A 56,892-nucleotide genomic window follows, 5' to 3' on the forward strand; every position below is an offset into this window, starting at 1 on the left:
CCGTCCGTCGAGTGGTTCGAGGAGCAGTCCCAGGAGTACAAGGACAGCGTTCTGCCGCCGTCGGTCAAGGCGCGTGTCGCGGTCGAGGCCGGCATCGGTCTGACCTGGCACCGCTACGTCGGCGACGCTGGCCGGATCGTCTCGCTGGAGCACTTCGGTGCCTCGGCCGACGGCGCCGTCCTGTACCGCGAGTTCGGCCTCACCGCCGAAGCCGTGACCGCCGCCGCACGCGAGTCGCTCGCCATCGCCGCGCGCTGACTCCCGCACCCAGACCAGTAGGAGATGCAATTCCCATGACAGACGCACTGAAGCGCCTTTCCGACGAGGGCGTGGCGATCTGGCTGGACGACCTGTCCCGCAAGCGGATCACGTCCGGCAACCTGGCCGAGCTCATCGACCAGCAGCACGTGGTGGGTGTCACCACCAACCCGGCGATCTTCCAGAAGGCGATCAGCGGCGGCGAGGGGTACGGGCAGCAGCTCGCCGACCTGGCCGCACGCAAGGTCACCGTCGAAGAGGCCATCCGCATGATCACCACGGCGGACGTCCGCGACGCCGCCGACATCCTGCGCCCGGTCTACGACTCGACGGAGGGCCAGGACGGCCGCGTGTCGATCGAGGTCGACCCGCGCCTGGCCCACAACACCACGGCGACCATCGCCGAGGCCAAGCAGCTCGCGTGGCTGGTGGACCGTCCGAACACGCTCATCAAGATCCCGGCGACCAAGGCCGGCCTGCCGGCGATCACCGAGGTCATCGGCAAGGGCATCAGCGTCAACGTCACGCTGATCTTCTCGCTGGAGCGCTACCGCGAGGTCATGGACGCGTACCTGGCGGGCCTGGAGAAGGCGAAGGCCTCGGGCCTGGACCTCTCCAAGATCCACTCGGTCGCCTCCTTCTTCGTGTCCCGCGTGGACTCCGAGATCGACAAGCGCCTGGACTCCGTCGGCACCGACGAGGCCAAGGCCCTCAAGGGCAAGGCGGCGCTCGCGAACGCCCGTCTGGCCTACGAGGCCTTCGAGGAAGTGTTCTCCACCGAGCGCTGGGCCGCCCTGGACAAGGCGCACGCCAACAAGCAGCGTCCGCTCTGGGCCTCGACCGGCGTCAAGGACCCGGCGTACAAGGACACCCTGTACGTGGTGGACCTGGTCGCCCCCGGCACCGTGAACACCATGCCCGAGGGCACCCTCGAGGCCACCGCCGATCACGGCGAGGTCGCGGGCGACACCATCCGCGGTACGTACGACCAGTCCCGCGCCGAGCTCGCCGCGGTCGCGAAGCTGGGCATTTCGTACGACGATGTGGTGCAGCTGCTCGAAGAAGAGGGCGTCGAGAAGTTCGCGGTGTCCTGGAACGACCTGCTGAAGTCGACCGAGGCGGAACTTGAGCGCCTCGCCCCCACGGAGGCCTGAACACTTTGTCTGTAAACGGAGCGAACCCGCTTCGTGACGCACAGGACCGGCGGCTCCCGCGCATCGCGGGGCCGTCCGGCCTGGTCATTTTCGGCGTTACGGGTGACCTGTCGCGCAAGAAGCTGATGCCTGCCGTCTACGACCTCGCCAACCGCGGCCTGCTCCCGCCGGGCTTCTCCCTGATCGGCTTCGCCCGCCGCGAGTGGCAGGACGAGGACTTCGCGCAGGAGGTGCACGACGCGGTCAAGCAGCACTCCCGCACCCCTTTCCGCGAAGAGGTCTGGCAGCAGCTGGTCCAGGGCTGCCGCTTCGTCCAGGGCGACTTCGACGACGACCAGGCGTTCGAGACGCTGAAGTCGACGATCGAGGAGCTGGACAAGGCGCAGGGCACCGGCGGCAACTTCGCCTTCTACCTGTCCGTCCCGCCGAAGTTCTTCCCCAAGGTCGTCGCCCAGCTCAAGAAACACGGACTGGCGGACCAGAAGGAGGGCTCCTGGCGGCGCGCGGTCATCGAGAAGCCGTTCGGGCACGACCTGGCCAGTGCGCAGGAGCTCAACCAGCTCGTGCACGACGTCTTCCCGCCCAACGAGGTCTTCCGGATCGACCACTACCTGGGCAAGGAGACCGTCCAGAACATCCTGGCGCTCCGCTTCGCCAACACGATGTTCGAGCCGATCTGGAACCGGTCGTACGTGGACCACGTGCAGATCACCATGGCCGAGGACATCGGCATCGGCGGCCGGGCCGGCTACTACGACGGCATCGGCGCGGCCCGCGACGTCATCCAGAACCACCTGCTCCAGCTGCTGGCGCTGACCGCGATGGAGGAGCCCGGCTCCTTCCACCCCAAGGCGCTGGTGGCCGAGAAGCTCAAGGTGCTCACCGCCGTGGAGCTGCCCGAGGACCTGGGCAAGCACACCGTGCGCGGCCAGTACTCGGCGGCGTGGCAGGGCGGCGAGAAGGTCGTCGGGTACCTCGAAGAGGACGGCATCGACCCCAAGTCGAAGACCGACACCTACGCGGCCATCCGCCTGGAGATCAACAACCGCCGCTGGGCGGGCGTCCCGTTCTACCTGCGGACGGGCAAGCGCCTGGGCCGCCGGGTGACCGAGATCGCGGTCGTCTTCAAGCGGGCCCCGTACCTGCCGTTCGAGTCGGGCGCGACCGAGGAGCTGGGGCAGAACGCCCTGGTCATCCGGGTCCAGCCGGACGAGGGCGTGACGGTGCGCTTCGGCTCCAAGGTTCCGGGCACCTCCATGGAGGTCCGGGACGTGACGATGGACTTCGCCTACGGCGAGTCCTTCACGGAGTCGAGCCCCGAGGCCTACGAGCGGCTGATCCTCGACGTGCTCCTCGGCGACGCGAACCTGTTCCCGCGCCACCAGGAGGTCGAGCTGTCCTGGAACATCCTCGACCCGATCGAGAAGTACTGGGACACGCACGGCAGGCCCGCCCAGTACCCGTCGGGCACCTGGGGACCGGTCGAGGCGGACGAGATGCTCGCACGAGACGGACGGAGCTGGCGCCGGCCATGAAGATCGACCTCACGGAGACCAACTCCAGCAAGATCAACGCCTCGTTGGTGAAGGCGCGCCGGGACATCGGCACGCCTGCCATCGGGATGGTGCTCACGCTGGTGATCGTGACCGACGAGGAGAACGCGTACGACGCGCTCAAGTCGGCGAACGACGCGTCCCGCGAACACCCCTCGCGGATCGTCGTCGTCATCAAGCGGGTCAGCCGCTCGCCGCGCAGCCGACGCGACGCCCGTCTCGACGCGGAAGTCCGCGTCGGGACGGACTCCGGCACCGGCGAAACGGTTGTCCTGCGCCTCCACGGCGAACTGGTCGACCACGCCCAGTCGGTGGTTCTCCCGCTCCTCCTCCCGGACGCGCCCGTCGTCGTCTGGTGGCCGGAGGGTGCTCCCCAGGACCTGGCGGGCGACCCCCTGGGGTCGCTCGGCCAGCGCCGGATCACGGACACCTACTCCTGCGAGGATCCGATCGAGGCGCTCGGCAGCCGGGCGACGGCGTACGCGCCCGGGGACACGGACCTGTCCTGGACCCGGATCACCCCGTGGCGCTCCATGCTGGCGGCGGCGCTCGACCAGCAGGTCCACTCCGTGTCCTCGGCGACCGTCGAGGGCGAGGACGACAACCCGAGCTGCGAGCTGCTGGCGATGTGGCTCGCGGACCGGCTCCAGGTCCCCGTGAAGCGCACCTCCTCGGCGGGCCCCGGGCTCACCGCGGTGCGTCTGGCGACCCAGGGCGGCGAGATCGTCCTGGACCGGGCGGACGGGGCACTGGCCACGCTGTGCATGCCGGGGCAGCCCGACCGTGCGGTGGCGCTGAAGCGCCGCGACACGTCCGAGCTCCTGGCGGAGGAACTCCGCCGCCTGGACCCGGACAACACCTACGAGGCCTCGCTGAAGTTCGGCGTGGCCCGCCTGGCCTCCGCGGTGGAGCCTGCCGCGAAGCCGGCTCCCGCCAAGGCGGAGGCCCCAGCCCCGTCGGACACCCCGGCGAAGCCCGCTCCGGCGAAGCCGGCCAAGAAGGCCGCGGCCAAGTAGTACGAACGGCGCCGCTGCGCGGAGCCGTCCCCTACCCGCCCTTCCACCGTTCCCCGGGGCTCCGCCCCCGGACCCCGGTCCTCAAACGCCGGACGGGCTGAGAATGCCGCTGCGCGGCATCATCCAGCCTCGCCGGCGTTTGAGGCGCGGGGGTCCGGGGCGGAGCCCCCGGTTTCGGGAAGAGGCGGGGTGGGGAAGGCCCCGCGCAGCGGCTCCGCACCCGCACCCAGAACCGAACGACAAGGCGGCAGCAATGGGTATGACGACTCCCCAGGTCGTCGTCCACCGGGACAAGGAGCTGATGGCCCAGGCCGCGGCCGCCCGGCTGATCACGAAGATCGTGGACGCACAGGCGGCCCGAGGCACCGCGTCGGTGGTCCTCACCGGCGGCCGCAACGGCAACGGCCTGCTCGCCGCACTGGCCGCGGCCCCGGCCCGGGACGCCATCGACTGGTCGCGGATCGATCTGTGGTGGGGCGACGAGCGCTACGTGCCCGCCGACGACCCCGAGCGCAACCACGTACAGGCCCGTGAGGCCCTGCTGGACTCCGTTCCGGTGGATCCCGCGCGGGTCCATGCCATGCCCGCCTCCGACGGCCCGTACGGGGCCGACGTGGACGCGGCGGCCGCCTCCTACGCGGCGGAGCTCCGAGCGGCCTCCGGCCCCGAGGACCACGGCCCGGTCCCGCGCTTCGACGTCCTGATGCTGGGCGTGGGCCCGGACACGCACGTGGCCTCCCTGTTCCCCGAGCACCCCGCCTCCCGCGAGAGCGAGCGGACCGTCGTCGGCGTCCACGGCGCGCCCAAGCCGCCGCCGACCCGGGTCTCGCTCACCCTCCCGGCGATCCGGGCCGCCCGCGAGGTCTGGCTCCTGGCGGCCGGCGAGGACAAGGCCGGAGCGGTGGCGATCGCCCTCGGCGGCGCGGGCGAGGTCCAGGCTCCGGCGGCCGCCGCGTACGGCCGCTCCCGGACCCTGTGGCTCCTCGACCGCGCGGCGGCCGCGAAGCTCCCGCCGGCCATGTACCCGCCGGCATCGGCCTGACCCCGTAGAACCCGACAGGGCCCGCCCTCCCCGAGGAGAGCGGGCCCTGTCGGCCGTCGGTCGGCGAATGCCGTCAGCGGCCCCGCAGCGAGCGGTACGTGGCCACCAGCGCCCGCGTGGACGCGTCCAGGCCCGGCACCTCCGCGCCCTCGGTCAGCGCCGGCTCGACCCGCTTGGCCAGGACCTTCCCGAGCTCCACGCCCCACTGGTCGAAGGAGTCGATGTTCCACACCGCGCCCTGGACGAAGACCTTGTGCTCGTAGAGCGCGATCAGCTGGCCCAGTACGGCCGGGGTCAGCTCGGTCGCCAGGATCGTCGTCGTCGGGTGGTTGCCCGCGAAGGTCTTGTGCGGGACCAGCGGTTCGGCGACGCCCTCCGCCCGGACCTCGTCGGCCGTCTTGCCGAAGGCCAGGGCCTGCGTCTGCGCGAAGAAGTTCGCCATCAGCAGGTCGTGCTGGGCCGCGAGCGCGGGCGGCAGTTCACCGACCGGCCGTGCGAAGCCGATGAAGTCCGCCGGGATCACCTTGGTGCCCTGGTGGATCAACTGGTAGTAGGCGTGCTGTCCGTTGGTGCCGGGCGTGCCCCACACCACCGGTCCGGTCTGCCAGTCCACCGGGTTGCCCTCGCGGTCCACGGACTTGCCGTTGGACTCCATGTCCAGCTGCTGCAGGTAGGCGGTGAACCGGGAGAGGTAGTGGCTGTACGGGAGCACCGCGTGCGACTGGGCGTCGAAGAACGCGCCGTACCAGATCCCCAACAGGCCCAGCAGCAGCGGGGCGTTCTCCTCGGCGGGCGCCGTACGGAAGTGCTCGTCCATGGCGTGGAATCCGCCGAGCAGCTCCCGGAAGGCGTCCGGGCCGATCGCGATCATCAGGGAGAGCCCGATGGCCGAGTCGAAGGAGTAGCGTCCGCCGACCCAGTCCCAGAACTCGAACATGTTGGCCGTGTCGATGCCGAACGCGGAGACCTTCTCCTCGTTGGTGGAGAGCGCCACGAAGTGCCGCGCCACGGCGGCCTCGTCGCCGCCCACGCCCGCGAGCAGCCACTCCCGTGCCGAGGTGGCGTTGGTGATGGTCTCGATCGTCGTGAAGGTCTTCGAGGCGATGATGAACAGCGTCTCGGCCGGATCGAGGTCGCGCACGGCCTCGTGCAGGTCGGCGCCGTCCACGTTGGACACGAAACGGACCGTCAGGCCCCGGTCGGAGAAGGACCGCAGCGCCTCGTACGCCATCGCCGGACCGAGGTCGGAGCCGCCGATGCCGACGTTGACGACGTTCTTGATGGGCTTGCCGGTGAAGCCGGTCCACTGCCCCGACCGGACCCGGTCGGCGAAGGCCGCCATCTTGTCGAGGACCGCGTGGACCGCGGGGACCACGTTCTCCCCGTCCACCTCGACGACCGCGCCGGCCGGTGCGCGCAGCGCGGTGTGCAGGACCGCCCGGTCCTCGGTCGTGTTGATCTTCTCGCCGCGGAACATGGCCTCGCGCAGCTCGGCCACGCCGGTCGCCGCGGCCAGTTGGCGCAGCAGTGCCAGCGTCTCGTCGTTCACGAGGTGCTTCGAGTAGTCGATGTGCAGGTCTCCGACCCGCAGGGTGTAGCCGGCACCCCGGCCCGGATCCGCCTCGAACAGCTCCCGGAGATGCGTCTGCCCCAGCTCTTCCCGGTGCTTGCCGAGTGCGTGCCACTCAGGCGTCCGGTTAAGCCTCGTACGGCTACCTGCGTTCATCTCGGACATCAAACCCACTTCCTGTCCTGTCGTGCCCCGCCGGTTCCAACCTAAGGGATGGGAAGCGGCACAACCGACACAAAGCGGCCCGGCCCGCAGGAGTCAACACTCCTGCGGGCCGGGCCGGATGCCACCTCGGTCGTGCGGTGGGAACGCGGGTCAGATCTCGCCGCGCAGTTTGGCGAGCGCCTCGGCGAGGATCGCCTCGCCGTCGGCGTCGGTCCGCCGCTCCCGCACGTACGCCAGGTGGGTCTTGTACGGCTCGGTGCGCGGCGGCGCGGGCGGGTTGTCCCGGTCCTGGCCGGCCGGGAACCCGCAGCGCGGGCAGTCCCAGGTGTCCGGCACCTGCGCGTCGCTGGCGAAGCTCGGCTGCGTCTCGTGCCCGTTCGAGCACCAGAAGGAGATGCGCAGGCGGGGCGCGGACTCGCCGCGCTCGGCCTCACCCATCGGCCCCGCTCCGACCCGACTACCACGGATCGCGTTGCCACTTGCCACGGTCGTAACTCCCTGCGTGATGGTGCCGCGAAGCGTGAGTGGATTCCGTCGCGGGCGCCCAAGTCTACGTAAGGCGGGACGCCCGTCCAGGAGTGGAGTTACCCATTCCAGACAAGGACGCCGGACCTCATGATAGGCCGGGGGGAGCCGACCGGACTGCCGGAATGGCCAGAACGGTTCAGCTGCTCGCCTTCATGAGCAGACCGAGCGCGACGATGCAGGCGAACCAGAGCAGACCGATCACCACGGTGATGCGGTCGAGGTTGCGCTCCGCGACCGAGGAGCCGCCGACCGACGACTGCATACCGCCGCCGAACATGTCGGAAAGACCGCCGCCCTTGCCCTTGTGCATCAGCACGAGCAGCATCAGCAGGGCGCTGAAGACGACCAAGGCGATCTCGAACCCCATAATCACGGCTGATTCCTACTTTCCTGGCTTACTGGCTTTCCGGCGTTCCCGCAGTGCCGATCACGAGCACGGGGGCCGGCAGCTGGTGTTCAGCCTGCCGGCCCCCGCAAGGGTACGACGGATCCGCCCTACCGCATACTCACGATGACCGTCACTGGTCGCGGAAACGGACGATCTTGACGAACTCGTCCGCGTCCAGCGCCGCGCCGCCGATCAGGGCGCCGTCGACGTCGGGCTGGGCCATGATCGCGGCGATGTTGCCGGACTTGACCGAGCCGCCGTACTGGATGCGGACCTTGTCGGCCAGCTCCTGCGAGTACAGCTCCGCGAGGCGTCCGCGGATGGCACCGCAGACCTCCTGCGCGTCCTCGGGGGTGGCGACCTCGCCGGTCCCGATCGCCCAGACGGGCTCGTACGCGATCACGATGGACTCGACCTGCTCGGCCGGGATGTCCTTGAGGCCGCCGTCGAGCTGGTTCAGCGTGTACTGGACCTGCTGGCCGGCCTTGCGGATGTCCAGGCCCTCGCCGACGCACAGGATCGGGGTGATCCCGTGCTTGTAGGCGGCCTTGACCTTGGCGTTGCAGATCTCGTCGCTCTCGCCGTGGTACTGGCGGCGCTCGCTGTGGCCGACGGCCACGAAGGTGCACTTCAGCTTCGAGAGCATCGGGCCGGAGATCTCGCCAGTGTAGGCGCCCGAGTCGTGGGCCGAGATGTCCTGGGCGCCGTACTTGATCTTCAGCTTGTCGCCGTCGACCAGGGTCTGGACCGAACGGAGGTCGACGAAGGGCGGCAGGACCGCGACCTCGACGAAGTCGTAGTCCTTGTCGGCCAGGGCGAAGGCGAGCTTCTGGACGTGGGCGATGGCCTCGAGGTGGTTGAGGTTCATCTTCCAGTTGCCCGCCATCAGCGGGGTACGGCCGGCGGTGTTCTCAGTCATCAGGGTTCAGACCTCCAGTGCGGCGAGGCCGGGGAGCGTCTTGCCCTCGAGGTACTCGAGGGAGGCGCCGCCACCGGTCGAAATGTGGCCGAAAGCGTTCTCGTCGAAGCCGAGCGTGCGCACGGCGGCGGCCGAGTCGCCACCGCCGACGACGGTGAAGGCGCTGCTGTCGACGAGGGCCTGCGCGATGGCGCTGGTGCCGCCGGCGTAGTCGGGGTGCTCGAAGACGCCCACGGGGCCGTTCCAGAAGACGGTCTCGGCGTCGGCGATCTTCGAGGCGTACAGCTCGCGGGTCTTGGGACCGATGTCCAGACCCTCCTGGTCGGCGGGGATCTTGTCCGCGTCGACGGTGATGAAGTCGGCCGGGGCCTTGGTCTTCAGGTCCGGGAAGTCCTTGGAGGCGAGGATGTCGACCGGGAGGACCAGCTCGACACCGTTCTTCTCGGCGCGCTCCATGTACTCCTTGACGACGTCCACCTGGTCCTTCTGGAGCAGGGAGATGCCGACCTCGTAGCCCTTGGCGTAGAGGAAGGTGTACGCCATGCCACCGCCGATGAGGAGGCGGTCGGCCTTGCCGAGCAGCTCGTCGATGACGGCGAGCTTGTCGGAGACCTTGGCGCCGCCGAGGATGACCACGTAGGGGCGCTTGACCTCGGCGGTCAGCTTCTTCAGGACGCCGACCTCGGTGGCGATGAGGTAGCCGGCCGCGTGCGGGAGGCGCGCGGGGAGGTCGAAGACCGAGGCGTGCTTGCGGTGGACAGCGCCGAAGCCGTCGCCGACGTAGATGTCGGCCAGCTCGGCGAGCTGGTCCGCGAAGGCGCCGCGCTCGGCGTCGTCCTTGGCGGTCTCACCGGCGTTGAAGCGCAGGTTCTCGATGACGGCGACCTGGCCGTCGGCGAGGGCCGCGACGGTCTCCTTGGCGGAGGCGCCGACGGTGTCGGTGGCGAACGCGACGTCCGTGCCGAGCAGCTCGCCGAGGCGGGCGGCGGCGGGCGCCAGCGAGCAGGCCGGGTCCGGGGCGCCCTTGGGGCGGCCCAGGTGCGAGGCCACGATCACGCGGGCGCCGGCCTCGGCGAGCTTCGCGATGGTGGGCTGCACGGCGCGGATGCGGCCGTCATCGGTGATCTCGCCGTTCGAGAGCGGCACGTTGAGGTCGGCGCGTACGAAGACACGCTTGCCGGACACGCCTTCGGCGAGAAGTTCGTCGATCGTCTTCATGCTGTTTTCTACTCCTTTTCCCAGCCCAGGACTTTACCCGTGCGGGACGAGAGGGGTACGAGACAAGCAACAGGGCCCGTACAGCGCTTCATCGCGCTGCCCGAGCCCCGGTGCTCACATCGTGGTGCCTGCCTTGGTGCTTAGAGCTGACCGCCGACGAACACGGTCAGGTCGACGAGGCGGTTGGAGTAGCCCCACTCGTTGTCGTACCAGCCGATGACCTTGACGCTCTTGCCCTGGACCATGGTCAGGGAGGAGTCGAAGGTGCAGGAGTACGGCCAGTTCACGATGTCGGAAGAGACGATCGCGTCCTCGGTGTAGTCGAGGATGCCCTTCAGCTGGCCCTGAGAGGCCTTCTGGAAGGCCGAGTTGACCTCGTCCTTGGTGACTTCGCGCTCGAGCTCGATGACGAGGTCGGTCACGGAACCGGTGGGGACCGGGACGCGCATCGCGATGCCGTCGAGCTTGCCCGCCAGCTCCGGGATGACCAGCGCGGTGGCCTTGGCGGCACCGGTGGTGGTCGGGATGATGTTCTCGGCGGCCGCGCGCGCCCGGCGCAGGTCCGAGTGCGGGAAGTCCAGGATGCGCTGGTCGTTCGTGTACGCGTGGACCGTCGTCATCATGCCCTTGACGATGCCGAAGTTCTCCAGGAGGACCTTGGCCATCGGCGCCACGCAGTTGGTGGTGCAGGAGGCGTTGGAGATGACGTGGTGGTTGGCCGCGTCGTACTTCTCCTGGTTGACGCCCATCACGATCGTGATGTCCTCGTCCTTGGCCGGAGCCGAGATGAGGACCTTCTTCGCGCCGGCCGCGATGTGCTTGGCGGCGTCGGCCTTCTTGGTGAAGATGCCGGTCGACTCAATGACGATATCGGCGCCCAGCTCGCCCCAGGGGAGGTTCGCGGGGTCGCGCTCGGCGAAGGTCTTGAAGGTGTTGCCACCGACCGTGATGGTGTCGGCCGTGTGGCTGACCTCGGCCTCGAGACGGCCAAGGATCGTGTCGTACTTGAGGAGGTGAACCAGGGTTGCGTTGTCAGTCAGGTCGTTGACACCGACGATCTCGATGTCCGCTCCCTGCTTCAGAAGCGCCCGGAAGTAGTTGCGGCCAATTCGACCAAAACCATTGATGCCTACGCGGATCGTCACGAACCGATCTCCTCGTTGGTGCGCCGGCCTGTCCGCCAGCGAGCTGTATGGGATGTCCCCGACCGCTTACGACACTACCTCTCCGTGAGCTTCGGAGTGACATCGACCATCCTGTGACACGCCCCGAAGCCCCGCACTCCAGGACGAGTACGGGACCTCGGGGACTTTGTGCCCGGTCACTCACGGTGAGCGCGATCAGGGCCTCTGATCAGTGGTTCAGCGACCACAGGGCCTTACCGACCAGTACGGCGCGATCGGCCGCGGCCGGCACGTGTTCCAGGCCGAAGCCCAGGAGCACGGTGTCACGCGTAGTGACTGCGGCGTAGGACTTGAACAGCTCGCCCGAGCGGGACCAATCGCCCGGAACATCAGGGCTTCCGGCAGGTGCGCCCTGGGCGGTCCAGACGCCGAGCGAGGACTCGAAGCCCTCGGCCGCCTGGTCTCCGCCGACGGTCGAGACGCGGGCCTCGTCCGCGAAGACCCCGCGGCCGCCCGAGCCCGGGTCGGTGATGTAGGCGAGGGAGACCTCGACGGTCTTGCCCGCGTAGGCGCTCAGGTCGAAGGAGACCTGCTTCCAGCCGTTGGAGGAACCGGTGAAGGAGTTCCACTGGCCGCTGGTGCCCGCGGGGGTGCAGCCGCCGGCGTCGAGGGTGAGGTAGCGGCGCAGGAACGGGTGGCCGTTGATGAAGAACCCGGCTCCGCACTCCTCCGGAACGGTGGTGCTGGTCAGACCGCCCAACTCGGGCAGCGTGGTCCAGTCGTCGCCCGCGGTACGGGATTCCAGGACCGCGTGGTCGTAGCCCTCCTCGGTGTTCCAGTTGAGCGCCATCTTGAGCTTCGGCTGGTCGGCCGCGGTGACCTGGGTGAGGTCGATGGTGCGGGTGAGGCGCTTCCAGTCGTCGTCGTCGTGCGTGGCCGAGGCCATCGAGGCGCCGGCGTACGGGGCGTACGGGTTCACCACTCCGGCGTACTGGCCCGCCTGCGCGCTCTTGAACTGCGGGAACTGCGCCGCGGGCAGGGTGTCGGAGGTGACCGTGTAGGAGCCCGGGCGGTCGAGCGGGTTGCCCGTGGCGTCACCGAGGGCGCCCTTGGCCCCGGTCAGGGAGCCCGCGCCGGTGAAGCCGGTGGGGCCGGTGACCCCCGCGCGGCCGTAGGCGCCGAGGAAGTACTGGCTGAAGTCGTTGGTCACGGCGCGGCCGACCTGGGCGTTGCCGCCCGCCAGCTCGCCGGCCTCGATCAGCTTGCCGCCCTCGTTCAGGAAGTCGCGTACCGCCAGCTGGGTGTCGCCGCCCGGAGACTTCGCCCCGGTGTAGTGGACGGCGGTGCGGAAGTGGGAGAGGGCTCCGAGGTGGTGCGGGGCGCCCTGGACGGCCACGTCCCAGACCGCCGCGCTCCTGCCGTTGGCCTTCAGCGCGTCCACGTACTCCTGCGCGTGCTGCGCGGGGGCGCCCTCCTCGGCGATCACCAGCACGTCGGCGCGGGGCCGCGAGGCCACCGTGTACGTGAAGTGCTCGCTGGAGACCTGCTTGCCGCGGTCGCGGCCGGTGAACCAGACCTCGACCTTGTCTCCGGGCTTCGCGCCCTCGACTTCGGCGCGGTACTCGTCGAACCAGTTGTTGTCGTCGCCGCCGTAGACCTCTCCGCCCTTCCAGGCCCTGAGGTCCTCGTCGTGGGTGCGGCCCCCGTTGATCCGGTAGTTGAGCTCCTTGTCCTTCAGCGCCTTGCGGGCCGTGACGGAGACCTTCTGGTCCTCGCCGCGGGCCGCGTAGGAGGTGGTGAACGGGTCCAGGGTGAAGTCCGCGGCGGTCAGGCCCAGGGAGGACTTCGGCCGGTCCGGGTGCTCGGCGCTCTCGGCCACGGAGAGCGCGAAGGGGATGTTCTTGGCGAACTCGGCCTGGATGAGCTTCTCGTCGTCCGGGAAGTTGAAGCCGGAGGCGCAGTCCTCGGGCTTCCACGCGTCGGCCGGGTCGATCGCGGAGGCCGTCTGGCAGGTGGTCATCTCCGGCGTGAACATCATGATGCCGTTGGCGTTGGCCGCCTGGCTGTCCGCTTCGCCGTTGGTGGTGTAGAGCTCCGAGGAGACCTGCGGGTAGTAGCCCGGGACGGCCGGGTTCTCGGGGGTGCCGGCGAGCGCCTTGTAGGCGATGTCGTCGGGGGTGGGGGTGGCCACCTGCCAGCCCACGCCGTAGAGGATCAGCTCGGCGGCGGAGTGGTAGTTGACGGCGTAGTCGAAGCCGATGCGCTTCTGGAACGTGTCGAGAGCCACCGTCTCGGGCTCGGAGGCGGCCTTGGCGCCGCGGTAGGTCTCGCTCGACTCGTTGGGCGAGGAGCCCTCGTTGTCGTAGCCCCACTTGTAGGCGAAGTTGCGGTTGAGGTCGACGCCGTCGCCCGCGGTGATCTTGCCGTCGGCGTTGTTGTCGCGCAGGTTCTTGCGCCACAGCCGCTGGCCGTCGGGGGCGAAGGTGTAGTCGTAGCCGTCGGGGTTGGCGGAGAGCAGGAACCACAGCTCGGTGGAGTCCACCAGCTTGGTGATCCGCGGGTCCTTGCCGTAGTTGTCGAGGGTGTGGTGCATCAGCCGCCGGGTCATCTCGGGGGTGATCCACTCACGGGCGTGCTGGTTCGACATGAAGAGCGTGGAGGGCTTGGCGCCGTCCCTGGTCTTCTTGGCGTTCTTGGTGACCTTCAGGGCGAGGATGTCCTTGCCCTGGACGGTCTTGCCGATGGAGACGACCTTGGCGAGGCCCGGGTTCTCCTGGGCGGTGCGCAGGATCTCCTCCTGGAGACCGCCCTTGCCGCTGTACGGGCGGAAGACCCCGTCGCCGGCCGCCAGCGTGCGCGCCGCGGCCTTGACCGCGACCTTGCGTTCGGCGAGCTTGATCCCCTGGGCCGACAGCGCCTTGGCCTGATCGCCGGTGAGGAAGAGCTCGACCTTGGCGGTCCCGGTCTCCGGGGCGCGTTCGGTGAGCTCGTGCGCGTCCTGTCCGGCCGCCAGGACCAGCGGGACCTGCTCCTTGGTGATGTCGGCGTCGTAGACCCGTACCTCGTCGGCGGCGGCCCGGTCCGCCGGACCGGGCTGGGCCTGGGCCGCTGCGGGTAGTGCGGCCAGTGTGGTGCCGAAGACGAATGCGCTTGCGGCGAGGATCGATCTCGCGCGGTGCCTCATGTGCCCCCCTGGGCGTCGTCTGCCACGAAAGCTTCGGACGACAGGCTCACGAACGGCCCATGCTCATGTCAATGGGGCATACCGGAAGAGGCCCGCACGAGTGATCGTGCGGGCCCCTTTCGGAGGCACGCTTCCCGCTCGGCCGTCCTGCTCGGCCGTCCCGCTCAGCCGGCCATGTTGTCGGCCAGCTCCTCGCTGTCGCTGAGGTCGAGGTTCGACTCGGTGCCCGGGATCCCGAGGTCCTGGGCCCGCTTGTCGGCCATCGCCAGCAGGCGGCGGATCCGGCCCGCGACCGCGTCCTTGGTCAGCGGCGGGTCGGCGAGCGCGCCCAACTCCTCCAGGGAGGCCTGCTTGTGCTCCATGCGCAGCCGGCCGGCGGCGGCGAGGTGCTCGGGGACCTCCTCGGCGAGGATCTCCAGGGCCCGCTGGACGCGTGCTCCGGCGGCCACCGCGGCCCGCGCCGAGCGGCGCAGGTTGGCGTCGTCGAAGTTGGCCAGGCGGTTGGCGGTGGCGCGCACCTCGCGCCGCATCCGCCGCTCCTCCCAGGCCAGCACGGAGTCGTGGGCGCCGAGCCGGGTCAGCAGGGCGCCGATGGCGTCCCCGTCCCGTACGACGACCCGGTCCACGCCGCGGACCTCGCGGGCCTTCGCGGCGATGGAGAGCCGGCGGGCGGCGCCTACCAGGGCCAGGGCGGCCTCGGGACCGGGGCAGGTGACCTCCAGGGAGGAGGAGCGTCCCGGCTCGGTCAGCGAGCCGTGGGCCAGGAAGGCCCCGCGCCAGGCCGCCTCGGCGTCACAGGTGGCCCCGGAGACCACCTGCGGCGGGAGACCCCGGATCGGACGGCCGCGGCCGTCCACGAGGCCGGTCTGGCGGGCGAGCTGGTCGCCGCCGGCGACCACGCGGACCACGTACCGGTTGCCCCGGCGCAAGCCGCCCGGAGCCATGATCACGAGATCCGAGGAGTGCCCGAAGATCTCCAGAATGTCCTTGCGCAGGCGGCGGGCCGCGATCCCCGCGTCCAGTTCCGCCTCGATGACGATCCGGCCGCTCACCAGGTGCAACCCGCCCGCGAACCGAAGGATCGCCGAGACCTCCGCCTTCCTGCAGCAGGTGCGGGTGACAGGCAGGCGGGCGATCTCATCCTTCACCGCGGGCGTCATCGCCATGGGCCGATCCTTCCATGCATCCGAAAAATACGGTCGTACGCGGCGGCCAGCAGCTCCGGATCGTGCTTCGGAGAGCCGTCCAGCCGGGCAACCGGCGCCAGCTCGACCGCGGCGCCGAACCGTTTTGCGGCATCGGCGAGGGACTCGCGATCGGGCACGGCGGCCTGATCGGCCAGCACCACGTCCAGGGCGAGTTTAGGGGCGTGTCGGGCCAAAACCTCCAAATGACGCTGCGGAGAGAAGCCCTCTGTTTCGCCGGGTTGTGGCGCGAGGTTCAGCGAGAGCACCCTGCGGGCCTTGGTCTCGACCAGCGCGTCGAGCAGTTCGGGCACCAGCAGGTGCGGGATCACCGAGGAGAACCAGGACCCCGGACCGAGCACGACCCAGTCCGCGTCGAGCACCGCGGCGACCGCTTCGGGCACCGCCGGCGGGTCGCTCGGCACCACCTGTACGGAGAGCACCTCGCCGGGGGTCAGCGCCACGGTGGCCTGCCCCCGTACGGTGTCCACGTCCTCGGGGCGGGCCGGATCGTGACCCTTGACCAGGGCCTGCAGCTCCAGCGGGACCGCCGACATCGGCAGCACCCGGCCCTGGGCGCCGAGCAGCTTGCCGACGAGGTCCAGGGCCTGGACGGGGTCGCCGAGCTGTTCCCACAGGGCGACGATCAGCAGATTGCCGACCGCGTGCTCGTGCAGGTCGCCCTGGGACTGGAAACGGTGCTGGATGACCCGGGCCCAGGTCTGGCCCCAGTCGTCGTCGCCGCACAGCGCGGCCAGCGCCTTGCGCAGGTCCCCGGGCGGCAGGACGCCGAGCTCCTCGCGCAGCCTGCCGCTGGAGCCGCCGTCGTCGGCGACGGTGACCACGGCGGTCAGCTCGCCCGTGATCCGGCGCAGGGCGGTCAGCGAGGCCGAGAGGCCCATGCCGCCGCCCAGCGCCACGACCTTGGGCGCGGCCACCTCGGAGACCTCGCCCCGGCGCAGACCCGTACGGCCCGCGCCGTCCTCGCCCTTGCCGGTGGTGAGGCGGCGCAGGCGGCGGAGCCGCATGGTACGTCCGGTCACTCGCGCCCCATGTCCCTGTGGACGACGACGGTCTCGACTCCTTCGGAGGCGAGGCGGGCGGCGAGCTTCTCCGACATGGCGACGCTGCGGTGCTTGCCGCCGGTGCAGCCGACCGCGATGGTCACGTACCGCTTGCCCTCGCGGCGGTAGCCGGTGGCGATGAGCTGGAGCAGCTCGGTGTAGCGGTCGAGGAACTCCTTGGCGCCGGGCTGGCTGAAGACGTAGCCCGACACCTCCTCGTTCAGGCCGGTGAAGGGCCGCAGCTCCGGGACCCAGTGCGGGTTGGGGATGAAGCGGCAGTCGACGACGAGGTCGGCGTCGACGGGCAGGCCGTACTTGTAGCCGAAGGACATGACGGTGGCCCGCAGCTCGGGCTCCTCGTCGCCCGCGAACTGGGCGTCCATCTTGGCGCGCAGCTCGTGCACGTTCAGGCTGGAGGTGTCGATGACGAGGTCGGCGTCGCCGCGCAGCTCGCGCAGCAGGTCGCGCTCGGCGGCGATGCCGTCGACGATGCGGCCGTCGCCCTGGAGCGGGTGCGGGCGGCGCACCGACTCGAAGCGGCGGACGAGGGCGTCGTCCGAGGACTCCAGGAAGACGATCCGCCGGGTGACCCCGCGCGTCTCCAGGTCGGCGAGGGATTCGCGCAGCGCGTCGAAGAACTGGCGGCCGCGGACGTCGACGACGACGGCGATGCGCGCCACGTTGCCCTGCGAGCGGGCGCCGAGTTCCACCATGGTGGTGATCAGCGCGGGCGGGAGGTTGTCGACGACGAACCAGCCGAGGTCCTCCAGGCACTTGGCCGCCGTACTGCGGCCGGCCCCGGACATACCGGAGATGATCACCAGCTCGGGGATGGCCGCCTCGGCGGTATCTCCGGGCTCCACTGTCGTGCCCGTACTCACCTGTGCTCCGTCTCGGTCGTACTCGGATGCGATGTCTGCGGTGCCACTTCCGGAATCCTGCTCGGATCCTCGGCCCTGGCGGGTCTCGTGCTCGGTCATTGCTCGGTCCCCCGATCGGATGCTGCTCCCGCGGACGCGGGGGTCTCATCCTCAATGATCTCCCCGGTCGCCGTATTGACGGCGGGACCGGCGGGAACCGCCTGGGCGAGGGCCACGACCACGGTCTCGGCCGTCTTGCGGCCTATGCCCGGGACCTCGCAGATCTGGTCGATTGTCGCCTGTCTCAGCTTTTTCACCGAACCGAAGTGCTTGATCAGGGCCAGCCTGCGGCTCTCTCCGAGCCCGGGGACCTCGTCGAGGGGCCCGGCCTTCAGGCGCTTGCCGCGCTTGTTGCGCTGGTACTGGATGGCGAACCGGTGGGCTTCGTCACGGACCCGCTGGAGCAGGTACAGGCCCTCGCTGCTGCGGGGCAGCACCACCGGGTCGTCCTCCCCGGGCAGCCAGACCTCCTCCAGGCGCTTGGCCAGGCCGCACACGGCGACGTCGTCGATCCCCAGCTCCTCCAGGGCCCGCTTGGCGGCGGCCACCTGGGGCTGCCCGCCGTCGACGACGACGAGCTGCGGCGGGTACGCGAAGCGCCTGGGGCGCCCGTCGTCCTCGGGCGTGTCCCGATCGACTTCGCCGCCCACGACGCCCGCGGCGGCCACGGCGTCGTCAGGGGACCACTCCCCCGTCTTCAGCTTCTCCTGGAGATAGCGGCGGAAGCGCCGGGAGACCACCTCGTGCATGGAGCGGACGTCGTCCTGCCCCTCGAAGGACTTGATCTGGAAGCGCCGGTACTCGCCCTTGCGCGCGAGTCCGTCCTCGAAGACGACCATCGAGGCCACGACGTCGTCGCCCTGCAGGTGGGAGATGTCGAAGCACTCGATGCGCAGCGGCGCGCCGTCCAGGTCCAGGGCCTCGGCGATCTCCTCCAGGGCCCGCGAGCGGGTGGTGAGGTCGGCGGCGCGCTTGGTCTTGTGCAGGGCGAGGGACTGCTGGGCGTTGCGGTGGACGGTCTCCATCAGCGCCTTCTTGTCCCCGCGCTGCGGGATGCGCAGGCTGACCTGCGAACCGCGCCGCTCGGCGAGCCACTGGCTCAGCGCCGGGGTGTCCTCGGGGAGCGCCGGGACCAGCACCTCCTTGGGGACGGCCTCGCCCTTCTCCTCCCCGTACAGCTGCTGGAGGGCGTGCTCGACGAGCCCGGCGGTGTCCACGGCCTCGACCTTGTCGGTGACCCAGCCGCGCTGGCCCCTGACCCGGCCGCCGCGGACGTGGAAGATCTGCACGGCCGCTTCGAGCTCGTCCTCGGCGACCGCGAACAGGTCGGCGTCGGTGGCGTCGGCGAGCACGACCGCGTTCTTCTCCATGGCCCGGCGCAGGGCCCCTATGTCGTCGCGCAGCCGGGCGGCCTTCTCGTACTCCATCTCCTCCGCGGCCTCGTGCATCTGCTGTTCGAGGCGGGTCAGGTAGGTGCCGGTGCGGCCGGCCATGAAGTCGCAGAAGTCCTCGGCGAGTTCGCGGTGCTCCTCGGGCGTGACCCGGCCGACGCAGGGCGCGGAGCACTTGCCGATGTAGCCGAGCAGGCAGGGGCGGCCGATCTGGGCGGACCGCTTGAACACCCCGGCGGAGCAGGTGCGGACGGGGAAGACCCGGAGCATCAGGTCGACGGTCTCGCGGATGGCCCAGGCGTGCCCGTACGGGCCGAAGTAGCGCACGCCCTTCTTCTTGGGCCCGCGCATGACCTGGACCCGCGGGTAGTCCTCGTTCATGGTGACGGCGAGGGAGGGGTAGCTCTTGTCGTCCCGGTACTTGACGTTGAACCGGGGGTCGAACTCCTTGATCCAGGAGTATTCGAGCTGGAGCGCCTCGACCTCGGTGGAGACCACGGTCCACTCCACGGAGGCGGCCGTGGTCACCATGGTGGCGGTACGCGGGTGCAGCCCGGCGAGGTCCTGGAAGTAGCTGGCCAGCCGCTGGCGCAGGCTCTTGGCCTTCCCGACGTAGATCACCCGGCGGTGCTCGTCGCGGAATTTGTAGACCCCCGGGGAGTCGGGAACCTGTCCCGGCTCGGGGCGGTAGCTGGAAGGGTCGGCCATGCCAACCACCCTACTGGCGCCCGCCGACAAGCGGGCCTCAGCCCCGCGGGGCCCGGCAGCACGGGGTCCTGGTCGCAGGGGACGGCCTCCCGGGATCCTGCCCGCGCGGGGCCATGGCCTCAAGGGGTCCTGCCCGCGCGGGGCGGGGTCCGGCCGCCCGGCTGGCGGCCGGGCGGCCGGACCCCCCGGGTGGCTACGCCCGCACCACCCGCTGCCGCCGGGCGCGCCGCGCGGCCACCGCGCCGGCCGCGCCCAGCGCCAGAGCCACGGCTCCGGCGGTCATCGGGAGCCCGGCGGAGGAGGGCCCGGGCGCTTGCGCCGCGGTGGCCGTGGCTTCCGTGGGGGCGAAGCCACCTGCCTTGCCGGACCTGCCGTAGGCGGATCCCGGCAGCTTGTCCCCGTAGGCCTTCACGACCCGCGTCCGGTAGGCGGCCAGGCTCGTGCCCTGCGCGCCGACGGCGGTGGCCGCGTCCTCGTCCAGGGGCAGCACCCGCTCGCCGCCTGCCACGTACCAGGCGTCGATCTGCGGTTCCCGGAACACGGTCCCGCCGGGGAGTTTCGCCGCGCCGAGCTGTGCGTAGCGGAACTCGTCGTCGCCGGTGGCGATGTTCACCACCTGCCAGCCCGCTTCGGTCCTCGCGGTCCACAGGGCGGCCTGCTGTCCGTCGGAGGAGACGGCCTTGCTGGCGAGGAACTCCAGCCGGGCCACGCTCGCGCCCGCCTTCCCGGCGACGAACTCCGGGGAGAGGTAGTGCACGGGAACGGTCCCGCCCTCGATGCGGGGCTGCGCGGCGGCGAGCGAGACCTTGCCCTCGCGGGCGAAGAAGCGGGACAGGGTGGCGAGGGTGTCGGGGGCCGCGGCCGTCCGCCCGGCGGCGGCGAGGTTCTCGGCGGTGGCGGCCTGGGGCTGCGGAACGGGCGCCGCGGACGCCTGGGTGGGGGCCAGGGCCAGTACGGCGGTCGCGGCGACGGCCGCGGCGGCGAGGCGGCCGTTCACGAGGCGGCCATTCATGAGGCGGAGGGACATGAGGCGGGTAGCCATGAGGTCACGCCCCGATCCGGTAGAGCGAGTGGGTCCAGGAGAAGGTGCTGTTGTCCACGTACCAGGCGTGCGAGGCCCAGTTGTAGCGGTCGCTGGAGGGCCACGGGTCTCCCCAGTACACCCAGCTGTTCGCGGTGTCGTAGCCGTAGATCACGTGCATGTGACCGCCGCCGTTGGACCACTGGATGCGGGTCTCGACCGGGCGGTTGGCATTGATCTCGGTCTGGACGGTGGAGTACTGGAGCCAGCCGTTCACGTAGGAGCCGGAGTTGATGCCGGCCCAGCGCAGGGCGGTCTGGACGTTGGCCAGGTTGGCCTGGTTGTTGGGGCAGTCGTAGCCCTGCTGGCGGTTGAAGGCGGCATTGCAGAACTGGTTCTGGCTGTAGTTGCGGCCGAACCAGGTGGCGATGGTGTTGCCGCCCGCGGCCCAGCACCAGTTGGTCTTCGCTTGCGCCTGCATGGTGATGTTCAGCCGCTTCGACGCCAGTGCCGAGGTCTCGGCGGGGGCGGCGGCAGCGGAGGAGGTGGCGGTCGTGGTGCCCGTACCGGCGGCGGCATCGGCGGCGGTGGCGGCAGCGGTGGGCAAGGCGAGCAGGACGGTGAGCAGAGCGGTGAGGAAGGCGGCCAGGGTGAGCCGCCGGGTTCTGTTGCGCATCGCGTTCCTCCCGATGTGGGGAGTGGGGGTGGAGGAGCGCGTCCGGACGCTGTGGAGGAGCATCGGGGTGTTGTCGGGAACAGGTCAACACGCTTCAATACGGCGTGACATCGCGGTGTGAACGGTGGGGCCAGAGTGTGAACGTCCGCCGTCACCCCACCTGGACCCACCGGGACCACGGGCGTCACCCGCCGGACCGCCCGCACCCCGCCGCGTGAACGTTCACAAGAGGAGCCGCCATGCGGTCGAGCGCGAACGGCACCTTCCCGGACACCGCCCCCGCCTACGGCACCCCTGCGGACGGCCCTCCTTCGGACATCCCCTCGTCGGACGGCCGGTCCTCGGACAGCTCCTCCTCGGACGGCCCTTCCTCGGACGGCCCCTCCTCGGACGGCCCGCCTTCGAGCGGTGCCCGCGCGGACGGCGCCCGGGAGCTTCCGCGCCTGCTGCGCGACGGCCCCTTCCACCTCGCGCTCCGCGCCGCCCTCGCCGCCCGCGGCCTGCCCCTGCACCGGGTGCAGCACCGGCTCACCGCCCGCGGCATCAAGCTCGGGGTGACGAGCCTCAGTTACTGGCAGCAGGGCGCCCGGCGGCCGGGCCGCCCCGAGTCGCTGAAGGCCGTACGGGCCCTGGAGCAGATCCTGGAACTGCCCGGCGGAGCCCTGCTGCGACTGCTCGCCGCACCGGAGCCCGCCGCCCCCGGGGCGGCCCGGCCGCCCGCGCGCTCGTACCGGGCGCTGCTGCGCACGGGCGCGGCGGTGGAGGAGATGCTGGCCGGCATGGAACTGCCCGCGGACGGCGGCCTGCACACCGTCGGCCACCACGAGCGGGTGTGGATCGGGCCGGCCGGGGAAATGCTCGGCCGCGCATCGCAGCACGTCGTACGGGCCCACCGGGACGGGGTCGACCGGTACATCGCGGTCCACCACGGCGACCCGGGCTGCGATCCGCAGCGGATCCGGGTACGGGCCGACGAGAACTGCCGGACCGGGCGGATCCGCCGCCACCCCGGAGCCGAGCTGGTCGTCGCCGAGCTGCTCTTCGACGCCCGGCTGCGCGCCGGGGACACCTACGTCTTCGGCTACGGCTTCGAGGACGGCACCGCGGGCCGCAGCACCGAGTACGTGCGCGGCTTCAGCTACACGGGCGGGCAGTACGTGCTCCAGGTCCGGTTCGACGAGGCGGCGCTGCCGGTGCGCTGCCGCCGCTTCACGCGCAGCGGTCCCGACGCGCCGCGCGGACGGCTCGTGGACCTGACCCCGAGCGGACCGCACCGGGCCGTGCACCTGGTGGAGCAGGCGGTGACGCGCGGGATCATGGGGATCGGGTGGGACTGGGAGTGAGCGCCGGTGCGGCGGTCCCGCCCGTCAGCCCGCGACGAGCCGGCCGCTCAGCCCGCGACGAGCTTGCCGCCCTCGACCTTCACCGGGACCTCCGGCAGCGGGTCGGTGGCCGGGCCGCGCAGCACCTTGCCCGTGGTCACGTCGAAGCGGCTGCCGTGGCAGGGGCAGTTGCCCTCACCTTCGACGATCTTGTCCAGTACGCAGCCGGCGTGGGTGCACTGCGCGCTGAAGGCCTTGTACTGGCCCGCCTCGGCGCAGCTGACCACGAGCTTCTTCTCCCGGAACAGCTTCGCGCCGCCGACCGGGACCTCGGCCGCCGCGCCCAGCTCCACGGGCTGGGCGGGGACCGCCGGGGAGCCGGAGCCGCTGTTGGTCTCGGTGGAGCAGGCGGTGAGCGCCGCGCCGCCGCCGACGGCTCCGACGATCGCGGCGGCGCCCTTGAGGACGGTACGGCGGGCGGCGGACTGCGAGGCGGACATGCGGTGCTCCTGGAGTGAGGGCGGCGTGCGGACGGGCGTGCGGATGCGGCGGGGCCGGGATCGGCACGGCCGGGCCCGGCGGGCCCACCCGACGATACCCGCGCCCGATGGGGTAGCTTCCCCCGCGTGATCGTCGTCGGTGGAGAAGCCCTGATCGACCTGGTGCCCGTCGCACAGCCGCCGGGCGCCCTGCTGCCCCGGCCGGGCGGCGGACCGTACAACACCGCGCTCGCGCTGGGCCGGCTCGGCGCACCGGTCGCCTTCTGCTCCCGGATCTCGACGGACGGCTTCGGCGCCTCGCTGCTCGACGGACTGCGCGCGGCCGGGGTGGACCTCTCGCTGGTCCAGCGCGGACCGGAGCCGACCACGCTGGCGGTGCCCTCGCTGGCCCCGGACGGCTCGGCGGCGTACGGGTTCTACGTCGAGGGCACGGCCGACCGGCTGTTCCGGCTGCCGCCCGCGCTCCCGGAGGGGGTACGGGCCCTCGCGCTCGGCACCTGCTCGCTGGTGCTGGAGCCCGGGGCGAGCGCCTACGAGACCCTGCTGCGCAGGGAGTCCGGGCGCGGGCTGCTGACCCTGCTCGACCCCAACATCCGCCCGGCGCTGATCGGCGATCCGGCGGCCTACCGGGCCCGGTTCCTGTCCTGGCTGCCGCACGTCGGCGTGCTGAAGCTGTCGGAGGAGGACGCGGCGTGGCTCGGCGGCCGGGTCGGCGACTGGCTGGCGGCGGGGCCGTCGGCGGTGGTGCTCACCCGGGGCGCGGGCGGCCTGACGGTGTGGACGCGGGACGGGGCGGAGCACTCGGCGGCGGCCCGCCGGGTCTCGGTGGTGGACACCATCGGCGCGGGCGACACCGTGAACGCGGCCCTGCTGCACCGGCTCGCGGGCGGCGCGGAGCGCCCGGGTCCCGTGGACTGGCCCGGGGTGCTGTCCTACGCCGCCGAGGCGGCCGCGCTGACCTGCACCCGGGCGGGCGCGGAGCCTCCGTACGCCGCCGAGCTCAGCGCAGGGCGGCCCACACCGTAGCGGCCACCGCGGGGGCGAACTCCTCGACGGGCCCGACCGTGTCGGGCCCGGAGAAGTGCAGGAAGAAGGCCCGCTGGAAGCAGGCGCCGAGCAGCAGCGCGGCGGCGGCCGCCGGGTCGGCGTCGGGGCGCAGCCTGCCGCGTTCGAGTTCGCGCAGCAGGTGGCCGGTGAGGGCCTCCAGCACCACGTGCGGACCCGCGCCGATGCTCCGTACGCCCTCGCGGTGGCGGGTGAGCAGGACGGGGTCGGCGAAGAGCGAGCCCGCCATGGGCATGGCCTCGGCGTAGAAGAGCGAGGCGTACCGGGCGATCTCGGTCAGCCGGTCCTCGACCGGCTGCTCCCCCGGGTCGCCGGTCATCGCCGCCATCATCGCGCCGGCATTGGGGCGTCGCTCCATCAGCACGCGGACGAACAGTTCTTCCTTGTTCGCGAAGTACTTGTAGAGCGCGGCCTCCGAGCAGCCCGCCTCCCGGGCGATGGCCTTCGTGGTGGCGTTGGCCAGCCCCGTGGAGCGCATCAGGGTTTCGGCGGCATCGAGCAGGCGCTCCGGGGTGGACCGGCTTGACTTTGGGGTGAGCATTCACTCACCCTAGCGGAAGTGGGGGTGAGTGAATACTCACCCACCCCCCTCTCCGCCAAGCACCACACGTCATGCACCACAGGTCATGCACCACACGTCATGCGTCACGCGAATGTGGGAGTCGGAATGAAACTCACGGTGTTCGGAGCCACGGGCGGGATCGGCCACGAAGTGGTCCGACAGGCACTCGGAGCGGGCCACGAGGTGACGGCGGTCGTCCGCGACCCGGCGCGACTGGACGTACCCGCGCACGAGCGGCTGCGGGTGACGGTCGTACGGGACCTGTCCGACGAGGACGCGCTCGTCCGCGTGCTGGAGGGGCAGGAGGCGGTGGTCTCCGCGCTCGGCCCGACGGGCAACAAGCAGGCCAGACTCACCCCGATCGCGGGTCCGGCCCTGCGGTCGATCGTCTCCGCGATGGACCGGGCCGGGGTGGGCCGCCTGTCGGCGGTCAGCGCGGCGCCGCTGGGTCCGGACTCGCCGGAGGACGGGGCGCTCACGCGGGTGCTGGTCTACCCGCTGCTGCGCAGGGCGCTGCGGGACGTGTACGCGGACCTCACGGTCATGGAGGCGGCGATCGCCGCCAGCCGTACGCAGTGGACGGTGATCCGGCCGCCGCGACTGCTGGACCGGCCGTTCACGGGGACGTACCGGCGGGCGGTCGACGCCAACGTCCCGGGCGGCAAGGTCATCGCCCGGGCGGACGTCGCCGACGCGCTCCTGACCGCCCTGTCCGACCCGTCCACCTCGGGCCACGCCATCGGCGTCGCCGCGTAGCCCCGGACCGGGCACGCCGGTGCGCGGGGCCGTCCCTTGCTCAAAACGCCGGAGGGGCTGGATTTCCAGCCCCTCCGGCGTTCGAGGTGTCGCACCCCCGGGCTAGGCCTTGCGGGCCCGGGTGGTCTTCTTCGCGGCCGCCGGGGCGGCCGTCTTCTTCGCGGCCGGGGCCGCCGCCTTCTTGCGTGCGGCCGCCTTCTTCGCCGGCTTCGCCGGAGCCGCCGCCGGGGAGCCCGCCTCCAGGATCCGGTCCGCGCCCAGGATGTCCCGCAGGAACTTGCCCGTGTGGCTCGCGCCCACCGAGGCGACCTGCTCCGGCGTGCCTTCGGCGACGACGAGGCCGCCTCCGTAACCACCCTCGGGGCCCATGTCCACGACCCAGTCCGCGGTCTTGACCACGTCGAGGTTGTGCTCGATGACGATCACCGTGTTGCCCTTGTCGACCAGCCCCGACAGCACCTTGATCAGCTTCGAGATGTCCTCGAAGTGCAGACCCGTCGTCGGCTCGTCCAGGACGTACACCGTCCGCCCGGTCGACCGCTTCTGGAGCTCCGAGGCCAGCTTCACGCGCTGGGCCTCGCCGCCCGAGAGGGTCGGCGCCGACTGGCCGAGGCGGACGTACCCGAGCCCGACCTCGTTCAGCGTCTTCAGGTGCCGCGAGATCGTCGGAACAGCCTCGAAGAAGCCGGCGGCCTCCTCGATCGGCATGTTCAGGACCTCGGCGATGGACTTGCCCTTGTAGTGGACCTCCAGGGTCTCCCGGTTGTACCGGTCGCCGTGGCAGACCTCGCACGGGACGTACACGTCCGGCAGGAAGTTCATCTCGATCTTGATCGTGCCGTCGCCGGAGCAGTTCTCGCACCGGCCGCCCTTCACGTTGAAGGAGAAGCGGCCCGGCAGATAGCCGCGCACCTTCGCCTCCATCGTCTCCGCGAAGAGCTTGCGGACGTGGTCGAAGACACCGGTGTACGTGGCCGGGTTGGACCGTGGGGTCCGGCCGATCGGCGACTGGTCGACGTGCACGACCTTGTCGACGAGGTCGTCGCCGTCCACCCGCGTGTGCCGCCCCGGCACCGAACGCGCGCCGTTGAGCTCGCGGGCGAGGTGCGTGTACAGGATGTCGTTGACCAGCGTCGACTTGCCGGAGCCCGATACGCCCGTCACCGCCGTGAGCACGCCCAGCGGGAAGGACACGTCGATGTCCCGCAGGTTGTTCTCCTTGGCGCCGTGCACCGTGAGCTTGCGGGTCGGGTCCACGGGGCGGCGTACGTCCGGGAGCGGGATGGACCGCTTCCCGGACAGGTACTGACCGGTGATCGACTCGGGGTTCTTCAGCAGCTCCTTCAGGGAGCCGCTGTGCACGACCTTGCCGCCGTGCTCGCCGGCGCCCGGGCCGATGTCGACGACCCAGTCGGCCACCTTGATGGTGTCCTCGTCGTGCTCGACGACGATGAGCGTGTTGCCCATGTCGCGCAGCCGGACGAGGGTCTCGATCAGGCGGTGGTTGTCCCGCTGGTGCAAGCCGATGGAGGGCTCGTCCAGCACGTACAGCACGCCCACCAGGCCGGAGCCGATCTGCGTGGCGAGGCGGATGCGCTGGGCCTCACCGCCCGAGAGGGTGCCGGCGGCGCGGTTGAGCGAGAGGTAGTCCAGGCCGACGTCGACGAGGAAGCGGAGCCGCTCGTTGACCTCCTTGAGGACCCGCTCGGCGATCTTCTTGTCTCGGGCGTCGAGCTTGAGGCGCCCGAGGAAGTCCGCGCACTCGCTGATCGACATCGCGGCGACATCGGCGATCGAGCGGTCCATGACCGTCACCGCGAGCACGATCGGCTTGAGCCGGGTGCCCTGGCAGGTCGGACAGGGCACCTCGCGCATGTAGCCCTCGAAGCGCTCGCGGCTGGCGTCGCTCTCGGACTCCGAGTGGCGCCGCTTCACGAACGGCACCGCACCCTCGAACGCCGTGGTGTAGGCCCGCTCGCGCCCGTACCGGTTGCGGTAGCGGACCTCGATCTGGGTCTTGTGGCCGTACAGCAGGGCCTTCTTCGCCCGCAGCGGCAGGCCGGCCCACGCGATGTCCGTGCGGAAGCCGAGCTCGCCCGCGAGCGCGCCGATCAGCCGCTGGAAGTAGTCCTTGGTGTGGCCGAGCGCCCACGGCGAAACCGCGCCCTCGTCCAGGGACTTGTCCTCGTCCGGGACGATCAGCTCCGGGTCCACCTCCATGCGCGTACCGATGCCGGTGCACTCGGGGCAGGCGCCGAAGGGCGAGTTGAAGGAGAAGGAGCGCGGCTCCAGCTCCTCGAAGGAGAGGTCGTCGTACGGGCAGTAGAGGTGCTCGGAGTACATCCGCTCACGCTCGGGGTCGTCCTCCGCGAGGTCGACGAAGTCCAGGATCACCATGCCGCCCGACAGCCCGAGGGCGGTCTCCACGGAGTCCGTCAGCCGGCGCTTGGCGCTGTCCTTGACGGTGAGGCGGTCGATGACCACCTCGATGGTGTGCTTCTCCTGCTTCTTCAGCGTGGGCGGCTCGGAGAGCTGGATCGTCTCCCCGTCCACCCGGGCGCGGCTGTAACCCTTGGTCTGGAGGTCGGCGAAGAGGTCGACGAACTCGCCCTTGCGCTCGCGCACCAGCGGCGAGAGCACCTGGAAGCGGCTGCCCTCGGGAAGTGCGAGCACCTTGTCGACGATCGCCTGCGGCGACTGCCGCGAGATCGGCCGGCGGCACTCGGGGCAGTGGGGCTTGCCGATGCGCGCGAAGAGCAGGCGGAGGTAGTCGTAGACCTCGGTGATGGTGCCGACGGTGGAGCGGGGGTTGCGCGAGGTGGACTTCTGGTCGATGGAGACGGCCGGGGAGAGGCCCTCGATGAAGTCGACGTCGGGCTTGTCCATCTGCCCGAGGAACTGGCGGGCGTACGAGGACAGCGACTCCACGTAGCGGCGCTGCCCCTCGGCGAAGATCGTGTCGAAGGCCAGGGAGGACTTGCCCGACCCGGAGAGTCCGGTGAAGACGATGAGCGAGTCGCGCGGCAGGTCAAGAGAAACGTTCTTGAGGTTGTGCTCGCGAGCGCCACGAACGATGAGACGGTCGGTCACGCCGGTCCGCACCTTTCTTGAGAGAGCGGGGGCACTGGCCCCCGTCCCAAGGGTATTGGGGGGCGCCTCTGCGGTGGAGTGGGAGACTGGACTCCGAGCGTATAGCACGTGCATTCGATTTTCGGCACTCCGCAACCCTCTTCACCCGATCGTGTGGCGAGGGCCCCTCGGCCACTAGGCTCGGCCGCATGACTGATCATGAGCACGACCTGCGGTCCGTACGCGAAGCCACTGATCGACTACTGACCGCGGCCGCGAAGCTGGACAACGCGGCCCTGGCCGAAGAGTCACGCCTCCCCGGCTGGAGCCGCGGGCACGTCCTGGCCCACCTCGCCCGGAACGCGGACGCCCTGGTCGAGGTCTTCGAGGGCCGCCCGATGTACGAGAGCGCCACCTCCCGGGAATCCGACATCGCGCGTGATGCGGGGCGTCCCCTGCTGGAACAGCTCGAGGACGTCCGGAATTCCGCGGACCGCTGGCAGACCGTGGCCTCCCGCCCGCAGGACTGGACCCGCACCGTCGAGCTGCGCAACGGCGTCACCGACACGGCCGCCCGCGTCCCCTTCCGGCGCCTGATCGAGGTCGAGCTGCACCACGTCGACCTGAACATCGGCTACGAGCTCTCCGACCTCCCGGACGCGTTCGCCGAGCGCGAGATCGCCTTCCTCGCCGACCGCTGGTCGGGCCGCCCGGAGGTCCCGCCGGTCACCCTGTGGCTCGGGTACGACGGCACCGGACCCATCTGGCACACCGGTGGCACCGAGGGCTCGCCCGTCACCCTGGCCGGCACCCGTGACGAGCTGCTCGGCTGGCTCGCCGGACGCGGGGACCAGGGCGCGCACCTCACGCTGATCGAAGGCGGCCGCCTCCCCGAGCTGCCCCCTCTCTAGACCTCACGGCACCCTTAGGATCGAGGACATGACGTACAGCGGAGCGGTCAAGGTCGGCGGTCCGGCCGACGTGCACGAACTCTCGGACCTGATGATTTCCAAAGTCGCGGTGGGCGGCATGAACAACAACGCCTACCTGCTGCGCTGCCGGGCCACCGACGAGCAGCTGCTCGTCGACGCGGCCGCGGAACCGGAGACCCTGCTGAGCCTGATCGGCGAGGGCGGCATCGCCTCCGTGGTCACCACCCACCAGCACGGCGACCACTGGGGCGCGCTGGCGGATGTGGTCGGGGCGACCGGCGCGCGGACGTACGCGGGCCGCCACGACGCGGAGGGCATCCCGGTCCCGACCGACGTGCTCGTCGAGGACGGGGACACGATCACCGTCGGCCGGGTCACGCTGACCGCCCGCCACCTGGTCGGCCACACCCCCGGCTCGATCGCGCTGGTCTACGACGACCCGCACGGCCACCCGCACGTGTTCACCGGCGACTGCCTCTTCCCCGGCGGCGTCGGCAACACCTGGGGCGACCCGAAGGCCTTCGTCCGGCTCGTCGACGACGTGGAGCGCCAGCTCTTCGACCGGCTGCCCGACGAAACCTGGGTCTACCCCGGCCACGGCAACGACACCACGCTCGGCGCCGAGCGTCCCCACCTGGCCGAATGGCGCGAGCGCGGCTGGTAGCGGGCGGCGAAGGGGGCACCGGTCCGTCAATCTCGCGCCGGACCGCACCCCCCTCCGGTCATTGATGGCCGAACGCACGTCCTGGGGGTGTGGGGCGGGGTACGTACTGCACCATGCAACGCGCCCCCTCCCCGCACCCCGGGATGAAATCCACGCACCGACTCCCACGCTCCGAGGCAGCCATGCGCGAATGCGAGTTCTGCCGCATCGCGGCGCGAGAAGCCCCAGCGGAATCGGTCTTCGAGGATGCCGAGAACGTGGCGTTCTTCCCCCTCCGCCCGGCAGCCAGGGCTAATTCATTGTCGTGTTGATCGTGCTGCGTTGCAGGTCAGGCGAGTCCGAGCAGGTCGAGTGGGCGGGTGAAGGGTGTGTAGGAGGTCTCGCGGAGTCCGGCGGCGATGTTGTGGTGGCCGGCGTCGCGGAGGGTGTTGATCGCGAGGTTGCGCAGGGTGGCCATGTTGGCTGGTCCGTGTCCGGTGCGGATCTTGGAGGCGTCCTCGGTGAAGGTGGTGTCCCGGACGTGGTGGACGGCTTCGATGCCCCATTGGGCTCTGGCGATACGGCCGATGAGCTGGGGTGATGCCTCGGACGAGGTCATGTCGGTGATGGCGTGGATGGTCTGGCGGGTGACCTTGCCGGTTTTCAGGTCGGTGCGGTGCCGCAGGATTTTCGCGGCTTGGACGATGTGGGGGAAGTCCAGGTCGAGGCCGGTGACGGTGACGGTGCGGATCGAGCGGGTCTCGCGTCGGCCGTGCCCGCGCTCGCGGTCGTAGCGGCGGGCCGTCACGTCCTTCCACGGCAGGGCCTTGATGGCCGCGTGGAGGCCTGGCTGGTTGCCCTTGACGATCATCAGGTAGTGGGCGTTCTTGGCCTCGACCAGCCATTTCGCGTGTTCGCGCTGGGTGTGCAGGGCGTCGGCGGTGACCACGGTGCCGGTCAGGTCGAACGGGGCGAGCAGGGCAGTGAAGCCGGTTATTTCGTTGGTTTTGTCCGGCACTCTCAGCTGGCTGACGGTGCGGCCGGCAGCCGTGACGGCGGACAGGAGGTGCGCGGCCGCGGTGGTGTCGGTGCGTGAGCCGCGGGCACTCTTGCCGTCCACCCCGACCGATTCCGTGCCGGCCGGACTATGTCCGAGGAGGTCGGCGAGTCCACCGGGGCACACGGCGACCAGCACTCGGCGCACCGTTGAAAGCGAGGCCGGACGGCGAACCCCGAGGGGGCTGCGCGGACGAAACCCCAGGCGGGCGAGGGTGTCTTGGGGTGCGTGGCGGGCCCATTGCCCGATCGCGGCGTAGGAGCGGGCACCGGCCAGGACCGCGCACGCCGCGGCCAAGAGCACCGAGGCAAGGGCATGGCGGCGTCCGCGGCGATCACGCGGATCGGGCAGGGCACTCAGCCGAACGTTCATGTCGGGGAGCTCACGCTGCCGACGCGAGGGCGACTTGGTCAAACAGACGGTGGCAGACTGGCGGCACATCGAGGCTCCGATGATCAGGCGACGTGAAGGTCACCTTGATCATCGGAGCCTCGGTGCATGCCCCAATGCCGTACTGAAGGTTCGTCACACCCCTGTGACCAGCAAGTTCTCCAAGCCATCAGGACTATGAATCAGCCCTGGCCCGGCAGCCGTCGGACATACGCTGGTCGTTCCGAAATCCCACTACGGCGATTTCTTCGACCTGCCGGGACCGCCCCTGGCGAGCCTGATGCAAGCGGTATCGACCGTGGGGGCCGCCCTGCGTGCGGTGCTGCGGCCAGACGGGATGAACGTCATCAGTTCTGCCGGGGCGGCCGCCACGCAGACCGTTTTTCACGTACACGTGCACCTGGTGCCACGGTGGCACGGTGACGGTTTCGGCGGGATCTGGCCGGCCAGTGGGCCCACCGTCAGCGGAGATGTCGCCGTGCGGCTGCGCCGGGAACTCAGGACCCGAGAGCCCTGACCACTCCCCACCCGATGAACCCCATGTGTGCACCGTGCACGGACTCGGCGGTGTGGGCAAGAGCGCACTGGCTTTCCGGCTCGCGCACACCGGAGCCCAGACATCACGGCGTGTCATCTGGGTTTCCCTGACGAACGCGCCGACCGTGGACGAACTGCTGCACGGGCTCCTCTCCTTGTTCCCCGACCGGGACACCCGCGCAAGCGGGACCTCCATCGAACAACTCATTGCATGTCTGACCGGCGAGGCGTGCTTCGTCGTCCTGGACAACCTCGAGGTGCTGCTCGACTCCCACCGCTTCTCGAACGAGTTCCGGCCGGGTTACACAGCCGAAAGCGTGTACCGACGAGCAGATACCTGGATCGGCACAATCGAAAGTGCATTGGTGGGTCAGCCGGTCCACCGAATCGCCTAGCCGGGGGTCGCGATGACTGTCTCCTCTACGGAACTACTGCGCCTGCACCGCGAGCTGGACAGCACTTCACGCACGAACAGATCCGGACGATTCCTTTCCGGCTGGCAGACCACGCACCCGTACGCGAGCCAATATCTCAACGGTTCACATTTGGTGGCACAGAACCCCCAAGAACTCCAGAACTACAACTTCCTCTCCGATTCGGCCGCAGTGACCGATGCGATCACGCGATTCCACACCAGGGCGGACGGGGTGACCTACGAACGGGACGCCGTCTACGTGTCCAGCGGGTCCAGCCCTCTCCTCCTGGGATCGTTCCTCGCGTTGAAGGAGATGGGCGTGCAGGAGGTCTGCTACGTGCCTCCCGTCTACTACGCCTGCTACTACTTCTGCGAGTCGCTCGGCATCCCCATGCGCCAGATCAGCGGCGACCTGCTGCACAGTGAGACCGCCGACCTCGACCTGCCGGAACGCAAGACCGCCCTCGTGCTCTGCGACCCGATCTGGGTCTTCGGCACCACGGTGCACGAGCGGCAGATCGAGAGGATCGCACAGTGGCAGCGCCGCACCGGCTCCTTGGTACTGGTCGACGGGACGTTCCAGTACGCGCGATGGGACCGATCCTCACGCGTCGAGCTGACATCCAGGCTCGAGCGGGAACTCACGCTCCGACTCGTGTGTCCGACCAAGAGCCTGGCGGTACACGGAACGCGCTTCGCCTACCTGCTCCTACCGCCTGAACTCCGGGAGACCGTCCGCTACGCGTGCGCGAACATCACCGGGGCGACCGGTGCGGCCAACGAACACTTCGCACGGCGGGTCATGGAAGTACTCGACTCCGACGACTCGAACGACGCGCTCGTGCAGCACATCCAGGCGGAACGGGCCCGGCTGCTCGACAGGGGAGTCATACGCGAGGAAGCCGCTCTACCCGAGGCCGGCTACTACGCCTTCGCCGTACTGAACGATGCGTCGATGAAGGATGCCATCGTCATGGATCAGAGATTCTTCGAGCTCGACGGCTTCGACAACCACGTCCGTGTCAACCTGCTCTATCCGGGCTGGTCTCATGACTGACGGCCCCGTCAGTCGCGCTCATGCTCCGCCGGCTTGTGTCCGGGGTACAGGTGGCCGGGGGTCACGATGGCGGTGACGGCCTCCCCGAAGAGGGTGCTGGGCTCCTGCCCCTTGTACAGGTCGTCGGTGGTCAGCACGATGACCATGGTGGCCTGCTCCTCCGGCAGGTAGACGGTCAGCGTCTCGTACCCGGGCAGCGAGCCGTTGTGGCCGATCCAGCCCTGGACGTCGAAGATGCCGAGCCCGTAACCCGCGCCGGGGATGACGCCGATCGGCTGGGTCTTCAGCCGCTCGGCCTGGGTCGCGGGGGTCAGCAGGGCGCCGGTGGCGAGGGTCTCCGCCCAGCTGCGCAGGTCCTCCAGGTCGGAGACCATCGCTCCGGCGGCCCAGGCCCAGGACGGGTTCCAGTCGGTCGCGTCCACGATCTTCCCGCCGGGCAGGTCGTTGGTGTAGCCGTGCGCGTGAGGCTCGGGGAACTCCGTGCCGACGGGGAAGAGCGTGCGGTCGCTCAGCCCGGCGGGCTTCACCACGTCCTGGTCGATGACCTCGTGGATCGGCCGGCCGGTGATCTTCTCCACGAGCAGGCCGAGCAGGATCAGGTTGGTGTTGGAGTACTCGAACTTCGCGCCCGGCTCGAAGTTCACCGGGTGCTTGAAGGAGAAGTCGAGCAACTGCTGCGGGGTGAGGGTGGAGGTGCCGTTGAGCTCCTTGTCGAAGCCCGGGTCCTCGCTGTAGTTGAAGAGCCCGCTGCGCATGCCCGCCAGTTCGCGCAGGGTGATGCGGTCCCCGTTCGGGACGCCCTTGATGTGCTGGCCGATCGGGTCGTCCAGGGAGAGCCTGCCCTGGTCCACGAGTTGGAGGAGGGCGGTGACCGTGAACGTCTTGGTCTCGCTGCCGATCCGTACCCCGAGGTCGGGCTTCATGGGCGCGCCGGTCTCTTTGTCGGCCACACCGAAGGACTTCACGTAGCTGCCCTTGCCGGGAGACCACAGGCCCACGGTCACGCCCGGCACCTTCGCCAGGTCCATCACCTTGCGCACGGCCGCGTCCAGTCGGGCGGCGACCGCCGGGGTGAGCTGCGGGAATTCGGTGTCGCCGTCCGGTGACGGAGCGGCGGACACGGAGGGGGCCGGGACGGTCGCCCCGTACGCGGAGCCCGCGACGGCCGGGCTGACGAGCAGGCCGGCGGCGGCAACCGCCACACAGGCCCTGCGCATCCTGATGCGGGTCGGCCTCATGGGTCGGCCTCCTGCCGTACGACGACGAGGGCAACGTCCCACCAGCCTAGGCCCGCGCCACCCCGGTCGCTCGGCGACCGGGGTGGCGTCGGTTCAGGCGTCGGATCAGGCGTCGATGCGCTCCGGGCCGCCGGCCGCGGCCTCGGCGGCCTCGGCCTCGGACTGCTTCTTCGAGGCGATCAGGCTGGTGATCGTGGTGATCACCAGCACGCCGCAGATGACGCCGAGGGAGACCGGGATGGAGATCTGCGGGGCGTGCAGGCCCGACTCGTGCAGGGCGTGCAGCACGAGCTTGACGCCGATGAATCCGAGGATGACGGAGAGACCGTAGCTGAGGTGGACCAGCTTCTTGAGCAGGCCGCCGATGAGGAAGTACAGCTGGCGCAGACCCATCAGCGCGAAGGCGTTCGCGGTGAAGACGATGTACGGGTCCTGCGTGAGGCCGAAGATCGCGGGAATCGAGTCCAGGGCGAACAGCACGTCGGTGGTGCCGATGGCGAGCATGACGACCATCAGCGGGGTCAGGACGCGCTTGCCGTTGTTCTGGATGAAGAGCTTGGTGCCGTGGTAGCGGTCGGCGACGCCGAACTTCTTCTCGATGGACTTCAGGAGGCGGTTCTCCTCGAACTCCTCATCCTCCTCGTCCTTGCGGGCTTCCTGGATCAGCTTCCACGCGGTGTAGATGAGGAACGCGCCGAAGATGTAGAAGACCCACGAGAAGTTGGTGATGATCGCGGCGCCGGCGGCGATGAAGATGGCGCGCAGGACCAGGGCGATCAGCACGCCGATCAGCAGCACGCGCTGCTGGAGCTGCGAGGGGACCGCGAACTTCGCCATGATCAGGACGAAGACGAAGAGGTTGTCCACGCTGAGCGACTTCTCGGTGATGAAACCGGCGAAGAACTCCTGCGAGGACTGCCCGTGCCCGAACACCATGAGGCCGAGGCCGAAGAGCACCGCGAGGACGATCCAGACGATCGTCCAGATGCCCGCTTCCTTCATGGAGACGTCGTGCGGTTTGCGGCCGATGAAGAAATCGGCGCCGATGAGGATGCCCAGACCGAGAATGGTCAGCACCCAGAGGGTCAACGAAACGTCCACTTTTACACGCCTCCGGCAGATGGCTCAGAACTTGTCAGCGTCATCGCTGCCGGAGGTCTCTTCCACCCGGACGGCCAGGAGGCCACGGGCCGGCGCCCCGGGACCGATTGCAGTCCGTATTGACGGGCACGCCGTAGCAGGAAAGCAGGAATACTCCCCTCCGCAGTCACCAGGGTACCCGTCGTGGGCACGTAAGGTAAAGGGGATACCAAGAACTGGTCAGGGGCCGGTCATCCGGGGCGGGCGGTGGACCGCCCGCCACCGCCTACCGCGCGCGGCCCCGGGCCGCCGCGACCCGCTCCAGCGCCTGGTCAAGGACCCGGCTGCCCTGCGGCGGCAGGTCCGGCTCGAAGGTCCAGGCGTGGTGGACCCAGGGGTCGGCGAGGTGGTTGTCCGGGACGGGCGACAGCCGCATCAGCGAGCGCCACAGCGGGTCCAGCAGCGGCCCGTAGGCCGAGGCCTCGTCACGGTCCGCGACCATCAGGAGGTGCACGCCGACCGCCGGACCCTCGTCGGCGAGATAGCGCAGACGGGTGACGGCGCGGTCGTCGAAGCCGTGCGGGAAGTCGTGCACGATCAGCAGCTGGTCGGAGGTGTCCACATCGGACGGCAGGTCCTCCGGAGCTCCGGCCCGCACGGCCATCTGTACGAGGTCCACCCGGCGGGTCAGCCGCTCCAGGGTCTCGGTGACCCCCGCGGCCCCGGCCGCCGGCGCCCCGGCCAGCACTCCGGCGCGCACCAGCGGGGCCAGCGAGGCCGCTCCGGCGCCGGCCGCGTCGATGACGTGGACGGCGAACCGGTCGGCGGGGTGGGCGGCCAGCATCCGCGCCGCGTGCGCGACGGCCATGTCCATGGCGGCGCGGCGCAGCCGGTCGGTGTCCATCGCCATGGCCGCCTCGGAGCCGGTGCGGCCGTTGTCGATCCACAGGCCGCGCTCCGGCGGGACCCGGACCAGCATGGGGATGCGCAGGTCGGGCCGCTCGGGCAGGTGGAGGTCGCCCAGGCGCAGGGCGAGGGGGGCTTCGGCGGGCACAGTGTGCGCCTGCCAGACGGGGTTGTCCCAGCGTGCGTACGCGGCGGGCAGCGCGGGCTCGACCACCTCGGACTCGGCGGTGAGCTGGACCAGGTCCCGGTCGAGGACCTCCTGCGCCCGCGCGACCAGTTCCTCGCGGCGGGCCCTGGCGGTGTCCCGGGCGGCGTTTCCGAAGCCGCCGAGCCGGTGGCGGGGGTCGGACAGCGCCTCGTCGAGCTCGCGGTCCATCCGGGAGTCGGCGAACTCGACGGCCCCGCGGTAGGCGGCGACGGCGCGGGCCAGGTCCTCGAACATGCCCCAGACCTGGTTGTAGAGCCGCTCCTCCATGGACCAGCCGCTCGCGTCCCCGGCGACGGGGCGGGGCGCCTCGCCGGGCCGCGGCGGCTCGGCCGGGCGCGGCGCGGGCTCGGGCGGCTCGGTGCTGGTGCGGCGGCGCGGGTGGGCGTAGCTGATGGTGGGCGGGCCGCCGGGGGTGTCCGGGTCCGCCGGTACCGCTGCCGGGGGCATCGGCGGGGGCGTGGGGCCCGCCGGGACCTCCTGCGGGGCCGGAGCCGGAGTCGGTGTGGCTGTGGGTGTCTCGTTCGCGGCCGGGGCCCGGAGCCCGCGCGGAACGGTCGGGGCAGGAGTCGGGGCAGGCCCGCCGGGCATGACGGCCAGGGTGATGTCCCCGGCCGGCGCCGTGCCCAGGGCGGCTGCGGCGAGATCCAGGGCGGCCGGCGCGGGCAGCCCCGCGTCGGTCAGGAGCGCGCCGAGGCCGGCGGCGTACCCCTGGCCGACGGCGCGCACCTTCCAGGCGCCCTGGCGCCGGTACAGCTCCAGGGCCACGACGGCGGTCTCCGACTCCAGTCCGGTCAGCGTGTACCCGGCGAGCTCCGCGCCCTCCGGGTCGGCCACGGACACGTAGGAGGCGGGGACCGCGCCGAAGTTCCCCGGTCCGCCGGGCGGCAGGACCAGGACGAGGCCGACCCGGTGGACGGCCGGTGCGACCGCGTCGAGGTCGACCGCTATCCGGTGCTGCCCGGAGGCCGCTCCGGGCACTTCCAGGCCGGGAAGGGCGCGGGCTCCGGGGTGGGCGAGCGCCCCGGGACCGGCGAGCCGGCCCGAGTCGTCGCCGAGGTGGGCCAGGGCGAGCACGGGTGTGCCCGCCGAGACCCTGATCTCCACCCGGCTCCGGGACAGGGGGTGGTTCTGCCCCCGGACCAATTCGGCCGTCATCGTGCAGCCCCTCCCCCGTACCCGGTGTACTGCCGGGCCCTCGATCGTGCCCGGTCCTGCTGTTGCCGTACTGCTCTGCCGTGCTGTGCTGCCGTGTTCGGCGGTGCTGCCAGTCCTGCTTACAGGTGCGGCAGGATCGCCGGCATCAGGTCCTGGAAGGTACGGCCGTTGGCCGGGTTCCCGAGGGCCGTCATCTGCCAGCCGGCGCCGACGCGCGACACCTTCGCCATGATCTGAGCGGTGTACTGGCCGCCACCGTCCAGCGTGTAGCGGGCCAGCTCCTGGCCGTTGGTCTCGTCGACGATGCGGCAGAAGGCGTTCTCCACCTCCTGGAACGTCTGGCCGGTGAAGGAGTTCACCGTGAAGACGATCTGGTCGATGTGCACCGGCACGCGCTGCAGGTCGACGAGGATCGACTCGTCGTCCCCGCCCTGGCCGACGCCGCCGACGAGGTTGTCACCGGTGTGCTTGACCGAGCCGTCGTCGCTCTGCAGGTGCCGGAAGAAGACGACGTCCACGGGCTGCTTGTCGGCGAAGAGCACCGCCGACGCGTCGAGGTCGATCTCCCGGGTCCGCGAGCCGAACAGCCCCCGGCGCTTGGCCGCCTGCCAGCCGAGGCCCATCCGGACCGCGGTCAGCGTGCCTCCGTCCGCCTTCTGCAGACTGATGGCCTGACCCTTGGTCATGTTGACCGTCACGCGCTGTCCCCTCTCCATAGCCCTCCCCCGATGGGGGTGCGCAGCATGTACCTGCGGCTGTGCCAACCCTACTGACCACCTCCGGGTCAGGCGAGGCCCGCTTCCTTCATCTGTCGCAGCTCCTTCTTCAGCTCGCCGACCTCGTCCCGGATCCGGGCCGCCACCTCGAACTGAAGCTCCGCGGCCGCGCCCCGCATCCGCTCGGTCATCTGCTCGATGAGTACGGCCAGTTCGGCGGCGGGACGGTCGGTGGCCACCACGGGACCCTTCGCGCCCTTGGCGCCCTTGGCCCCGGCCTTGCCGCCCGACGCGGCCTGCGCCGCCTTGCCCCCGAGCGCCGGGACGGGCGCCTTGAGGGCCTTGCCGTCCTTCGTCTGCCGGTAGCCGGTGCCGAGGAGCTCCTCGGTGTCGAGCTCCTCGCGGGCGATCGTGGCCACGATGTCGTTGATCTTCTTGCGCAGCGGCTGCGGGTCGATCCCGTGGGCCGTGTTGTAGGCGACCTGCTTCTCGCGGCGCCGGTTCGTCTCGTCGATCGCCTGGGCCATCGCCGGGGTGATGCTGTCCGCGTACATGTGGACCTGGCCGGAGACGTTGCGCGCCGCGCGGCCGATGGTCTGGATCAGCGAGGTCCCCGACCGCAGGAAGCCCTGCTTGTCGGCGTCGAGGATGGCCACCAGCGACACCTCGGGCAGGTCGAGGCCCTCGCGGAGCAGGTTGATGCCGACCAGGACGTCGTACTCGCCGGCCCGCAGCTCTCGCAGCAGCTCGATGCGGCGCAGGGTGTCCACGTCGCTGTGCAGGTAGCGGACCTGGATGCCGAGCTCCAGGAAGTAGTCGGTGAGGTCCTCGGCCATCTTCTTGGTGAGGGTGGTGACCAGGACCCGTTCGTCCTTCTCCACCCGCCCGCGGATCTCGTGCACCAGGTCGTCGATCTGGCCCTCGGTGGGCTTGACCACGACCTCCGGGTCGATGAGACCGGTCGGGCGGATGATCTGCTCGACGAAGCCGTCGCCGCGCGAAAGCTCGTACTTCCCCGGGGTCGCCGACAGGTAGACGGTCTGGCCGATCCGCTCCTGGAACTCCTCCCACTTCAGCGGCCGGTTGTCGAGGGCCGACGGAAGCCGGAAGCCGTGGTCGACCAGGGTCCGCTTGCGCGAGGCGTCGCCCTCGTACATCGCGCCGATCTGGGGCACGGTGACGTGCGATTCGTCGATGACGAGGAGGAAGTCCTCGGGGAAGTAGTCGATGAGGGTGTTCGGGGCGGAGCCGCGCTCGCGGTCGTCCATGTGCAGCGAGTAGTTCTCGATGCCGGAGCAGGACCCGATCTGGCGCATCATCTCCAGGTCGTAGGTGGTGCGCATGCGCAGGCGCTGCGCCTCCAGCATCTTGCCCTGCTTCTCCAGCTCGGCGAGGCGCTCGGCGAGCTCGGCCTCGATGCCGCGGACCGCCTTCTCCATGCGCTCGGGGCCGGCGACGTAGTGGCTGGCGGGGAAGACGTAGAGCTCGCGGTCCTCGCTGATCACCTCGCCGGTCAGCGGGTGCAGGGTGGACAGGGCCTCGATCTCGTCGCCGAACATCTCGATGCGGACGGCCAGTTCCTCGTAGACCGGGAAGATCTCGATGGTGTCGCCGCGCACCCGGAAGGTGCCCCGGGTGAAGGCCACGTCGTTGCGGGTGTACTGGATGTCGACGAAGCGGCGCAGGAGCTGGTCCCGGTCCATCTCCTCGCCGACCTTGAGGGGGACCATCCGGTCGACGTACTCCTGCGGGGTACCGAGACCGTAGATGCAGGACACGGAGGCGACGACGATGACGTCGCGCCGGGTGAGGAGGGAGTTCGTCGCGGAGTGGCGCAGCCGCTCCACCTCCTCGTTGATCGAGGAGTCCTTCTCGATGTAGGTGTCCGACTGCGGTACGTACGCCTCGGGCTGGTAGTAGTCGTAGTACGAGACGAAGTACTCGACCGCGTTGTTCGGCAGGAGCTCGCGGAACTCGTTCGCCAGCTGGGCGGCGAGCGTCTTGTTCGGCGCCATCACCAGGGTGGGCCGCTGGAGCTTCTCGATCATCCAGGCGGTCGTCGCCGACTTGCCGGTTCCGGTCGCGCCGAGCAGCACGACATCCTTCTCACCTGCACGGATGCGCTTCTCCAGCTCGGCGATGGCCGCCGGCTGGTCGCCGCTGGGCGTGTACGAGCTGACGACCTCGAAAGGCGCCACCGTGCGTTCGATCTTCGATACGGGCCGCATGGGTCAACCGTACGACCACCCACTGACACTCGGGGCACGCCCGCCCCGGACGGAGCCCTGCGCGCCCGGCCCGGGCCTGGTCCGTTTGTCGTAGTTCGGTGGCGGCCCGGTGATCGACAACCCCATGATCGCCGTACGCGGCTCTCCCTGAAAGTGCGTCGGAAACGCACCGCCGCCAGTGCCTCGCCGCAACGAATGCCGCTCCGCGCCCGTTTGACGGCAGGAGCAGGGCCCATGACCCGAGGAGAACGCGCATGTACGTCCGATCCGCCGCCGCGGCCACCGCCGCCATCCTGGGCCTCACCCTGAGCGTGTGCAGTGCGGGCTCCACGTCGGCCGCACCCGGTCCGGACTGGCTGTCCAACCCGATCGTGTACGCCCACCGGGGGGCTTCCGCGTACGCCCCGGAGAACACCCTGGAGGCGATCGACCTCGCCATGGAGATGGGCTTCGACTGGGTGGAGAACGACGTCCAGCGCACCAAGGACGGCGAGCTCGTGGTGGTCCACGACGACACGCTGGCCCGGACGACCGATGTCGAACAGGTGTTCCCTGACCGTAAGCCCTGGCGGGTGAAGGACTTCACCGCGGCGGAGATCGCCCGGCTGGACGCGGGCAGCTGGTTCGGGCAGGAGTTCGCGGGCGCCCGCGTACCGACCCTGCGGCAGTACATGAACCGGGTCCAGCGCAACCAGCAGCGACTGCTCCTGGAGATCAAGAAGCCCGAGCTCTACCCCGGCATCGAACGGCAGACCCTGGACGTGCTGGGCGAGACCGGCTGGCTCGAGGAGAACCACGTGGCCCGCCGGCTGGTGGTCCAGAGCTTCAGCGCCGCCTCGGTCCGCACCGTGCACGAGCTGCGCCCCGACCTGTACACGGCCTTCCTCGGCACCCCGACCCTCGCCGACCTGCCGCGGTACGCCGAGTTCACCGACCGGATCAACCCCTGGTACACCACCATCGACAGCGACTGGGTCGCCGCGGTGCACAAGCTGCCCGGCGCCCACGGCAAGGCGCTCGAAGTGGACACCTGGATCGTGGACGACGCCGCGACCGCCCTGAAGGTCCAGGACATGGGCGTCGACGGGATCATCACCGACAAGCCCGACGTCGTACGGGAAGCGGTCGGCGGCTACTGACGGGCTCGGGGCCGTCAGCGCTGTCGGCGCTGTCCCCACTGTCGGTGGTGAGCCGTACCGTGAAGGGGTGGACACTCCTGAGCCCCGCGGGCCGCACCTCGAATGGACCGTCGTCGACAGCGGCGACACCGGCATCGGGCCGCTGCTGCTCGCCGCCACCCCCGAGGGCCTGGTCAAGGTCGAGTTCCATGCCGGACCCGACCGGGCCGCGAGGATGATCGGCACGCTGGTCTCCCGGCTCGGCGCCGACGCCTGGCGGCCGGCGCCGGGCGAGGAGGTCCTGCTGGCCGAGCCGATACGCCAGCTGAAGGCCTACTTCGCCGGTACGCTGCGCCGCTTCGACCTGCCGCTGGACTGGCGGCTCAGCTCCGGCTTCAACCGGCAGGTCCTGCTGGAGCTGGACCGCACGGTGCCCTACGGGGCGGTCGTGGGGTACGGCGAGCTGGCCGCCCGGGCCGGGGCCCCGGGCGCGGCCCAGGCCGTCGGCAACGCCATGGGCTCGAACCCGCTGCCCCTGGTGGTGGCCTGCCACCGGGTCGTGGAGAACGACGGGGGCATCGGCGGCTTCAGCGGCGGCGTGGAGACCAAGCGCCGCCTCCTCGCCCTGGAGGGCGTCCTCCCCGAGCCGCTGTTCTGAGGCGCCCGGCCGTGCTCCCGGTGCTCCCCGTGCCCCCGGAATCCCTGTTCCGCCGGCCCGCGCAGGAGTGCGAAACTGCGGCGGTGACCACACCTTGCGCCGCCCCCGCAGCCCTGCCGCACCCGTGTCGGAGGTGTACCGCGTGAGCACCGCGCCCGGCACCGACCGGCCCGCCACCCCCCTCACCGCCGCCGACCTGCCACGGCTGCGGCGCCGCACCTCCGTGGTACTGATCGCCGGCCAGGTGCTGGGCGGGATCGGCGTGCCCATCAGCATCGCCCTGGCCCCGGTCCTGGCCACCGAGGTCAGCGGCACGGAGTCGCTCTCCGGCTTCGCCTCGACCGCCTCCGTGATCGGCACCGCGGCCGTCTCCCTGCCGCTCGCCGCGCTGATGACCGCGCGCGGCCGCCGGCCCGGCCTGGTCCTCGCCTACGTGATCGGCGCCGCCGGGGCCGCCCTGGTGGTCCTCGCCGCCTCGATCAAGAGCTTCCCGCTGCTGATGCTCGGCATGGCCGCCTTCGGAGCCGCCTCCTCGGCCAACCTCCAGGCCCGCTTCGCCGCCGCCGACCTCGCCGAGCCCGACCACCGGGCACGGGCGATCTCCGTCGTCGTATGGGCCTCCACCATCGGCGCCGTGCTGGGCCCCAACCTCTCCGCCCCGGCCAGCCGCAGCTTCGCCGGCACCTCCATACCCCCGATGGCGGGGCCCTTCATATGGGCCGGCGCCATCTTCCTGCTCACCGCCACGCTGCTCGGCGTACTCCTGCGCCCGGACCCGCTGCTGACGGCGCGCGCGCTCGCCCCGGCCGAGGACCAGACCCGCGCCGGGCGTTCGCTGCGCGCCGGGTTCGCGGCCGTCAAGGCCTCTCCCCGGGCCCGTCTCGCGCTGCTCACCATCGCGGTGTCGCACACCGCCATGGTCTCGATCATGGTCATGACCCCGGTCGACCTCGGGCACCACGGAGCCGGGCTCCAGCTCATCGGGCTGGTCATCAGCGTGCACATCGCCGGCATGTTCGGCTTCTCGCCGGTCATGGGCTGGCTCGCGGACCGGATCGGCCGGCTGTCCGTGATCGGGCTCGCCGCCGGGCTGCTGTCCGTCGCCGCGCTGCTCGCCGGCACGGCCGACGGGAACCACACCCAGAGCGGCATCGGCCTCTTCCTGCTCGGGCTGGGCTGGTCCGCCGGCATGGTGTCCGGCTCGGCGCTGCTGACCGACTCGGTGCCGCAGCCCGCGCGGGCCGCCGTACAGGGGCTGGGCGACCTCACCATGAACACGGCCGCCGGGGTGGGCGGCGCCGCCGCCGGGCTCGTCATGTCCCAGGCGGGCTACGGCTGGCTCAACGCGGCCGCCGCCGCCCTGCTGCTGCCGATGGCGGCGCTCGCGCTGTTCACCTCGCGGCGCCGTCCGGTGAAGGCCTCGGACGCCGGTCAGTAGCTGATGTGGTAGGCCTTGCGGAGCGTCTCGTGGACCGTCCAGGTGGTCCGGTCCCCTTCCCGCAGGACGCACGCGGAGCCGGGGCCGACCTCCAGGGTCTCGCCGCCCTCCACCTCGATGGTGGCCCGGCCGCTGACCACCACGAACAGCTCGTTCGCCTCCGTGTCGGTGACCACGCCCGGGGTGATCTGCCAGATCCCGCGCACCTGCGAGCCGTCCGGCGCCTCCCACAGCACCTTGCCCGTCACGACCGGGTTCCCGGAGACGATCTGCGCGGGGTCGAGCTCGTCCGCCTCCAGTTCGGAGTCGGGGACGTCCGGGAGCGAGACGGCGAAGGAGGCGGGGGCGTCGGGGTGATCATTCGTGCTCATGGTCCGTGAGCCTAGTAGGGGCCCCCGCGTACCGGGCTGACCAGACCGTCCAGCACGGGACGGCTCCACCCGTCACCCTGTCGACCTCGCACCCCTGCGCCTCAAGCGCCGGCGGGGCTGGGGCTTTCCTGTGCGCGGGTTGGCTGCGGGTGGGGGGCCGGTGTCGGGGGCGGGGTGGGGTGTCGGCCTGGACTGCATGATTTAGGCGCCCTGCCCCCTACTTTCGACAGTTGTGGCTTCTTCGTGCGCCACAAATCACGCTTTACGTCCCGGCCAACACCCCACCCCGCCCCCGTCCCCGGCCCTGGCCCCGCAGCCCCCGACCCCGGCCGGGGGAGACAGTTCAGTCCGGGGGACATTCAGCCCCAGCCGGATCGCAGTCCCGGCCGGGGTGTGTTCTTTCAGCCGTCCGGCGTTTGAGGACCGGGGTCTGGGGCGGAGCCCCAGGTCTTTTCAGCCCTTCCGGCGTTTGAGGACCGGGTCAGGGCGGAGCCCTGGGAACGGTGGAAGGGCGGGTAGGGGAACTCTCCGCCCCGCGCAGCGGCAAAGGGTCGCAGCGGGGAACTCCGCCCCGCGCAGCGGCAAAGCGGCAAGGGTCGCAGCCGGGGCTGCGGGTGTGGGGTGGCCCGCGCAGCGGGCAGGGCGGCGCCGCTCATGGGGCTCACGCCCGGGGACGGGTTCGCGCCGGTGCGGCGTCCGCGCGTTTGGGGGCCCGGATCCCGTGCCAGGGATGGGGACATGTCACAGCACACAGCATCCGAGCACACCGCGTCCGCACCCCTCCCGGTCCTGTCGGAGGAGGTCCGCGAGGCACTCGACCGCCGGCAGCCCGTCGTGGCGCTGGAGTCCACGATCCTCGCCCACGGCCTGCCCCGCCCCCGCAATCTGGCGGTGGGTCTGGAGTTGGAGGAGTTGGTCCGGGCGGAGGGAGCCGTTCCGGCGACCGTCGCGGTCGTCGACGGAGTGGCGTACGCCGGGCTGGACAAGGCCCGGCTGGAGCGGATCGCGGGCGGCGAGGGCGTGCGCAAGCTCGGCCACCGGGATCTGGCCCCCGCCCTCGCCACGGGGGCGACGGGCGCGACGACGGTCTCGGCCACGGCCTTCCTCGCCGCGCGGGCGGGGCTGCGGGTCTTCGCCACCGGCGGGCTGGGCGGCGTACACCGGGACTGGCCCCGGTCGCAGGACGAGTCGGCCGACCTGGCCCTGCTGGCGCGGACCCGGATCACCGTGGTGTGCGCGGGCGTGAAGTCGATCCTGGACGTGCCCGCGACGCTCCAGCGGCTGGAGACGCTGGGGGTGACCGTCCTCGGGTACGGGACGGATCGTTTCCCCGGGTTCTACCTGGCCGATTCCGGCGAACCGGTGGACTGGACGGTCCAGCGGCCGGAGGAGGTCGCGGCCGTGATGGCCGCCCAGGACCTGCTCGGCGGCGCGGACTCGGCGCTTCTCGTGGCCAATCCGGTGGACCGGGAGCGGCAGCTCGATCCGGAGCTGCACGACCGGGTGCTGGCCGAGGCGCTGGCGGAGTGCCGGGAGCGGGGCATCACGGGACAGGCGGTGACACCGTTCCTGCTGGGGTTCCTGGTGCGCGCGACGGGCGGCGCCTCCCTGGAGGCCAATCTCGCGGCGGTACGCGGCAACGTCCGCCTCGGGTCCCGGATCGCGCGGGCCTGGGCGGCCCGGCCGTGACCGCCGGGCCGGGAGCCCTGCTGGTCGTCGGGGACGTGGTCACGGACGTCGTGGCGGTGCATGCCGAGCCGCTGGCTCCGGGTACGGACACCGCGGCCCGGATCCGGACCCTGCCGGGCGGCGCCGGGGCCAACGCGGCCTGCTGGGCCGCCCACGCGGGCGCCGCCGAGGTGCGCCTCCTCGCGCGGGTCGGCGCCGAGTCGGCCGGGTGGCACGAGCGGGCGCTGCTCGACGCGGGGGTGCGGCCGAGGCTGGTGGTCGATCCCGCCGAGCCGACCGGGACGGTGGTCGCGCTGGTCGGCGGGGACGCGGAGCGGACCTTCCTGACCGACAGCGGGGCCTCGCTGCGGCTCTCCCCCGCCGACTGGGAGCCCGCGCTTCTGGACGGGGTCGCCCATCTCCACCTGTCGGGCTACCTGTTCTTCGCCGACACGAGCCGCGAACTGGCCCTGGTCGCGCTACGGGACGCCCGGGCCCGGAACGTACCGGTGAGTGTGGATCCCGCGTCGGCCGGGTTCCTGGCCTCGTCGGGCCCGGAGCGCTTCCTGGCCGCCGCGGCGGGGGCCGGCGTACTGCTGCCGAACGAGGACGAGGCGCTGCTCCTGGCGGGATCGCACAGCGGGCGGACCGGGGCGGACGGGGCCGGGGCGCTCGCGCGGGCCGCGGCGGAGCTGAGCCGGCGGGTGCCGTTGGTGGTGGTCACCCGGGGCGGGGCCGGAGCGCTCGTCGCCGAGGACGGCCGGGTGACGGCCGAGGTCGCGGCGGAGAGCGCCGAGGCGGTGGATTCCACGGGCGCCGGGGACGCCTTCACCGGCGCCTTCCTCGCCGCCCGGCTGGCGGGAGCGGGCTCGGCGTGGGCTGCGGGGGCCGGCTGCCGGGCGGCCGCCCTGGCGGTGACCCGGCTGGGCGGGCGGCCGTAGGGAGAGGGGTCAGGAGGTGTACTGCTGGTCCATCCAGTCGATCACGCCCGTGCTGTCCAGGTGGTAGCGGAAGACGCGGCCCTGGTTCGGGTGGGCGATCAGCCAGTCGATGAGCTGCTGGAGCGTGATCGGCTTGCTGACCGGGCTGGCGACGATGGGGGTGAGGGCGGTGATCTTGGCGTCCTCGGCGATGTTGAGGAAGGTCTCCTTGCCCACCGTGTCGAAGGGGGCGGCGTCCTTGCCGGGTGCGGCGCAGCCCCAGTTGCCGTGCTTGACGATCAGGCTGTGGACCCCGCCCTCGGGGGTGTAGCGGTGGACGGCCACCTCGTCGGGCGAGATCGGCATCTTGTGATCGCAGGTGGAGCCGGGCGCCGGCGGCTTCTTCGTACCCGCCGGGGAGGCGGACGAAGTCGCGGGGGGAGTGGGCTTCTTGGACGGGGCCGAGGAGGGTGACGCCGGGGCCGACGGCGAGGCGGCGCCCGTGACCGACGCGCCGGCGGAGGGACTCGCGAGGGCTCCCGGCGCACCGGCCTCGTCGTCGCCGTTGCAGGCCGTGAGCACCAGGGTCCCGCACAGGGCCAGCGCCGCGAGCGCCGCCTGTGTGCGCACCCGTCTCGCATCCCCAACCGCCGCGCCGTGTCTTTGCATTGACCGCATCGTCTTCTCCCTCTGCCAAGGCGCCACCGGGGTGGCCGCCGTCGAAGCGTGCCGTCAACGTAGCCCGCGGTTCCGGCCGGAGCGATGGCCGGAACCGATCGTCACCGTGCCGGAATCCCCTTGTTGCGTTTCCCGGACCTCCGTGACCGGGCGGGGGTACGCGGCGGTGCGCGCGGTGGCCCCCAGGGTCAGCCGGTACCCTCCGCGCGCAGCCCCGTCCAGGCCGGGTGGCGCGGATCGTCGGCCCGGACCAGGGCGTCGGCCCGGTCCGCCGGGCCGGTCTCGGCCTCGTAGCGCGCGAAGGCGGGGAGGGTCCAGCGGGCGGACTCCTCGGTGCGGCGGGCGAGCGCACCCGGGGAGAGCCCGATGTGGACGGTGAGGTCGAAGGGGAACCAGTGGCCCAGCAGCAGGGGGCCGTGCACGATCAGCACCCCGCCGGGCGGGAGTTCGGCGTACGGGCTGCGGGTCGCCCGGTCGGTGACCGGGTCCCAGAGGTCGGGCAGCACCCGGCCGGTGCCGCCGGGGTCGGTCGGACCGAAGACCTCCCGCCACAGCGCCGCCGTGTCGTACCAGCCGTCGAGGTAGGAGTCCACGTCCTCACGGCCGAACTCGAAGCGGAGGGAGGCCGGGCGCAGGAAGCCCTCGGCCGCCACCACCAGGACCGGGCGCCCGCGCAGGCGCAGCGCTTCGGCGAGCTCCGCCGCGAGCACGCCGGTGCGGGCGGCGGGCGCCCCGTCGATGCCCACGCGCCGCCATCGGGCCTCCGGGCCGCCCTCGCCCTCGCCCTCGCCACCGTCCTCGCCGGCGCCCTTCCCGTTGTCGTCGAGGTGACCGGCGAGCCGCTCGGCCATCCGCTGCCATGTGATCGCTTCCAGCTGCACCAGCCCATTGTCAGTGGTGGCCCCTAACGTTTTTCGAGAGGGATCACCGGCGCACAGGGGGCCGGCGGCCCGGCCTTGGGGAGGGGTCTGTCATGGCTCGGGAGACGACGTATCTGGAGCTGTCCCAGGAGGACGGCGGTGCCCACAAGTTCTACGAGGTCACCGTCGACGGCACCTCCGTCTCGGTGCGGTACGGACGCATCGGCGCGGACGGCCAGGTGCAGAGCTCCTCCTTCCCGACCGTCGAGAAGGCGCGGGCGGCCGCGGCCAAGAAGGTCGGGGAGAAGGTCCGCAAGGGCTACGCCCCGGCGGTGCGGGGGGTCCGCGCGGCCCGGTCGGTGACGCGCCGCCAGGTGACCTCGACCCCGTCCACCGCACGCGCGGTGGCCCCGGTGCTGTGGCGTTTCCGTACGGGGTCCTCCGCCTTCGGCATCCACGTGGACGAGGACCGCTGCTGGGTCGGCAACCAGGCCGGAGACGTCTACACGGTGAGCCACGACGGCGAGGTGCTCGCCCGGTACTCGCTGCCGGACGGGGTGAAGTGCCTGGTGGCGGACGAGTTCTGGATCTACGCGGGCTGTGACGACGGCACGGTGTACGACCTGTCCTCGAAGGTGCCCTTCGGGGCGTACGACATCGCGGCCGACGTGGACATCTTCTGGCTGGACATCCGCGAGGGCGTGCTCAACGTGTCCGACCGCAACGGCGGGCTGACGGTCATCGACCACGAGGACGAGTTCCAGTGGTCGCGGCGCTCGCCCGGCACGAACGCGTGGATGGTGCGCGCGGACGAGCGGGCGGTCTACCACGGCCACGGCAAGGGGGTAACGGCCTACGCCCCGGACGGCGGGGAGGAGTTGTGGCACACACAGACCGACGGGGCGGTGCTGTTCGGCTGGCAGGAGGACCACGCGGTGTACGCGGGGACCGGCCGCAACACCGTGCAGCGGCTGTCGAAGGCCACGGGCGCGCTGGAGGCCACGTACCGGTGCGACGCGGCGGTCTACTCGTGCGCGACCTCGCCGGACGGCCGGCACGTCTTCGCCGGCGACCTCGCGTCGTCCGTGTACTGCTTCGACGCCGACGGGCAGCGGCTGTGGAAGCTGGGCACCGGCAGCGGGGCCGCACTGTCCATGCAGTACCTGGACGAGCGGCTGTACTTGGTGACCACGGACGGTTCGCTGGTGTGCGTCGACGCGAGCGAGGCCGCGATCGCGGCCGCCCGGGAGGGATCGGTGCCGACCGCCGTGGACGTGAAGTCGGCGGCCGCACTGCCGGTCTTCACCCCGGCCGCCACCCCCGCGGCCGTGGCGACGGTGTCGGTGGCCTCGGTGCCCGCGGGCGGTGTGGTCGTGGAGTGCGTGCAGCAGGGCCAGCGGATGCGCGTACAGGTGGTGTCGGGCGGGTTCGAGCCTTCATGGAACGTGCAGTTCCCTCGCGGGATACGGGAGCCCGGCGCCCGGTACGTGGTGGACGGCCTGCACCCGGCGGCCGGAGGCTTCTACCGCGTGCGCGGGGAGATCCGCCGACTCGTCTGAGCGAGGTCCCGGTTCACGGGGGGGGCGGGGTCACCGCGTCTGCCCTCACCGCGTCCGCGTGGGGCACGCGCACGGCGTGGCCCCGGGCGGGGCCTCGGCGGGCAGCGCGAAGGGGTCGCCCTCGGCGAGGGCCGCGGTCACGCAGAGCACGACCCGCTCGCTGCCGAGGTTGCGGCCGAGGTGGACGTGGCGCCGGCCGGCGGGCTCGACGAAGCTGGTGCCGGTGTGGTGCACCTCGACCGTGCCGTCGCTCAGGATCCGGGTCAGGGTGCCGGACTTGACCACCGCTATCAGCGGGACGTGGTGGTAATGCCAGCCGGTGCATCCACCCGGCTCTATCGCGACCTCTCTCACCACGAGGTCGGAGGCCACCTCCGCTTTCGGACGCCGGCCCGCAGCCCTCGGGCGACCGGCCGTCGCCTGCCGTCCAGCCATGTTTCCCTCCTCCATGGACCGGCCGCGGCCCACTCGACTCACGGTAGGAGGACACCATGAGGTCAGGGAAGGCTCTGTGAAACCGCAACTATCAATTCCTACAAGGTGATATACGGCCTGAATGGCGGTATCACACCGACATGAGCCTGGTCGTTTTCGAGTCGACGAAGCAGATCCACTGCGCGGCGTGCCGACAGGGACCGCTGCGCCGCCTCGTCCGCGAGACCGGCGTGCCCCGCTGCTTGGACTGCGCCGACCTCGGACACCTCGTCTATCTGCCGCGCGGCGACACGGCCCTCACGCGACGGGCCCACGAGGCCAGTTCGCTGTCCGCCGTGGTGGTCCGCTTCCACCGGCGCCGCCGCCGCTACGAGCGCCTGGGGATCCTCGTCGAGGACGCCGCCCTGGCCCGCGCCGAGCGCGCCTGCCTCGCGGACGCCGAGGCGAGGGCCCGCCGCCGGGAGCGCGACCGGCTGCGCCGGGCCGCCGAGGACACCCGGTTCACGGCGGCCTTCGCGGCCGAGATCCTGCGCCTGTTCCCCGGGTGCCCCCTCGACCGGGCCCGGGCCATCGCCGCGCACGCCTCGGTGCGCGGCAGTGGCCGGGTGGGCCGTAGCGCGGCGGGCCGGGCCCTGGACCCGCCCGCCGTGTACGCGGCGGTACGGGCGGCCGTGCGGCACCTCGACACCGAGTACGACGCCCTGCTGATGGGGGGCGTGCCCCGGTTCGCGGCCCGGGCCCGGCTGGCACCCCGGATCGACGCGATCCTGGACGGGTGGCGGGCGGCCCCGGACCCGTCCGCGCGGGCTAGTTGAGCCGGAACCGGCGGTAGAGCAGCACTCCGCCGAGCAGCATGGCGCCGCCGCCGGACAGCAGGTAGCCGATGTCCTCGGCCCCGGTGTGGGCGAGGGCCGAGGGGTGGTTGCGCGGCGGGGCCGGCGGGGTGACCGGCCGCACGGCGACGGGCGGCTTCACGGGCGGCTGGACGGGCTTGCCGACGACCGGGGCCGGGCCGTTGACGGAGGTGTTGCCCACGGAGGAGTTGCCGACGCCGACGACGCTCACCGAGTTGCCGCTGACGTTGAGCGGCACCTCGACGGGGAGCTGGAGCCCGTTGCCGGACAGCAGCCCCGGAGAATCCTTTCCGCGCCCATCGGCCACCGCACCCCGGCCGGGCCCGCCGTACCCGCTCTGGCCGCCGTTCCCCGCACCGTTTCCGGCGCCGGGTTTCGAGGGGTGCGAGGAGCCGGACGGCCGCGGTCCGGGATGACCCGGATTCCCCCCGCCCTGCGAGGCGTTGACGCACCGGTTCCCGGCGGCCGAGTTGAGCACGCCGACCACGCTCACGGTGTTCCCGCACACGTTCACCGGGGCGTGCACCGGCAGTTGCAGCAGATTCCCCGACAGCACCCCCGGCGAGCGGACGGCCTGTCCGCCCGCCTCCGCGTCGGCGTAGGCGAAGCCACTCGCACCCGCGGCCGCGAGTCCACCTCCCGCAACCACCGCCGCGATCAAGCCATTCCGACGACTGTGACGCATCAGATTTCCTGCCTTCCGGAAGGGTCCACGGGTCTTGCACCCGTACCGGAAACAACGCCATAACCCCATTCGGGTTATAGCGCCGGTAAGCATTTCACTCCATCGTGTACTGGGTAGTCCCTACTTCATGACTCGCCCGCTGCTCCTCCTCGACGTGGACGGCCCCCTCAACCCGTTCCGGTCCCGCTTCGCGGGTCTGCGCGGATACACCAGCCACCGGATGCGTCCGAGCATCTGGCTGTCCTACCGCGCACCGGAATCCCGCAGTGCCCGGCGCGGGTTGCGGGTGCGCCTGCACCCGGCCCACGGCGCCCGGCTGCTGGCGCTGCCCTACGAGATCGCCTGGGCCACCGCCTGGACGCACGAGGCCAACACGCTGATCTCCCCGCGCATCGGACTACCCGCTGATCTTCCCGTCATCGAATGGCCGGAACTCTTCACCCGCGACCCCGACGGCCTCTTCTGGAAGACCCGCCCCCTCCTGGAATGGGCCGCCGGCCGCCCCTTCGCCTGGGTCGACGACCTGATCACGCCCCTGGACCGCGCCTGGGTCGCCGCCCACCACCCGGCCCCGGCCCTGCTCCTGCGCATCCACCCCCGCCACGGCCTGCGTCCGCAGGACTTCACCACCCTCGAACGGTGGGCGGCCGGGCTCAGCCCAGCAGAGCCGTGACCGGGTCCGGGGAGGGGCGGTGGCCCGTGGGCCACCAGTCGTCGTCGCCCTGGCGGTTCTCGTAGGAGTACCAGAGGCCGTCCCGGCCGAGCCGGAGCTGGCGGGAGGAACCCGTGAGCCGGTTGCGGTCCGGGCGGAACGAGCCCCGGCCGGTGGCGAGGAGGGCGGGGCGGGCCCGGTCGAAGGGGCCGGCCGGCGGATCCCAGGGCTCTTCGAGGGCGAGCAGGGCGGGCAGACCGCCCTGCCGCCAGGCGGCAGCCCCCCGGGCCAGGTCGGTCGTGCTGCGTCCCGTGGCGCGGGCCAGGTCCCGGTAGAGGGCGCGGGCGGCGCCGGTGAGCCCGGCCGTGGGATGGGCCGAGGCGAGGCGGACGGCGTCCTGCCAGCGGCTCAGCCCGGCCATCGGATCCTCGCCGGTGCGCAGCAGCGCCAGGGCGCGGGCGGCCGCGTCCGCGGCGAGCTGGTCCAGGGCGAGCGGGTCCGGGGCCGCCGGGTCGGCCGGGTACGCGGGCGGCATCCCGGCGGCGGACGGCGCCGGCAGGGGAGTGGGCAGCGGCGGCAGGACGGTGCGGACGAGCGCGGCGCGGGCCGGGACACCGGGGAAGTCCGGTGCCCCGTCGGGCTGTTCGCGCGCGGCGTGGGCGGCGTTGCGCCGGGTGAGCTCCTCCAGCAGCTCCCGCTCACCGCGGCCGCGCAGCAGGAGCAGGACGAAGGGGTCGGTGTCCAGGAGCCGGGCCGCGCGATAGCACAGGGCCGCGGCGTGCTTGCAGGGCGGACGGGCCACGTCCGGGCAGGAGCAGCGCGGTACGAGCTCTCCGGCACCGGGCAGGACCGACTCGGAGAGGGACTCCGGCACCTCGCGCTCCAGCAGCGCGGCGAGCGCCGTCGGATCGGCCACGACCGATTCCAGCAGCTCGCTCCACTCGGCGTCCGAGAAGGCCGGCAGCGACAGTTCGGTGCGGTACGGCCGCGGCCGGCTGCCCCGTACGTAGGCCACGATCCGGCCCGGGGTGATGGTGACGGCGTCGACGTGCCCCTCGGCGGCGTACGTCCTGCCCCGGGTCAGACGGGCGTCGTCGCGGGCCACCGCCTCCAGGGCGGACACCCAGGCCCGGCCCCACCAGCTGACGGCCTCCACGCCCGGCGGCACGGTCTCGAAGGTGCGGCGGCGGTCGTCGCGCGCGGTGATCATACGGGCCTGCGCAGGGAGACGAGGTCGGCCAGCTCGCGGTCCGTGAGCTCGGTCAGCGCCGTCTCGCCGGAGCCGAGTACGGCATCGGCCAGCGCCCGCTTGGCCTCCAGCATTTCGGCGATGCGGTCCTCGACGGTGCCTTCGGCGATGATCCGGTGGACCTGGACGGGCTGGGTCTGGCCGATGCGGTAGGCGCGGTCGGTGGCCTGTTCCTCGACGGCCGGGTTCCACCAGCGGTCGTAGTGGATGACGTGCCCGGCGCGGGTGAGGTTGAGGCCGGTGCCGGCCGCCTTGAGGGAGAGCAGGAAGACGGGCACCTCGCCCGCCTGGAAGCGGTCCACGAGCTCCTCGCGGCGCGGAACGGGCGTGCCCCCGTGCAGCAGTTGGTGGGAGATGCCGCGCGCGGTCAGATGGCGCTCGATGAGCCGGGCCATCGTCACGTACTGCGTGAAGACCAGCACCGAGCCGCCCTCGGCCAGGATCGTGTCGAGCAGCTCGTCGAGGAGGGCCAGCTTCCCGGACCGGTTCGCGATCCGGGGCTCCACTTCCTTCAAGCTGTGCTCTTTCAAGCCGTGCTCTTTCAAGCTGTGCTCTTTCAAATACTGGGCGGGGTGGTTGCAGATCTGCTTGAGCGAGGCGAGCAGCTTCATGATCATGCCGCGCCGCTCGATGCCCTCGCTCGCGCCGATCACGGCCATCGCCTCGTCGACGGCCGCCTGGTAGAGGGAGGCCTGCTCGCGAGTGAGGGACACGGGGTGGTCGGTCTCCGTCTTCGGCGGCAGCTCGGGCGCGATCCCGGGATCGGACTTCTTGCGCCGCAGCAGGAACGGCCGGACCAGCGCGGCCAGTCGGGCGACCGCCGCCTCGTTGCCCCCGTCCTCCTCCGTCTGGTGCTCCACGGGCCGGGCGTGCCGGGCCCGGAACGCGGTGAGCGGGCCGAGCAGTCCGGGCGTGGTCCAGTCGAGGAGCGCCCACAGCTCGGAGAGGTTGTTCTCCACCGGGGTGCCGGTCAGCGCCACCCGGGCGGGCGCCGGGATCGTGCGCAGCGCCTTGGCGGTCGCCGAGTGCGGATTCTTGACGTGCTGGGCCTCGTCCGCGACGACCATGCCCCAGGGCTGTTCGGCCAGCCGGGCCGCTCCCGCGCGCATGGTTCCGTAGGTGGTGAGGACGAATCCCCCGGCGGGCTGGTCCGTCAGTCCCTCAAGGCTGCGGCCGGCTCCGTGGAAACGGCGCACCGGCGTGCCGGGGGCGAACTTCTCGATCTCCCGCTGCCAGTTGCCCAGCAGCGAGGCCGGGCAGACCACCAGCGTCGGCTCGGGACGGTCGCGGTGCAGGTGCAGCGCGATCAGGGTGACGGTCTTGCCCAGGCCCATGTCGTCGGCGAGGCAGCCGCCGAGTCCGAGCGAGGTCATCAGGTCCAGCCAGGCCAGCCCGCGGGCCTGGTAGTCGCGCAGGGTGGCCTTGAGCCCGGCCGGCTGGGGCAGCGGGGCCAGTTCCCCGGTCAGCCGGTCCCGCAGGGCGGCCAGCGCCCCCACGGGCACCGCGGGCACCGGTTCCCCCTCGACCTCGGCCGTCCCCGTCAGTACGGCCGCCAGCGCTTCCACCGGATCCAGAAGACCCAGCTCCCGCTTGCGTGCCTTGCGCACCAGCTCCGGATCGACCCGCACCCACTGGTCGCGCAGCCGCACCACGGGCCGGTGGGCCTGCGCGAGCGCGTCCATCTCCCCCGGGGTGAGCCGGTCCCCGCCGAGCGCCAGCTCCCAGGAGAAGGCGAAGAGGTGCTCGGCGTCGAAGAACGCGGTGCCGTCGGTGGCGGAACCGGGCGCGGTGGACCGTACGACCGCGGTCGCGGACAGCGTACGAGCCAGCTCGCGCGGCCAGTGGACCAGGACTCCGGCCTCCGCCAGCCGGGTCGCGGCGCGGCCCAGCAGATCCTCGAGCTCGGGGTCCGAAAGGGCCAGGACATCGGGAACCGGCTGGTCCAGCAGCCGCAGCAGCGGCGGCCAGACCCGGGCCGCCCGGCGCAGCGCGAGGACGGCGTCGATCCGGGCGCGGGGTCCGAAGCCGGCCGCGGCGGCGCCCGCCCAGAGCATCGCGGCGTCCGTGACCAGGGTCGGGTCGGCGAGGCTGTGCACCTGGACGACGGCGGCTCCGGCGCGGCGGACGTCCTCCCCCGGCTTCGCCCCGCTCTCCGCCTCGTCGAAGAGGCGGAAGGAGGACAGGTCGAGGCGCAGCGAGATCCCGACTCCGGTGTCCGCGCCCGAGGCGACCTGCGCGGCCCAGTCCCGCATCCCCGGGACCCGCTGCGGCTCGCGGGCCGCGAAGGGACGGCCCGCGGCGAAGGCGGCGGCCGGGGTCCGGGGCAGGCTGTCGGCGACGGCGTCGAGGAACGCCCTGACCAGCGCCTCCGGTTCGGGCAGCTGGAGCGGACGGCGTCCGGCGAGCGGGGTGGCGTACCCCTCGTGGGGCAGGGCGGCGGCGACCGCGCGCAGATGCGCGATGTCCTCGGCGTCCAGGGGCCCGGCCCGCCAGGCGTCGACCCCCTCGGGGGTCAGCCCGGGCAGCAGTCGGCCCCGTGCGATGAGGGACAGCGCCTGGACCGCGGCGGTCCCCCAGGCGCGGGTCGCGGGATGCGCGAAGGGCCCACGGGCAGCGCGCACCAGCACGGGCAGGGCGGCGGTGACCGTCAGCGTGACGGCGGGCACCGTGCGGGTACGGACGCCCTCGCCGTGGGGACGCACCACCTGGAGCGTGGCCGGGTCACCCTCGGCCGGCAACGGGTCCCCCTCGGGCGCCCAGAACGCGATGCGGCTCTTGCGGGGCACGGCGGCGGGCAGGAACACGGCGGCGTGCCGCGACAGCGCGGA

Annotated in this window: 50 protein-coding genes (2 of these 50 only partly in view); 21 read left to right on the forward strand and 29 right to left on the reverse strand. The window is 71.5% G+C overall.

The features are described from left to right. The 5 genes from tkt to pgl all read left to right on the forward strand — a co-directional run. Positions 1-258: the final stretch of a transketolase gene (gene tkt, locus OG435_RS12525; RefSeq protein ID WP_266876897.1), read on the forward strand. Its footprint begins 1,830 nt before the window's first position; only the last 258 of its 2,088 coding nucleotides appear in the window; its start codon lies off the left edge, out of view; the stop codon is at positions 256-258. A gap of 35 nt (positions 259-293) precedes the next feature. Further along, complete coding sequence (gene tal, locus OG435_RS12530) at positions 294-1,412, forward strand: transaldolase (protein WP_266876898.1); 1,119 nt, start codon at positions 294-296, stop codon at positions 1,410-1,412. A 5-nt stretch (positions 1,413-1,417) separates the two neighbouring features. Further along, positions 1,418-2,947 carry a glucose-6-phosphate dehydrogenase gene (zwf, locus tag OG435_RS12535; protein WP_266876899.1) on the forward strand — a complete coding sequence of 510 codons (1,530 nt, stop codon included), beginning with the start codon at positions 1,418-1,420 and terminating at the stop codon, positions 2,945-2,947. Next, positions 2,944-3,981 carry a glucose-6-phosphate dehydrogenase assembly protein OpcA gene (gene opcA / locus OG435_RS12540; protein WP_266876900.1) on the forward strand — a complete coding sequence of 346 codons (1,038 nt, stop codon included), beginning with the start codon at positions 2,944-2,946 and terminating at the stop codon, positions 3,979-3,981. The genes zwf and opcA overlap by 4 nt, the downstream gene beginning before the upstream one ends. Before the next feature lie 259 nt (positions 3,982-4,240). Beyond that, positions 4,241-5,023, forward strand: a complete 783-nt coding sequence (gene pgl, locus OG435_RS12545; RefSeq protein WP_266876901.1) for a 6-phosphogluconolactonase — start codon at positions 4,241-4,243, stop codon at positions 5,021-5,023. A gap of 73 nt (positions 5,024-5,096) precedes the next feature. Here the strand turns inward: pgl and pgi are convergent, their stop codons facing one another. From pgi to OG435_RS12610, 13 genes are all read right to left on the reverse strand, one after another. After that, positions 5,097-6,749 carry a glucose-6-phosphate isomerase gene (gene pgi, locus OG435_RS12550; protein WP_266876902.1) on the reverse strand — a complete coding sequence of 551 codons (1,653 nt, stop codon included), beginning with the start codon at positions 6,747-6,749 and terminating at the stop codon, positions 5,097-5,099. Positions 6,750-6,908: 159 nt separating this feature from the next. Continuing rightward, positions 6,909-7,244 carry an RNA polymerase-binding protein RbpA gene (locus tag OG435_RS12555; protein ID WP_007263454.1) on the reverse strand — a complete coding sequence of 112 codons (336 nt, stop codon included), beginning with the start codon at positions 7,242-7,244 and terminating at the stop codon, positions 6,909-6,911. 178 nt (positions 7,245-7,422) lie between these two features. Then, positions 7,423-7,653 carry a preprotein translocase subunit SecG gene (gene secG / locus OG435_RS12560; protein WP_266881680.1) on the reverse strand — a complete coding sequence of 77 codons (231 nt, stop codon included), beginning with the start codon at positions 7,651-7,653 and terminating at the stop codon, positions 7,423-7,425. A gap of 151 nt (positions 7,654-7,804) precedes the next feature. After that, positions 7,805-8,593: a triose-phosphate isomerase gene (gene tpiA, locus OG435_RS12565; protein ID WP_243338366.1), complete on the reverse strand. Its 789-nt coding sequence runs from the start codon at positions 8,591-8,593 to the stop codon at positions 7,805-7,807. 6 nt (positions 8,594-8,599) lie between these two features. Next, positions 8,600-9,811, reverse strand: a complete 1,212-nt coding sequence (locus OG435_RS12570) for a phosphoglycerate kinase (protein ID WP_266876903.1) — start codon at positions 9,809-9,811, stop codon at positions 8,600-8,602. 140 nt (positions 9,812-9,951) lie between these two features. Beyond that, complete coding sequence (gene gap, locus OG435_RS12575) at positions 9,952-10,956, reverse strand: type I glyceraldehyde-3-phosphate dehydrogenase (RefSeq protein WP_266876904.1); 1,005 nt, start codon at positions 10,954-10,956, stop codon at positions 9,952-9,954. Positions 10,957-11,164: 208 nt separating this feature from the next. Then, positions 11,165-14,119 (reverse strand): M14 family metallopeptidase, encoded by a 2,955-nt coding sequence (locus OG435_RS12580; RefSeq protein WP_266876905.1) that lies wholly within the window; start codon positions 14,117-14,119, stop codon positions 11,165-11,167. Between the two features lie 164 nt (positions 14,120-14,283). Beyond that, positions 14,284-15,285: a DNA-binding protein WhiA gene (gene whiA, locus OG435_RS12585; RefSeq protein WP_112449750.1), complete on the reverse strand. Its 1,002-nt coding sequence runs from the start codon at positions 15,283-15,285 to the stop codon at positions 14,284-14,286. Continuing rightward, positions 15,276-16,346, reverse strand: coding sequence for a gluconeogenesis factor YvcK family protein (locus OG435_RS12590; RefSeq protein ID WP_266876906.1), 1,071 nt, complete (start codon positions 16,344-16,346; stop codon positions 15,276-15,278). The genes whiA and OG435_RS12590 overlap by 10 nt, the downstream gene beginning before the upstream one ends. Further along, positions 16,343-17,347 carry an RNase adapter RapZ gene (rapZ, locus tag OG435_RS12595; protein ID WP_266876907.1) on the reverse strand — a complete coding sequence of 335 codons (1,005 nt, stop codon included), beginning with the start codon at positions 17,345-17,347 and terminating at the stop codon, positions 16,343-16,345. Before rapZ ends, OG435_RS12590 begins: the two co-directional genes overlap by 4 nt. Continuing rightward, complete coding sequence (gene uvrC / locus OG435_RS12600) at positions 17,344-19,386, reverse strand: excinuclease ABC subunit UvrC (RefSeq protein WP_266876908.1); 2,043 nt, start codon at positions 19,384-19,386, stop codon at positions 17,344-17,346. Before uvrC ends, rapZ begins: the two co-directional genes overlap by 4 nt. Before the next feature lie 193 nt (positions 19,387-19,579). Next, a complete protein-coding gene (locus OG435_RS12605) occupies positions 19,580-20,428 on the reverse strand; it encodes a hypothetical protein (protein ID WP_266876909.1) in 849 nt (282 codons plus the stop codon). 4 nt (positions 20,429-20,432) lie between these two features. After that, positions 20,433-21,083, reverse strand: a complete 651-nt coding sequence (locus OG435_RS12610; protein WP_266876910.1) for a papain-like cysteine protease family protein — start codon at positions 21,081-21,083, stop codon at positions 20,433-20,435. Between the two features lie 239 nt (positions 21,084-21,322). Here OG435_RS12610 and OG435_RS12615 point away from each other — a divergent pair, with 239 nt between their 5' ends. Beyond that, a complete protein-coding gene (locus OG435_RS12615) occupies positions 21,323-22,426 on the forward strand; it encodes a hypothetical protein (RefSeq protein WP_266876911.1) in 1,104 nt (367 codons plus the stop codon). Between the two features lie 47 nt (positions 22,427-22,473). Here the strand turns inward: OG435_RS12615 and OG435_RS12620 are convergent, their stop codons facing one another. Beyond that, positions 22,474-22,905: a Rieske (2Fe-2S) protein gene (locus OG435_RS12620; protein WP_266876912.1), complete on the reverse strand. Its 432-nt coding sequence runs from the start codon at positions 22,903-22,905 to the stop codon at positions 22,474-22,476. Positions 22,906-23,031: 126 nt separating this feature from the next. On the opposite strand from OG435_RS12620, the gene OG435_RS12625 reads away from it, so the two are divergent. Continuing rightward, a complete protein-coding gene (locus tag OG435_RS12625) occupies positions 23,032-23,931 on the forward strand; it encodes a carbohydrate kinase family protein (RefSeq protein ID WP_266876913.1) in 900 nt (299 codons plus the stop codon). On the opposite strand, the gene OG435_RS12630 is transcribed toward OG435_RS12625, so the two are convergent. Then, positions 23,906-24,511 (reverse strand): TetR/AcrR family transcriptional regulator, encoded by a 606-nt coding sequence (locus OG435_RS12630; RefSeq protein WP_266876914.1) that lies wholly within the window; start codon positions 24,509-24,511, stop codon positions 23,906-23,908. The two genes, OG435_RS12625 and OG435_RS12630, sit on opposite strands and share 26 nt — an antisense overlap. Positions 24,512-24,637: 126 nt before the next feature. Between OG435_RS12630 and OG435_RS12635 the strand changes: the two genes are divergently transcribed. Further along, on the forward strand, positions 24,638-25,288 hold the full coding sequence (locus tag OG435_RS12635; protein WP_266876915.1) for an NAD(P)-dependent oxidoreductase: 651 nt from the start codon (positions 24,638-24,640) through the stop codon (positions 25,286-25,288). Between the two features lie 102 nt (positions 25,289-25,390). On the opposite strand, the gene uvrA is transcribed toward OG435_RS12635, so the two are convergent. Continuing rightward, positions 25,391-28,378: an excinuclease ABC subunit UvrA gene (gene uvrA, locus OG435_RS12640; RefSeq protein ID WP_266876916.1), complete on the reverse strand. Its 2,988-nt coding sequence runs from the start codon at positions 28,376-28,378 to the stop codon at positions 25,391-25,393. Between the two features lie 188 nt (positions 28,379-28,566). On the opposite strand from uvrA, the gene OG435_RS12645 reads away from it, so the two are divergent. Together OG435_RS12645 and OG435_RS12650 are read left to right on the forward strand one after the other, a co-directional pair. Next, the gene (locus OG435_RS12645) at positions 28,567-29,268 is read left to right on the forward strand and encodes a maleylpyruvate isomerase family mycothiol-dependent enzyme (RefSeq protein WP_266876917.1); all 702 of its coding nucleotides are present in this window, start codon (positions 28,567-28,569) and stop codon (positions 29,266-29,268) included. A gap of 28 nt (positions 29,269-29,296) precedes the next feature. Continuing rightward, a complete protein-coding gene (locus tag OG435_RS12650) occupies positions 29,297-29,953 on the forward strand; it encodes an MBL fold metallo-hydrolase (protein WP_266876918.1) in 657 nt (218 codons plus the stop codon). Between the two features lie 328 nt (positions 29,954-30,281). Here OG435_RS12650 and OG435_RS12655 read toward each other — a convergent pair whose 3' ends face one another. After that, positions 30,282-31,430 (reverse strand): ISAs1 family transposase, encoded by a 1,149-nt coding sequence (locus OG435_RS12655; protein ID WP_323187819.1) that lies wholly within the window; start codon positions 31,428-31,430, stop codon positions 30,282-30,284. 130 nt (positions 31,431-31,560) lie between these two features. Between OG435_RS12655 and OG435_RS12660 the strand changes: the two genes are divergently transcribed. The 3 genes from OG435_RS12660 (at position 31,561) to OG435_RS12670 (ending at position 33,388) form a co-directional block, all read left to right on the forward strand. Then, positions 31,561-31,896 (forward strand): HIT family protein, encoded by a 336-nt coding sequence (locus OG435_RS12660; protein ID WP_266881682.1) that lies wholly within the window; start codon positions 31,561-31,563, stop codon positions 31,894-31,896. Between the two features lie 52 nt (positions 31,897-31,948). Beyond that, positions 31,949-32,311 carry a hypothetical protein gene (locus tag OG435_RS12665; protein ID WP_266876920.1) on the forward strand — a complete coding sequence of 121 codons (363 nt, stop codon included), beginning with the start codon at positions 31,949-31,951 and terminating at the stop codon, positions 32,309-32,311. Between the two features lie 153 nt (positions 32,312-32,464). Beyond that, positions 32,465-33,388 (forward strand): pyridoxal phosphate-dependent aminotransferase, encoded by a 924-nt coding sequence (locus tag OG435_RS12670; RefSeq protein ID WP_266876921.1) that lies wholly within the window; start codon positions 32,465-32,467, stop codon positions 33,386-33,388. Between the two features lie 8 nt (positions 33,389-33,396). Here the strand turns inward: OG435_RS12670 and OG435_RS12675 are convergent, their stop codons facing one another. The 5 genes from OG435_RS12675 to uvrB form a co-directional block, all read right to left on the reverse strand. Next, positions 33,397-34,626: a serine hydrolase domain-containing protein gene (locus OG435_RS12675; RefSeq protein ID WP_266876922.1), complete on the reverse strand. Its 1,230-nt coding sequence runs from the start codon at positions 34,624-34,626 to the stop codon at positions 33,397-33,399. Positions 34,627-34,731: 105 nt separating this feature from the next. Beyond that, a complete protein-coding gene (locus OG435_RS12680) occupies positions 34,732-35,727 on the reverse strand; it encodes a TerC/Alx family metal homeostasis membrane protein (RefSeq protein ID WP_266876923.1) in 996 nt (331 codons plus the stop codon). Between the two features lie 265 nt (positions 35,728-35,992). Further along, the gene (locus OG435_RS12685) at positions 35,993-37,975 is read right to left on the reverse strand and encodes a TerD family protein (protein ID WP_266876924.1); all 1,983 of its coding nucleotides are present in this window, start codon (positions 37,973-37,975) and stop codon (positions 35,993-35,995) included. Between the two features lie 119 nt (positions 37,976-38,094). After that, a complete protein-coding gene (locus OG435_RS12690; protein WP_254383773.1) occupies positions 38,095-38,673 on the reverse strand; it encodes a TerD family protein in 579 nt (192 codons plus the stop codon). A gap of 86 nt (positions 38,674-38,759) precedes the next feature. Further along, positions 38,760-40,919 carry an excinuclease ABC subunit UvrB gene (gene uvrB / locus OG435_RS12695; RefSeq protein WP_266876925.1) on the reverse strand — a complete coding sequence of 720 codons (2,160 nt, stop codon included), beginning with the start codon at positions 40,917-40,919 and terminating at the stop codon, positions 38,760-38,762. 254 nt (positions 40,920-41,173) lie between these two features. Here uvrB and OG435_RS12700 point away from each other — a divergent pair, with 254 nt between their 5' ends. The 3 genes from OG435_RS12700 to OG435_RS12710 all read left to right on the forward strand — a co-directional run bounded on the left by OG435_RS12700 (position 41,174) and on the right by OG435_RS12710 (position 44,133). Beyond that, on the forward strand, positions 41,174-42,058 hold the full coding sequence (locus OG435_RS12700; RefSeq protein WP_266876926.1) for a glycerophosphodiester phosphodiesterase: 885 nt from the start codon (positions 41,174-41,176) through the stop codon (positions 42,056-42,058). 67 nt (positions 42,059-42,125) lie between these two features. Next, positions 42,126-42,695, forward strand: coding sequence for a methylated-DNA--[protein]-cysteine S-methyltransferase (locus OG435_RS12705; protein ID WP_266876927.1), 570 nt, complete (start codon positions 42,126-42,128; stop codon positions 42,693-42,695). A 142-nt stretch (positions 42,696-42,837) separates the two neighbouring features. Beyond that, positions 42,838-44,133 carry an MFS transporter gene (locus OG435_RS12710; protein ID WP_266876928.1) on the forward strand — a complete coding sequence of 432 codons (1,296 nt, stop codon included), beginning with the start codon at positions 42,838-42,840 and terminating at the stop codon, positions 44,131-44,133. Here OG435_RS12710 and OG435_RS12715 read toward each other — a convergent pair. After that, positions 44,127-44,504, reverse strand: coding sequence for a cupin domain-containing protein (locus tag OG435_RS12715; protein WP_266876929.1), 378 nt, complete (start codon positions 44,502-44,504; stop codon positions 44,127-44,129). The genes OG435_RS12710 and OG435_RS12715 overlap by 7 nt on opposite strands. Positions 44,505-45,242: 738 nt before the next feature. On the opposite strand from OG435_RS12715, the gene OG435_RS12720 reads away from it, so the two are divergent. Then, on the forward strand, positions 45,243-46,193 hold the full coding sequence (locus tag OG435_RS12720; protein WP_266876930.1) for a pseudouridine-5'-phosphate glycosidase: 951 nt from the start codon (positions 45,243-45,245) through the stop codon (positions 46,191-46,193). Then, a complete protein-coding gene (locus OG435_RS12725) occupies positions 46,190-47,113 on the forward strand; it encodes a carbohydrate kinase family protein (protein ID WP_266876931.1) in 924 nt (307 codons plus the stop codon). The genes OG435_RS12720 and OG435_RS12725 overlap by 4 nt, the downstream gene beginning before the upstream one ends. A 9-nt stretch (positions 47,114-47,122) precedes the next feature. Here the strand turns inward: OG435_RS12725 and OG435_RS12730 are convergent, their stop codons facing one another. Further along, positions 47,123-47,722 carry a hypothetical protein gene (locus OG435_RS12730; protein WP_266876932.1) on the reverse strand — a complete coding sequence of 200 codons (600 nt, stop codon included), beginning with the start codon at positions 47,720-47,722 and terminating at the stop codon, positions 47,123-47,125. Positions 47,723-47,958: 236 nt separating this feature from the next. Then, the gene (locus tag OG435_RS12735; RefSeq protein ID WP_266876933.1) at positions 47,959-48,651 is read right to left on the reverse strand and encodes a uridine kinase; all 693 of its coding nucleotides are present in this window, start codon (positions 48,649-48,651) and stop codon (positions 47,959-47,961) included. Positions 48,652-48,743: 92 nt separating this feature from the next. Here OG435_RS12735 and OG435_RS12740 point away from each other — a divergent pair, with 92 nt between their 5' ends. After that, positions 48,744-50,189: a WGR domain-containing protein gene (locus OG435_RS12740; protein WP_266876934.1), complete on the forward strand. Its 1,446-nt coding sequence runs from the start codon at positions 48,744-48,746 to the stop codon at positions 50,187-50,189. Between the two features lie 45 nt (positions 50,190-50,234). On the opposite strand, the gene OG435_RS12745 is transcribed toward OG435_RS12740, so the two are convergent. Beyond that, on the reverse strand, positions 50,235-50,624 hold the full coding sequence (locus OG435_RS12745) for a cupin domain-containing protein (protein WP_266876935.1): 390 nt from the start codon (positions 50,622-50,624) through the stop codon (positions 50,235-50,237). A gap of 140 nt (positions 50,625-50,764) precedes the next feature. Here OG435_RS12745 and OG435_RS12750 point away from each other — a divergent pair, with 140 nt between their 5' ends. Continuing rightward, positions 50,765-51,439 carry a DUF2293 domain-containing protein gene (locus OG435_RS12750; RefSeq protein WP_266876936.1) on the forward strand — a complete coding sequence of 225 codons (675 nt, stop codon included), beginning with the start codon at positions 50,765-50,767 and terminating at the stop codon, positions 51,437-51,439. Here OG435_RS12750 and OG435_RS50115 read toward each other — a convergent pair. Further along, complete coding sequence (locus OG435_RS50115; protein ID WP_323187820.1) at positions 51,432-52,127, reverse strand: chaplin; 696 nt, start codon at positions 52,125-52,127, stop codon at positions 51,432-51,434. The two genes, OG435_RS12750 and OG435_RS50115, sit on opposite strands and share 8 nt — an antisense overlap. A gap of 163 nt (positions 52,128-52,290) precedes the next feature. On the opposite strand from OG435_RS50115, the gene OG435_RS12765 reads away from it, so the two are divergent. Beyond that, complete coding sequence (locus OG435_RS12765; protein WP_266876937.1) at positions 52,291-52,836, forward strand: hypothetical protein; 546 nt, start codon at positions 52,291-52,293, stop codon at positions 52,834-52,836. Here OG435_RS12765 and OG435_RS12770 read toward each other — a convergent pair. After that, positions 52,817-54,025 carry an SWIM zinc finger family protein gene (locus OG435_RS12770; RefSeq protein ID WP_266876938.1) on the reverse strand — a complete coding sequence of 403 codons (1,209 nt, stop codon included), beginning with the start codon at positions 54,023-54,025 and terminating at the stop codon, positions 52,817-52,819. The two genes, OG435_RS12765 and OG435_RS12770, sit on opposite strands and share 20 nt — an antisense overlap. Next, positions 54,022-56,892: the 3' portion of a DEAD/DEAH box helicase gene (locus OG435_RS12775; RefSeq protein WP_266876939.1), read on the reverse strand. The gene runs 51 nt beyond the window's last position; only the last 2,871 of its 2,922 coding nucleotides appear in the window; its start codon lies beyond the right edge, outside the window; the stop codon is at positions 54,022-54,024. The genes OG435_RS12770 and OG435_RS12775 overlap by 4 nt, the downstream gene beginning before the upstream one ends.

The sequence above is a fragment of the Streptomyces sp. NBC_01264 genome, from assembly GCF_026340675.1.
Classification (GTDB): domain Bacteria; phylum Actinomycetota; class Actinomycetes; order Streptomycetales; family Streptomycetaceae; genus Streptomyces.

Coding starts and splice junctions, on each gene's coding strand:
- tal (WP_266876898.1), top strand. CDS start 294: ATGACAGACGCACTGAAGCGCCTTTCCGACGAGGGCGTGGCGATCTGG.
- opcA (WP_266876900.1), top strand. CDS start 2,944: ATGAAGATCGACCTCACGGAGACCAACTCCAGCAAGATCAACGCCTCG.
- pgl (WP_266876901.1), top strand. CDS start 4,241: ATGACGACTCCCCAGGTCGTCGTCCACCGGGACAAGGAGCTGATGGCC.
- pgi (WP_266876902.1), bottom strand. CDS start 6,749: ATGAACGCAGGTAGCCGTACGAGGCTTAACCGGACGCCTGAGTGGCAC.
- secG (WP_266881680.1), bottom strand. CDS start 7,653: ATGGGGTTCGAGATCGCCTTGGTCGTCTTCAGCGCCCTGCTGATGCTG.
- tpiA (WP_243338366.1), bottom strand. CDS start 8,593: ATGACTGAGAACACCGCCGGCCGTACCCCGCTGATGGCGGGCAACTGG.
- OG435_RS12570 (WP_266876903.1), bottom strand. CDS start 9,811: ATGAAGACGATCGACGAACTTCTCGCCGAAGGCGTGTCCGGCAAGCGT.
- OG435_RS12580 (WP_266876905.1), bottom strand. CDS start 14,119: ATGAGGCACCGCGCGAGATCGATCCTCGCCGCAAGCGCATTCGTCTTC.
- whiA (WP_112449750.1), bottom strand. CDS start 15,285: ATGGCGATGACGCCCGCGGTGAAGGATGAGATCGCCCGCCTGCCTGTC.
- rapZ (WP_266876907.1), bottom strand. CDS start 17,347: ATGACCGAGCACGAGACCCGCCAGGGCCGAGGATCCGAGCAGGATTCC.
- uvrC (WP_266876908.1), bottom strand. CDS start 19,386: ATGGCCGACCCTTCCAGCTACCGCCCCGAGCCGGGACAGGTTCCCGAC.
- OG435_RS12605 (WP_266876909.1), bottom strand. CDS start 20,428: ATGGCTACCCGCCTCATGTCCCTCCGCCTCATGAATGGCCGCCTCGTG.
- OG435_RS12610 (WP_266876910.1), bottom strand. CDS start 21,083: ATGCGCAACAGAACCCGGCGGCTCACCCTGGCCGCCTTCCTCACCGCT.
- OG435_RS12615 (WP_266876911.1), top strand. CDS start 21,323: ATGCGGTCGAGCGCGAACGGCACCTTCCCGGACACCGCCCCCGCCTAC.
- OG435_RS12620 (WP_266876912.1), bottom strand. CDS start 22,905: ATGTCCGCCTCGCAGTCCGCCGCCCGCCGTACCGTCCTCAAGGGCGCC.
- OG435_RS12630 (WP_266876914.1), bottom strand. CDS start 24,511: ATGCTCACCCCAAAGTCAAGCCGGTCCACCCCGGAGCGCCTGCTCGAT.
- OG435_RS12635 (WP_266876915.1), top strand. CDS start 24,638: ATGAAACTCACGGTGTTCGGAGCCACGGGCGGGATCGGCCACGAAGTG.
- OG435_RS12645 (WP_266876917.1), top strand. CDS start 28,567: ATGACTGATCATGAGCACGACCTGCGGTCCGTACGCGAAGCCACTGAT.
- OG435_RS12650 (WP_266876918.1), top strand. CDS start 29,297: ATGACGTACAGCGGAGCGGTCAAGGTCGGCGGTCCGGCCGACGTGCAC.
- OG435_RS12655 (WP_323187819.1), bottom strand. CDS start 31,430: ATGTGCCGCCAGTCTGCCACCGTCTGTTTGACCAAGTCGCCCTCGCGT.
- OG435_RS12675 (WP_266876922.1), bottom strand. CDS start 34,626: ATGAGGCCGACCCGCATCAGGATGCGCAGGGCCTGTGTGGCGGTTGCC.
- OG435_RS12685 (WP_266876924.1), bottom strand. CDS start 37,975: ATGACGGCCGAATTGGTCCGGGGGCAGAACCACCCCCTGTCCCGGAGC.
- uvrB (WP_266876925.1), bottom strand. CDS start 40,919: ATGCGGCCCGTATCGAAGATCGAACGCACGGTGGCGCCTTTCGAGGTC.
- OG435_RS12700 (WP_266876926.1), top strand. CDS start 41,174: ATGTACGTCCGATCCGCCGCCGCGGCCACCGCCGCCATCCTGGGCCTC.
- OG435_RS12715 (WP_266876929.1), bottom strand. CDS start 44,504: ATGAGCACGAATGATCACCCCGACGCCCCCGCCTCCTTCGCCGTCTCG.
- OG435_RS12720 (WP_266876930.1), top strand. CDS start 45,243: ATGTCACAGCACACAGCATCCGAGCACACCGCGTCCGCACCCCTCCCG.
- OG435_RS12740 (WP_266876934.1), top strand. CDS start 48,744: ATGGCTCGGGAGACGACGTATCTGGAGCTGTCCCAGGAGGACGGCGGT.
- OG435_RS12745 (WP_266876935.1), bottom strand. CDS start 50,624: ATGGCTGGACGGCAGGCGACGGCCGGTCGCCCGAGGGCTGCGGGCCGG.
- OG435_RS12750 (WP_266876936.1), top strand. CDS start 50,765: ATGAGCCTGGTCGTTTTCGAGTCGACGAAGCAGATCCACTGCGCGGCG.
- OG435_RS12765 (WP_266876937.1), top strand. CDS start 52,291: ATGACTCGCCCGCTGCTCCTCCTCGACGTGGACGGCCCCCTCAACCCG.
- OG435_RS12770 (WP_266876938.1), bottom strand. CDS start 54,025: ATGATCACCGCGCGCGACGACCGCCGCCGCACCTTCGAGACCGTGCCG.